We start from the raw sequence: 55,319 nt of genomic DNA, 5'->3' as shown, positions 1-55,319 counted from the left end.
GCGTCAGCATTGCGCATGCAGAAAGCCAGCCGCATGCCGGGCTCGACCATGTCGGCCAGCGCCAACATGCGATGCTGCACGTCCAGGCCGATCAGGTGGCGCACCAGCGTGTCCGAGCCGAACCTGCCGGGCAGCACCGGGGCATCGTCGGCGGCTGAATTCAGGCCGGCCAGCGTTCCGGCCAGCGCCTCCGCCATGGTCTCCACCTGGGCATCGCGCTCGACGCCCAGGTCATTCAGGATGCAATCCAGGGCCGGCTTGCCGTCCAGCTCGAACAGGAGGTTGTGATCGCTGCGCGTCACGGCGCGCACCGGCCCGATCGGCTGGCAGCCCTGCGTGACGCGGGAGACCAGTTCGATCTCGGGGCCGAACAGCACGCCCGACAGCCCACCGGAGTAGACGCCATCGGCAATATGCAAGGTACGGTTGCGGGCCGACGACAAGCCGCCGAACAGGTAACCGGTGGCCGTGCGCGCGCTCAGCTCGTGCAACAGGTCCTGCACGTCCGGCGTACTGCCCTCGGCATGCACCAGCGCGGTATGGGGAACGAAGCCGGAAGACGCCGGCGGCAAGGGCTGGCGCCCGGAAAACAGCTGGAACGCATCGCGCGGAAACGGCGCCGCCATCAGCACCATGGCCGGCTCGTCGAAATACTCCTTGCCGCTGGCGGATACGCCCAGGCCGACCGTGCCGACCCAGGACACGCCGGGCCAGTTCTGCTGCAGCGCGGCAAGGATGGCCTCGGCGGCCAGCGCGTAGTAGTCGCTCAGGTAGCACCAGCCGAGCGTGAGCGGCGGCGCGTTGTCTGCCTTCGCCTGGCGCAGGAAATCCTGCGTGTCCAGCTGGCGCTGGCAGTCCGCCAGCGCGACCTGCCATTCGACGTGCGCCGCGTCAGCGTGAACGAAGGAAAGGTCATGCATTTTGGGATCCTCCGTATTCAGGCTGGCGACATCCATTGGACTGTTGCCGGCAAGGGGTGTTCAGCCTCCGTTCTGGCAGCCGGTCGGCTGCCGCGGCCGCTCCTGCGCGATCTCCTCCTGTAACGCCAGCGCCGCCCTTGTGAGCGAGGCCGTTATTCCGCCTTCGCCCCCGATTCCCGCGCCACCTTGCCCCACTTGTCGGTCTCGGCGCGGATAAAGGCAGCAAGCCGCGTTGGCGTCATGTCGCCAGCGGTCACGCCCTGCTCGTCAAACCGCTTCTGCACCTCCGGCGCCTTCAGCAGCTTGCCCAGCTCCGCCGAGACGCGCTGCTCGATCGCCGCGGGCGTGCCGCGCGGCGCCATCAGCGCGAACCATGTGGTGACTTCATAGCCCCTGACGCCGCTCTCCGCCAGCGTCGGCACGCCGGGATAGGCGGCGGAACGCTTCGCGGTGGTGACCGCCAGCGCCCGGACTTTGCCGCTGCGCACGTGCTGCGACGCCGACGGGCTGGTCTCGATCGCCATCTGGATCTGGCCCGCGATCAGGTCGGTCATCATCGGCGCGCCGCCCTTATACGGTACATGCGCAATGTCGGTGCCGGTCAGCGCGCGGAACAACTCGCCGGACAGGTGCTCGGTGCTGCCGATGCCGGCCGAGCCGTAGTTGACCTTGCCGGGATGCGCCTTGATATAGGCGATCAGGTCGGACACGGACTTCACCGGGATCGCAGGATTGACCACCAGCACATTGGGCGTCAGCGCCACCAGGCCCACCGGATCGAGGTCGCGCGTGAACTCGTAGGGGAGGCTCTTGTAGATGGCCGGCGCCATGGTGTGGGCCACGGTGGCCAGCAGGAAGGTGTAGCCGTCGGCCGGCGCGCGCGCCACGTTGGCCGCGCCGAGGGTGCCGCCGGCGCCGGGGCGGTTGTCCACCACCACCGGCTGCTGCAGCGCCTCGCCCAGCTTCTGGCCGATGGTGCGGGCGAGGATGTCAGTGGTGCCGCCGCTGGCGAAGGGCACTACCAGGGTGATCGGCTTGGCCGGCCAGTTGTCCGCGGCGAACGCGGCGGGCGCGCCCAGTACAGCGGTACCGGCGAGGCCGGCCACCACGGCGCGGCGCATGCGCGAAACGGTTGTCATGCAGTCTCCTTTGCGGGAAGTCATGTTGTTATGGAATGGCGGCTGCGTAGTGTCGCGTCCGCCGGTTTCTGACCGGTGCGACTCTACGCAGCCGCTGGCAAGCGCGCCATCGGGCGGGCGTTAACGGGTCTTCAGGATTCGTGAACTGCGGCAGGTTTTCCGCTACCATGCGGGCAAATTGCGGCAGCGGGGACGCGACATGGAACTGAGGCAACTGCGCTACTTCGTCAGCGTGATCGAGCATGGCAGCATGGGCAAGGCGGCGCTGGAGCTGGGCGTAGTCACGTCCGCGCTGAGCCAGCAGATCAGCCGGCTGGAGAGCGAGCTGTCGACGCGGCTGCTGCAGCGCACTTCCACCGGCGTGGTCGCCACCGATGCCGGGCTGGCCTTCTGGCGCCAGGCCCAGCTGGCGCTGCGCCATATCGACGATGCCGCGCTGGCCGCGCGGCAGGCGCGCCTGTCGGGCCATGTCAGCGTGGGCCTGCCGCCCAGCACCGCCGCGGTGCTGGCGCTGCCCTTCATGCAGGCCATGCGCGAGCGCTACCCCGACGTGCGGCTGCGCATGGTGGAGAGCCTGTCCGGCTACCTCGGCACGATGCTGAGCGCGCGCCAGATCGACCTGGCGGTGCTGTTCAGCGAGGAGCCCGCGCAGCGCTGGAGCGTGCTGCCGCTGCTCGATGAGCGCCTGTTCGTGATCGGCGCCGAGGGGCTGGCCGGCATGCCGCGCGGCGAGCAGACCTCGGTGGCGGCACTTGGCAAGCTGCCGCTGATCCTGCCCAGCGGCTCGCACGGGCTGCGCGCGCTGGTCGCCGCGTGCTTTCGCCAGGCGAAGCGCGAGCCCCAGGTGGTGGCGGAGATCGACGGGCTGGCGATCCTGATGGACGCCGTGCGCGGTGGCCTGGGCGCCACCATCCAGCCGGGCGCGGCGCTGGCGCGCAGCCATGGCACGCCCTACCGCAGCATACTGGTCACCGACGCCGGCGCCACGCGGCCCAACCTGCTGGTCAGCCTGTCCGACGATGAACTGTCGCCGGCGGGCCTGGCCGCGCGCGTGGTGCTGGCCGACGTCGCCACCACGCTGGTGCGCGAGGGGCGCTGGCCCGGCGCCACGTTGCGCCCGCGCTGACCCGGCTGTGCCCAGGCCGGGCTTCACGAAAGCTGAAGCCCCCTTGCCGCGCCCCTGCTGGCGCCCGCCCGCCTTGCCCGCCAAGATGGCGCCAGCAAGGAGACAATCCCCATGGTCGACGTATTGGTAATTGGCGGCGGCAACGCGGCCCTGTGCGCGGCGCTGATGGCGCGCGAAGCCGGGGCCTCGGTGCTGCTGCTCGAATCCGCGCCGCGCGCCTGGCGCGGCGGCAACTCCCAGCACACGCGCAACCTGCGCTGCATGCATGACGCGCCGCAGGACGTGCTGGTCGATGCCTATCCCGAGGAAGAGTACTGGCAGGACCTGCTCAAGGTCACCGGCGGCATCACCGACGAACACCTGGCGCGGCTGGTGATCCGCGCGTCATCGACCTGCCGGCCGTGGATGCGCAGGCATGGCGTGCGCTTCCAGCCGCCGCTGTCGGGTGCGCTGCACGTGGCGCGCACCAACGCCTTCTTCATGGGTGGCGGCAAGGCGCTGGTCAACGCGTACTACCGCAGCGCCGAAGCGATGGGGGTGCAGGTCCGCTATGAAACCCCGGTGGACGCGATCGAGCTGGACGGCGACCGCTTCGTCGCCGCGCGCAGCGGCAGCCAGCGCTTCACCGCGCGCGCCTGCGTGCTGGCCGCGGGCGGCTTCGAATCCAACCGCGAATGGCTGCGCGAAGCCTGGGGCCGGAACGAACGTGGCGAATGGCCCGCCGACAACTTCCTGATCCGCGGCACGCGCTTCAACCAGGGCGTGCTGCTGCGTTCCATGATCGACGCCGGCGCCGACGCCATCGGCGATCCGTCGCAATCGCACTGTGTCGCCATCGACGCGCGCGCGCCGCTGTACGACGGCGGCATCTGCACGCGCATCGATTGCGTGTCGCTGGGTATCGTGGTCAATCGCGACGCCGTGCGCTTCTACGACGAAGGCGAGGACTTCTGGCCCAAGCGCTACGCCATCTGGGGCCGGCTGGTGGCGCAGCAGCCCGGGCAGATCGGCTATTCGATCATCGACAGCAAGGCCATCGGGCGCTTCATGCCGCCGGTGTTTCCCGGCGAGAAGGCCGACACGCTGCCTGAGCTCGCGCGCAAGCTGGGGCTGCCGGAAGCGCAGTTCGCGCGCACGGTGCAGGACTACAACGCGGCGTGCCGCGTCGGCACCTTCGACCACACCGCGCTGGACGACTGCCACACCGAAGGCCTGGCACCGGCCAAGACGCATTGGGCCAGGCCGCTCGACCAGGCGCCGTTCTACGGCTACGCGCTGCGGCCGGGCATCACCTTCACTTACCTGGGGCTCAAGGTCAATGACCGCGCCCAGGTGCACTTTGGCGGCAAGCCAAGCGGGAATCTGTTCGTGGCAGGAGAAATGATGGCCGGCAACGTGCTCGGCAAGGGATACACGGCCGGTGTCGGCATGTCGATCGGCACGGCCTTCGGGCGCATCGCGGGCACGCAGGCTGCATTGGCGGCGGGCATCAACACGGGAGCCGTCCATGCAGAAGCTTGAAGCCCTGACGCGCGAGGCCGCGCAACTGGCCGGGCAGGACGCTGCCGCCCCGGCGCCGCAGTCCCGCGTCATCCGCGTGCTGCCGCTGACCGACAATGAGGCCGAAGTTGCCCGGCAGATGCAGATCTGCAATGCCTGCCGCTACTGCGAAGGCTTCTGCGCGGTGTTCCCGGCCATGACCCGCCGGCTGGAGTTCGGCAAGGCCGACGTCAACTACCTGGCCAACCTGTGCCACAACTGCGGCGCCTGCTACCACGCCTGCCAGTACGCGCCGCCGCATGATTTCGGCGTCAACGTGCCGCAGGCGATGGCAAAGGTGCGGCTGGAAACCTATAGCGAATATGCATGGCCCGCGCCGCTGGGCAAGCTGTACCAGCGCAACGGGCTGACGGTATCGGTGGCGCTGGCCTTCGGGCTGGCGTTGTTCCTGGTACTCGCCGCCACGCTGGGCGGCGCGCTGTGGCAGACGCATGCGGGCGGCAATTTCTACGCGGTATTCCCGCACAACACGCTGGCGGCATTGTTCGGCAGTGTGTTCGGCTTTGCCGTGCTTGCGCTTGGCCTGGGCGTGCGCCGCTTCTGGCGTGATGTCTCTGCCGGCACAGCGTCGGCACCGGCCGTGGCAGAGGCGGCCCGGAACGTGCTGGCACTGACCTACCTCGATGGCGGCCACGGCGATGGCTGCAACGAGGCCAGCGACCGCTTCACGCTGGCGCGGCGGCGCTTCCACCATTTCACGTTCTACGGCTTCATGCTGTGCTTTGCGTCGACAGTGGTGGCGACCGGCTACCACTATCTGCTGGGCTGGCATGCGCCCTATCCGGTCACGAGCCTGCCGGTGCTGCTGGGCACCGCCGGCGGCGTGGGCCTGCTGGTGGGCCCGGCGGGCTTGCTGTGGCTGAACCTGCGCCGGCACCCGATGCATGGGGATGCCCGGCAGCGGCCGATGGACCGCGGCTTCATCGCGCTGCTGCTGCTGACCAGCGCCACCGGGCTGGGGTTGCTGGCCGGGCGCGGCACCGCGGCGATGCCGCTGTTGCTGGCGGTCCACCTTGGCGTGGTGATGGCGTTGTTTGCGACGCTGCCGTATGGCAAGTTCGCACACGGCATCTATCGCAGTGCGGCGCTGCTCAAATCTGCGATCGAAAAGCGGCAGAAAAACAAGCTGCAGCTTGGCAGCGATTGAGTGGCAGCCGTCCCCGCCCACGCATAAACAAAAAGCCGGTCCCGACAGGGACCGGCTTTTCTTTGGCGCGGCAAGGACGCGAATCAATCCACCGTAGCGCCCGAAGCCTTCACCACCTTCGCCCACTTGGCCGTTTCCGACTTCATGAACGCGGCCAGCTGGGCCGGCTTTTCCGGATTGGGTTCGGCGCCCTGGTCGGCCATCTGCTTCTTCACTTCCGGCATGGCCAGGATCTTCACCACTTCGGCGTTGAGGCGGTCGACGATGGGCTGCGGCGTGCCGCCGGTGGCGTACAGCGCAAACCACGAGGTGGCCTCATAGCCCGGCACACCCGATTCGGCCACGGTCGGCACGTTGGGCAGCGCCGGCGAGCGCTTGGCCGAAGTCACGGCGATGGCGCGCAGCTTGCCGGCCTTCACGTGCGGGTACGACGACGGCATGTTGTCGAACATCAGGCCGATCTGGTTGCCCAGCAGGTCGTTCACGGCCGGGGCGCTGCCCTTGTACGGGATGTGCTGGATATGCAGGCCGGTCATGGAGTTGAACAGCTCGCCCGACAGGTGCATCGACGAACCGCTGCCCGACGAGCCGTACGACAGCTTGTCCGGGTTGGCCTTGACGTAGGTGATCAGTTCCTTGACGTTGTTGACCGGCACCTTGGGATTCACCACCACCAGGTTCGGCACCATGGCCACGCGCGTGATCGGTGCGAAGTCCTTGACCGGGTCATACGGCAGCTTGGAGTACAGCGACTGGTTGATCGCGTGCGTGCCGATGGTGCCCATGAACAGCGTGTAGCCGTCGCCCGGCGCCTTGGCCGCCAGCGAGGCGCCAATGTTGCCGCCCGCGCCCGGACGGTTGTCGATCACCACCGGCTGGCCGAGCGCCTTGCCCAGCTGCAGGCCGACGATGCGGGCCAGGATGTCGGTGGTGCCGCCGGCCGAGAACGGCACGATCATGGTGATCGGCTTGGTCGGGTAGCCGCCCTGCGCATGGGCCGCACCGGCAAAGCCGGCGATGGTGGTGGCCAGCGCCACGCCAGCGGCAAGCAGGCGGCGGCGCGTGGTGGAGGTCTGGGAATCTTGTCTCATCGGTAATGCTCCGGTGCTATATCGTTCCGGCGGTGATTGGGTACCGCGGGAGGTTGTGCTGAATGGCGTGATTGCCGTTCCCGAACGGATGGCGCGCACATGCGCGCATCCGGTGGGCGGCCCGGCCACGGGCCGCCATGCGTGACGCTTGGTTAACGTCTCTTCTTGTTGAATGCTTGAATGCGGGATGCCTGGGACGCGCGCTGCTTACACCGGCGCAACGCCCAGCGTGGTGCCGCCGCACACGTACAGCACCTGGCCGGTGACGAAGCCGTTGTCTGGCGACAGGAAGAACAGCGCGGCACGCGCAACGTCTTCCGGCGTGCCCATGCGCTTGACCGTGATGCTGGCCAGGATGCGCCGGGTCTGTTCGGCGCCTTCGGGGTTGCTCTTGCGGAACAGCTCGGTGGCGATCGGGCCCGGGGCCACGGCGTTGACGGTGACGCCGTCGCCGCCCAGCTCCATCGCGAGCGTGCGGGTCATGCCGATCAGGCCGGCCTTGGTGGCGGAGTACACCACGCGCTCGGCCTTGCCCAGCGCGGCGCGCGAGGCCATGTTGACGATGCGGCCAAAACCGGCAGCACGCATCGCGGGCAGGCACGCCTGCGTCAGCAGCAGCGTGGCCTGCAGGTGCAGGCCGGTCACGTAGTCCAGGTCGGCAACGGTGGCGGTGTCGGCGGTGCCGGGGCGCGTGGCGCCGGCGTTGTTCACCAGGCGCGTGACGGCGAAGCGCGAGGTCACCTGCGCGGCCACGGCGCGGGTCGCCTCGGCATCGGTCAGGTCGGCCTGGAAGAAGGTCAGGTTCGGGTGCGACCAGGCCGGTTCGGCATAGTCGACATTGACCACCTGGGTCACGCCATCGGCCAGCAGCATTTCACAGATGGCGCGGCCGATACCGGAACTGCCGCCGGTGACAAGCGTGGCTACGGGAAGGGACATCTTTGACTCACTTTCAAGACTACTGCGGACTGGCTCCCTCTCTCGCTTGCAGGCGAGGGTTGGGGTGAGGGCGGGCGTGTCGACGAAGTGCAGCGTGTCGGTACGCCACTGCCGGCCCTCACCCCCTGCCCCTCTCTCGCAAGCGGGAGAGGGGAGCAAACCGGCGGGAGGTCAACCGAACTCGCTCAAACGCGCTCGATCACCATCGCAATACCCTGGCCCACGCCGATGCACATCGTGCACAGCGCGAAGCGGCCGCCGGTGCGGTGCAACTGGTACATCGCGGTGGTGACCAGGCGCGCTCCGCTCATGCCCAGCGGGTGGCCCAGCGCGATCGCGCCGCCGTTCGGGTTGACGCGCTTGTCGTCGTCGGCCACGCCCAGTTCACGCAGCACGGCCAGGCCTTGCGCGGCGAACGCCTCGTTCAGCTCGATCACGTCGATCTGGTCCATGGTCATGCCGAGCTGCTTGAGCAGCTTCTGCGACGCCGGTGCCGGGCCGATGCCCATCACGCGCGGCGCCACACCGGCGGTGGCCATGCCGACGATGCGGGCGCGCGGGGTCAGGCCGTGCTGCTTGAGGCCGGCTTCGCTGGCCAGCAGCAGCGCGCAGGCGCCGTCATTCACGCCCGAGGCATTGCCGGCGGTCACGGTGCCGTCAGGACGGACCACGCCGCGCAGCTTGGCCAGCGCTTCCATGCTGGTGGCGCGCGGGTGCTCGTCGCGCTCGACCACGATCGGGTCGCCCTTCTTCTGCGCGATGGTGACCGGGGTGATTTCCTGCGCCAGCGTGCCGTCGGCCTGCGCGCGCGAGGCCTTTTCCTGGCTGCGCAGCGCCATCAGGTCCTGGTCTTCGCGGCTGATCTTGTAGTCGGTGGCGACGTTCTCGGCGGTCTCGGGCATCGAGTCCACGCCGTAGGCCGCGCGCATGGCCGGGTTGATAAAGCGCCAGCCGATGGTGGTGTCGAAGATCTGCGCATCGCGCGAGAAGGCGCTGGTGGCCTTGCCCATCACGAACGGGGCGCGGCTCATGCTTTCCACGCCGCCGGCGATCATCAGGGTGGCTTCGCCGGCCTTGATGGCGCGCGCGGCGGTGCCGGTGGCGTCCATGCCGGAGCCGCACAGGCGGTTGAGGGTTGCACCGGGCACCTCTTGCGGCAGGCCCGCCAGCAGCGCCGACATGCGTGCCACGTTGCGGTTGTCCTCGCCGGCCTGGTTGGCGTTGCCGTAGATCACGTCATCGATGGCCTTCCAGTCCAGGTTCGGATTGCGGGCCATCAGCGCCTTCAGCGGCACTGCGCCAAGGTCGTCCGCGCGCACCGCGGACAGGCTGCCGCCGTAGCGGCCGATGGGGGTGCGGATGGCGTCGCAGATAAAGGCTTCGGTCATGGTGTGTCTCTCTCTCTTGGTGTGTGTCGGGTCTGCTGGTTATGCGGCCTGCTTGAGCGGCACGCCGGTCAGGCGCTGCAGCTCTTCAAAGCTCAGCCCTTCGACCAGGTCGCGCGCGACCAGCCCGTCGGCGGTCACGTCGATGGTCGCAAGGTCAGTGTAGATGCGGGTCACGCAGCCGATGCCGGTCAGCGGATAGGTGCACTGCGGCACGATCTTGCTCTCGCCCTGCTTGGTCTGGTGCTCCATCATCACGAACACCTGCTTGGCGCCGATGGCCAGGTCCATCGCACCGCCCACGGCGGGGATGGCGCCGGGCGCGCCGGTATGCCAGTTGGCCAGGTCGCCCTTCTCTGAGACCTGGAACGCACCCAGCACGCAGAAGTCCAGGTGGCCGCCACGCATCATCGCGAACGAATCGGCGTGATGGAAGAACGAGCCGCCCGGCTTGACCGTCACCGGCTGCTTGCCGGCATTGATCAGGTCGCCGTCTTCCTCGCCGGGCGCGGGCGCGGGGCCCATGCCAAGCAGGCCGTTCTCGCTGTGCAGCAGGATTTCCTTGTCTGCGGGCAGGTGGTTGCCGACCAGTGTCGGCAGGCCGATGCCGAGGTTGACCACGGCACCGTCGGGAATGTCTTTGGCCACGCGGGCGGCCATCTGATCGCGGGTCAGGCGTTGCATCTGGATTCTCCTGTTACCTGTCGCTCAGGCGACCTTGACGACGCGCTTGACGAAGAGGCCCGGCGTCACGATGTGTTCGGGGTCCATCTCGCCCAGCTCGACCACGTGGCTGACTTGCACGATGGCGCATTTGGCGGCCATCGCCATGATCGGGCCGAAATTGCGCGCGGTCTTGCGATAGGTAAGGTTGCCCCAGCGGTCGGCGGTGTCGGCCTTGATCAGCGCGAAGTCGGCGTGGATCGGGGTCTCGAACACATAGCCCTGGCCGTCGATGATGCGCGTTTCCTTGCCCTCGGCCAGCGGCGTGCCGTAGGCGGTGCGCGTGAAGAAGCCGCCGATGCCGGCACCGGCGGCGCGGATGCGCTCGGCCAGGTTGCCCTGGGGCACCAGTTCCAGCTCGATCTCGCCCGCGTGGTAAAGAGAATCGAAGACGTAGGAATCCGCCTGGCGCGGGAACGAGCAGATGATCTTGCGCACGCGCTTGGTCTTGAGCAGCGCGGCCAGCCCGGTGTCGCCGTTGCCGGCGTTGTTGTTGACGATGGTGAGGTCGCGCGCGCCTTGCGCGATGAGGGCGTCGATCAGCTCTGCCGGCATGCCCGCCATGCCAAAGCCGCCGGTCAGGATGGTGGCGCCGTCGTGGATGCCGGCGACCGCCGCTTCCACCGAGTCGTATAGCTTGTTGATCACTTGCGTTCCAGGTCGGAAGATCCGCCAGGCTACCGGAGCGGGCCGCAAGACGCGGCGCATGAAAGGCTGTCTCCGGTAATCCTGCCGGAAGGAGTTTCGTCGCGGCGGGCTGCGCGGGGCGCCACCCATTTGAACGAGTCCAGCAGTCTGCGTGAGTCTTTGGGTGTGGACCGGTTGTTCGCTTACCGAGTTGTTCGATATACGAACTTGAATTCGCAGAATGAACAGATTACACCTGCGCGTCGGCGACGGTCAAGCCGACCGGGCGGTCGGCAAACCAGATTGTGCGATTAGCGCGCGCGGGTGACGCGCACACCCCGTGTGTAGGACGGGGCCGACATCACAATCGGCACGCACTCGATATGACTCGGGGGCCGCGCGGGCTATTGTGGAATCAGGCAAGGCAACACCCGCACAGCAGCCACCGGACCACCCGGCTGCGCAGGGCGGCCCTGGCAACAAGCAAGAACGAGGAGCCCGTCATGGCCACCGTCCACGTCCCGTTTTTATCCACGCCCCATGCAGCGGCGCTTGCGCGCATCCTGCATGTCACGCAGCAGGCGTGGGGACTGACACCCTGCAAGGATCGACTGCAATCCCCCGCGCCTGCCCCGGGAGGCGCCGGCGTGCAATCCCGCGCGCCCCCGCTGTCGCGCCGTGCGCGCTTGGCGCGGGCAGCCGCCCGCGCGTTTGAAGCGCAAGTGATGGCGATTCGTTGCCGCCAGGTATTTGTCGGCTGACGGGGAAGCCTCGCCGCACTACGCGGGTGTCGCCACGCCCGACATCAGTACCCGGCTGCCGCCAACCCCAGGGCGCACCTCCAACCGCACGTCGATGCGCTCACGCAGTTCGGTGACGTGCGAGATGATCCCCACCAGCCGCCCTGCCTGCTGCAGGTCCAGCAGCGTACGGATGGCAAAGTCCAGGCTCTCGGGATCGAGCGTGCCAAAGCCTTCATCGACAAACAGCGTGTCGAGCTGGATGCCGCCCGCGCGCGACTGCACCACGTCGGCCAGCCCCAGCGCCAGCGACAACGACGCGAGAAAGCCCTCGCCGCCTGACAGCGTATTGGCCGGCCGCGCCGCGCCGGTATCGTGGTCGAACACTTCGATATCCAGTCCGCCCGCACTGCGCTGGTCGGCCTGCTCGCGCACGCGCTGCAGCACATAGCGGCCGCGGCTCATCGCCAGCAAACGCGCGGACGCGGCTTCCAGCACCTCATCGAGCAGCGTGGCCAGCACGAAGCGCTGGAAGGTCATGCGGCGCGGGTTGTTGCCGTTGGCGACTTCGGCCAGCCGGCCCAGCACCGCATAGCGTGCCTCGATGTCGCGCCCCTGCGCGTCAAGCTGCTGCAGGCGCAGCTGGCACTGCAGCAGCGTGTCGCGCGAACGGCCGCGCTCGGCCTGTTGCCGGACCAGGGCTTCCACCGCGGCTGCCGACGCATCGCGCGCTGCGCGCAGGCCGTCCAGGTCTGGCGCGTCCAGCGCTTGCGCGGCGGCCTCGGCGCGTTCGCGCCGGTCGGCGGCTGTGGCCAGCTGGGTATCGAACGCGCGCAGCGTCGCGTCGAGCGTTTGCATGGCATCGTCGCCCAGACAGGCGGCGGCGTGGGCCTGCACATCGGCAAAGCCTTGCTGCGCGAGCGCCTGCACAAGCACGGATTCGGCCTCGGCCAGGCGGTTAGACGCCTGGGCCTGTGCCTGCTGTGCCGAGACCAGTCCGGCCTGTGCCCCGGCCGCGTCCGCCGCTGCCTGGCGCTCTGCCGCCCGCGCAGCGGCCAGCGCCTGGTCCAGCGCGGCGAGCATGGCCTGCGCCTGCCGCAGGGCCTCGCCCAGCGCCACGGGGTCGCGTGAATCCTCGGGAACCTGCGCACTGTTGGCCTGCCATTCGCCACGGCAGTGGGCCAGCGCCTGGGCAGCGGCATCGGCGGCGGCGACGGCATCGCGGCTGGCGGCTTCCGCCGCTGCGAGCGCCGTGCGGCAGCTGACGATGGCGGCTTCGCGTTGCGCAAGGCTTGCCGCCGCCTGCCGGCCTTCGGCCAGTGCCGCTTCCAGTCCCGTGATCTCGGCTTTCAACTTGCGGGCGGACTCGTCGCCGACCTCGCCCAGCGCCTGCGCCAGTTCGTCCAGCCGCTCGCGCGCCTGGGCAATGGCGCCTTGTGCCGCCTGGTGCTGGCCGGTGCAGCGCACCACATGGGACTCGGCCTCGAGCGCGGCGTGGCGGGCCTGCTCCAGCGCCTGGTCCGACAGCGGCGCCGCCACGTGCTGCGCCGGTGCCGGGTGCGCGGTGCTGCCGCAGACCGGGCAGGCATCGCCCGCCGCCAGGCTTGCGGCCAACCGCGCGGCCTGCCCGGCGCGCCAGGCGGCTTCAGCTTCGGCCAGCGCGGCGCGGCACTGCTCGCGCTGGCGCAGGGCTTGCTGTTCAGCCGCGGCCGCGGTGACGGCCTGCGCGTTCGCCGTATCCAGCGACCGCGCAGCTTGCTGATGACGGTCAAGCTGCCGCGCGCGTTGCTGCAACGCGGCCAGCTGCAACGCCGTGGCCTGTGCCTGCGCCGCGGCAAGCTGGCCTTGCGCCAGCGCGGACTCCGCGGCAACAGCATCGGCTTGCCGCGTGGCAAGCTGTGCAGCGGCGCGTTCGCGCGCGGTGGCGGCTGCCACCTGCCTGGCTTCGGCCGCCTGCAGCGCGGCCAGCTGCGCACCCAGCTGCTGCGCGCGCGGCAGCATGTCTGCCAGCTGCGTAACCCGGCGCTGCGCGGACTGGCGCGCTTCAGCGCGTGCCGTTTCGGCCTGCAATGCAGCAGCCGCCTGCGTGGCCTGTTGCGCGGCGCGCGCCGCCTGCTCGCCAGACTGCGTCAAGGCAACGGCGCTGGCGGCCTGGTCGCGCTGCGCGGCCTGCCACGCCTGCAGTGTTGGCCTGACACGCGCGGCGCGCTGGGCGGCGTGCAGGCGCGCGCGCTCATCCTCCATGGCTGGCTGGCGCGCCAGCAGCGCGGCGTGCCCGGCCTGCGCCTGCTGGCGTTCCTGCAAGCGCGCCGCCACCTGCTCGCCGGCACCCAGCGCCGCCTGCGCTGCGGCCAGCGTGGCGCGCGCGCCCTGTTCCTGCCCTTGCAGCGCCCGCAACTCGGCCTGCAATGTCTCGATTCCCTCTGCCAGCGCCTGCGCCGATGCCACCCCAACCTGGCGCAGCGCTTCGTCGCGCTGGATGGTGATGCGCTCGGCATCGCGGCGGATGCCGGCGGCCTCGGCCTTCAGCAGCTCTTCCACGCGCCGGTACAGCTCGGTGCGGAACAGACGCTCCAGAATGGCCTGGCGCGCCTGCGAACTGGCGGTCAGCAATTCACGGAAGCGCCCCTGCGGCAGCACGATCACCTGGCGGAACTGGGCACTGTCGAAGCCCAGCAAGTCGCGCACGGCATCGCTGACCCTGGCGGGCTGGCTGGCCTTGCTGACCCAGTCGTTGCCGTCATGCAGGTCCAGCTGGGCCTTGGCCGGCTCGGTCACCCAGCCCTCGCCGCGCTGCTTGGGCCGCTCCTGCACCGGCGAGCGCACCACGCGCCAGCGCTGCGCGCCCAGGCTGAACTCCAGCGTCACCTCGGTGCGCAGCGCGGGCGCGGCGTTGGCGCTGCGCATGGCCTGCGCACTGCGCTCGCCGCCGGAGGTATCGCCGTACAGCGCAAAGCAGATCGCGTCGAGCAGCGTGGTCTTGCCCGCGCCGGTCGGGCCGTGGATCAGCACAAAGGCCTGCTCGCCCAGCCGCGTGAAATCGACCTGCTCGGTCGCGGCAAAGGGGCCGAAGGCCTGCAGCGTCAAATGCAGCGGTCTCATGCCGACTCCCTGTCCGCGGCGGCGATCCCCGTCAGCACCTGGTCGAGCACGGCACGCTGGTCCGGTTCCAGCTCGGCATCCGCCACTTCGCGGAAGAAGTTGGCAAAGAGTTCGCCGGTACCCAGTTGCCGCAACTTGCGCCCGGCCTCCGAAGCCGTGCCGGTGCGCGCCAGCACAGTCCGCTCGATCGCGAGCGCATTGGGATAGACCTGTCGCAGCCTGGCCATCGGGTCCAGCAGCGCGCCCGTATCGGTGAGCCGCGCGTGGATGTAGTCATCGCGTTGCGGATCATCGACACCCGCCGCCAGCACCGCGGCCAGTTCGCCTTCCACCACCCGCACATCGCGCAGGGCCTGCAGCGGCACCGGCGTGATGGCGACCGCCCCGTCCGCGCCCAGTTCGATGCGCGACACCGACTTGTCGTGCGCGCACTCTGACAGCGAATACTTCAGCAGCGAGCCCGCATAGTGGACGCGCCCGCCGCCCAGCGTCTGGGGCCGGTGCAGGTGGCCCAGCGCCACCAGGTCAAAGCCCGCGAACAGGTCCGCGGCCACCGCGCCGCTGCCGCCCACCGACAGCGGCCGTTCCGATTCGCTTGCCGCGCCGCCCACCACGAAGGCGTGGCCCACCACCACGGCACGCACGCCCGGCGGATGCACCGCGCGGATGGCATCGAGCTGCGCGCGCAGCGCGGCTTCATGCGATGGCAGGTCGGTGCCCATGGCATCGCGCACCACCGCCGGTTCCGCGTACGGCAGCGCGTAGATGCGCACCTCGCCGTGAGTGTCGTGCAGCGTCACGCAGGCCGCCTCGGCCAGCGTGCGGCCGGCCACGTGCAGGCCCTGGGCCCGCATCAGCCGCGCGCCGAATTCCAGCCGCTGCGCACTGTCATGGTTGCCGGCGATCATCACCACCGGCACCCCGGTGTCGATGACGATGCGGCCCAGCACGTCGTCGAGCAAGGCCACCGCTTCAGGCGGCGGCACGGCGCGGTCGTAGACGTCGCCCGCGATCAGCACGGCATCGGGGCGTTCGGTGCGGACCAGTTCGACAAACTGGTCGAGGATATGGGCCTGGTCTTCCAGCAGGCTGCGCGCATGGAAGAGCCGGCCGAGATGCCAGTCGGCGGTGTGAAGGAAACGCAATCCGGGATCCGATAGATGCAAAGGCGAAACCCGCATCATAATGCGTTGCGACCTGACTGCCCGTTCAGCAACGGTTCAGGCGGGCGCGCGCATCATGCATGCAGTCGCCCCAAATTTGAAATTTACGGAGAACGCACATGAAACGCATCCTGACCGCCACTGCCCTGACCCTTGTGCTGGGACTGGCCGCCGCCGGCGCCAGCGCCCAGTACACCGGCCCGTCGGCCGTCCCGGTGATGACCGTTAAGGCGCTGCAGGCAGATGGCAAGGACGACCAGCAGGCCGTGCTGCGCGGCAAGATCGTCAGCAGCGTCGGCGACGAGCGCTACCTGTTCTCGGACGGCACCGGCCAGATGAAGGTGAAGATCAAGGCCAAGCTCTGGCCGGCACAGAAGCCGGTGGATGCACAAACCACAGTGGAACTGGTCGGCGAATACGACAAGGAGCTGATCGGCGAATCGCACTTCGACGTGAAGGAGATCCGCCTGCCCTGAGGCGTGTCCTGATGCGCGCGCTCAGACCGGCTCGGCCTCGCTGTCGGCGATCTGGTACTTGCGCATCTTTTCCCACAGCACCTTGCGGCTGATGCCCAGGCTTGCCGCCGTGTCCTGCCGCCGCCAGCCATTGGCATCGAGCGCGGCCAGGATGCGGCGGCGCTCTTCCGTATCGGCACGCAGGTCGTTGCGCTCGCCGCCATCGAACGCACCCGGATGCAGCGAGCGGAACAGCGGCCGGATGCGCTCTTCGTCCCAGTGCCCGGTCTGCTGCACGGTGATGCCCACACGCTCGGCCAGGTTGCGCAGCTCGCGCACATTGCCGGTGAAATAGGCGGTGCCGACCGCGCCCTTGAGCCAGTCAGGCATCGGCGGCAGCGCGTCGAAGCCGGATTCCCCCAGCATATGGCGCAGGAAGGACTGCAGCAACGCTACCTTGTCGGCCTGGCCACGCTCTTCCAGGCTCGGGATGCGCATCTCGATCACCGCCAGGCGGAAGAACAGGTCGGCGCGGAAACGCCCCTGCCGCACCGCGTCGCGCAGGTCCTTGTTGGTCGCCGCCACCAGCCGGAAATCCAGCTTGACCGCCAGGGTCGATCCCAGCCGGGTGATCACGTTCTCTTCCAGCACGCGCAGCAGCTTGACCTGCTGGAACAGCGGCAGGTCGCCGATTTCATCGAGAAACAGCGTGCCGCCGTTGGCCTGCTCGAAATAGCCACGGTGCGCGAACGAGGCGCCGGTGAACGCGCCCTTGGCATGGCCGAAGAACTGCGACTCGAACAAGCCGTCGGGGATCGCACCGCAGTTGACCGCGACGAACGGTCCCTTTCCGTAGGTGCCGTTGCGCTCATGGAACAGGCGCGCAATGCGTTCCTTGCCCGCGCCGGTTTCGCCATAAAGCATCACGTTGCTGCCGAAGTCGGCAAAGGTCTCCACATGCTGCAGCAGCTGGCGCATCGCCGGCGAACCGGCCACCAGGTCCGCCTCGCGTTCGCCGGGCGCATCCGTGGCCAGCAGTTGCGGCAGCAGCTTGCCGATCTGGCTGCGCAGGTCGGCGCCGGTGAAGTCATCGGCAAGGATATGCGCGTACTCCGGCGGAAAGCGCCCGGGATCGGCCTCGCGGCCGGGGCCTGCCACCCAGATCACCGGCATGCCGTGCGCGGCCTCCCAGTCCAGCGAGAAGCGCGCCGCGCCGATCACCGACACGCTGATCACCGCGATGCAGGGCTTCAGGCGCGGCTCGGCGGGCAAGGCTTCGAGCGCGCCGGCGCGGATCACGTCCACGCCCAGCGGCGCCAGGAAACGCGTGACGCGGTCGGCAATCTCGTACTTGCCTTCCCACACGTAGACTTCAAGGTTTTCGTAGGCCCAGCGGTCTGTCTTCATTCGATTTCTGCCATCAGGCGGTTTGGCGCGATCATGGCTCAGTACACCAGTTCGGCATTGTTGCAGTCGATGCTGTGGACCCAGAGGTCGGCGGTGCCTAGCTGGATGCCGAGGCTGGCGAGCAGCGGCGGGATCAATGCGTCGAGCGCTGCCCCGACCGGCGCGAGTAGCGGGCCGAGATCAATGGGCACGCTAAGGATGCCCAGCAGCTTGGTCCGCACCTTCAGGGCCAGCACTTGCGAGAACAACCCGCCAAACGGATCGGCGGTTCCAACTTGCGCATGCCCGCCCGGTGCCAGCGTGACCTCCTGGCCAGCCGTGCTGCCATAGCGTGGGACGTCCGTGGCAATCACGTCCGCAATGTCGAACAGCCCCAGCTTAGCCTGGCCGAGTACCACATCGCTACCCGTGCAGCCATCGGTGAGGCACGCCGTAACGAGACCGCTTTTGACGTGCATCGTGGCACGGCGGTCCCCAGGATTTGCCGCGCATTGCAGCTTGGTCAGGTCGGCGGTGGCGTTGGCCACATCGAGATAGAGCGGCACGTTCAAGTTGGCGTCCAGTACCGGTTTCAGGATATTTGAGGTGATCTGGAGCATCAGGGTCAGTTTTACCTGGGATGAGCTTGCGGTCGTTTGCCAGGTGTCCGGGTTGCTGGAGAGCTGTCGCGCCGGACCTGCCGCCGTCACCGGCGGCTCGATCACGCGCAGGTTGGCGCTGATGCCCCCCAGGCCAAGCGGGAGATTGGGTATGTTCAGCGGCAGGGCAACTGCCGTATCCCCTCGCGCCACCTGCGCGGAGGCGAGCAGCAACTGCGCCACGTTCAGGCCCACCTCCACCGCCGACGATGCCGCAGGCGCCATCACACCAAGATCAAGCAGCCTGGCCAGTGACACCGTAGCAGCCGCCCCGCTGGCCCCGAACGCGGTTGGCGGGCTGCCCAGCATCGTCGTCAGCAGCGCGTCGCGGCCAGCGGCGCCAAGCACCAGCGCGTAGAAATCACGCAGGTTCAATGAAGTATTCAACAACTGGTCCACCGTGCCGACATCCGCTTTGAGCCGCAACTGGTCCAGCGTCACGGTGGTATTGACCAGTCCCTGCCAGTCCACCAACGACAAGCTCACCGTATTGCCCAACAACACACTCAGCATGCTGTTGGCGGTGGAGACGTCCAGCAACCCAGTACCCAGCGAAAACGCCGCCACCGGCGGACTGCCACTGGCAATCGATTCCGCAAACAGCTGCCGGCCGCTACCCCCATTGATCACGAACAGGATTGGCACAGTCTGCGTGGCCTGCACGCGCACGGCATTGGGCGAGACCTTGGTTGCTTCATACGTAGCGCTGAAATGCTTCGGGCCGCTGGTCGCCGGATCCCACACGCCAAGGCAGGCGGTCATGGCATCCGCGCCGCCGCCGGCGGCATCGCTGCAACCCATTGCAATGCCTGACGGATAGCCGTTCTTCGCGCCGATATTGCTGACGGTGCCCAGCACGGCGCCGTTGAGATTGGCCGGCGTATCCGCCCGCTTGAGCTGCTGCGCCGCCGACATCGCGGCCAGGTCCACCATGTTCTGCAACTGCCGCTGGCGCATGAACACATGCCCCACGTCGATCGACACCAGCGCGGCAATCGCCACGGTGGCGATCAGCAGCGCCGCCATCACACTGATGGCGCCGCGTGCCGAAGTGGCTGCCCGGCGCAGCCGCGGCTGGCGCAAGCTCATTTGCCGCCCATCATCTGGCCGGCGGAGCCGGCACGCGCGGTGCTGGCGTTGGCCTGCCCCGTGTAGAACTCCGGCAGCGCGAAGCGGAAGCTGTTCATGTAGCGCTCATAGCCCAGCGCGGCCTGCTCGCCGTGCATCGGCAGCATGGGGCCGGCCTGCGAGCCTTCGCGCTGGATGGCAAGGATGGCACGCGTGTCGGCGCCAATCTCGCGTTGTGCCGGGCTGCCTGCCGGCATGCCGGTGGCGGCGGCCTCGGTCGTGGCACGGTCGGTCTGCGCCTGCGCGGCGGGCGCCAGCATCAGCAGGCAGAGCGCGGGGATGGCAATGCGGAACGTGGCGGTCATGGGGTAGCCCCTGCGGTTGCGGCCACGGCCGCCACCGAGGTGGCCGGTGCGGTGGTGGCGGGTTTCGATGGCGCCCGCACTGCCGGCGCAGGGCGGGCCGCTGCGCGGTCGCGCGCCGCGGTGGCGCGGGCGATGCGGTCGGCTTCCTTGCGGATGGCGCTGCGCGTGGCTTCCGGCAGTGCGGCCTTCTGCATCATGGCGTTGGCCTGCGCGCGCTTGCCGTCGGCGATCAGCCACACCACGGCGTTGCTGATCACACGCGGATTGCGCGCGTCCAGTTCCAGCGCCTGCATCACCGGCACGCGCGCGTCCTGCAGCGCGCCGGCACGCATCAGCGCATAGCCCAGGTCGCCGGAGATGCGCGGATTGACAGGGTCGAGCGCGGCGGCCTGGCGCAGCTCGGTGACGGCGCGCGCAAAGTCATCCTGGCGCCCCGCCAGCAGGCCGAGCCCGTGGTGCGCATGCGCGGCCTGCTCGCCCTGCGACGTCGCTGCAAGTTGCTGGTAAGCATCGGTGGCAGCCTTGTCCTGCCCGGTCTCGCGCAACGCATCGGCGCGCATCGCCTGGATCTCCGGGCCGGCGCCGAAGCGCTTCACGTAGACCTCGATATGCGCCAGCGAGGCGAAGTAAAGCCCGTCCTGCTGCATCTTGCGGATCAGGCCCAGGTAGACCGCCTGCTCGCTGTATTCGGCGCGCGCGGTCTTGTCGCGCAGCTTGGCCAGTTCCACCTGGGCCTCGGCCTGCTCATGCATGGCCGCGGCCCCGTTGGTGTTGGCGGCGCAACCGGACAGCGCCGCCAGCAGCAGGCACGCCGCCGTTTTCGAGATCCGGCCCAGTGCCGGACCGACTGAGCGCGTCATCGCGTCCCTCCCATATGTGCCAGCATGCGGATCACCCCGAGAAAGCCGGGGCCCGCGGTCAGGATCAGCAGCACCGGCAGCAGGCTCACCACCATCACCGCGGTCATCTTGACCGTGAGCCGGCCGATCTCGTCCTTCATGCGCGATTTGCGCGCCTCCTGCATGCGCAGGCCGAACAGGCGCAGCGGCTCCTGCACCGCGCCGCCGTGCTTGTCCACCTGCGTCAGCAGCGTGATCAGGCTCTTCAGGTCTTCACTGTCGAACAGCCGGCCGATGCGCAAGAGCGTCTGTTCGCGCGAGCGTCCCGAGGCAAACTGCTGGTTGGCGCGTGCCAGCTCCGGCCCCAGCACGCGCAGCATGCTGCCGAACTCGGCCACGATCACCTGCAGGCTCTGGTCGATCGACAGGCCCACGCCCTGCAGCAGGCGCAGCATGTCGATCAGCACCGGCAGTTCGTCATCGACCATGCGCAGGCGCGCCGCGGCACGGCGGCGCAGGTGCCACTTGGGGGCCAGGTAGGCCAGCGCAAACGTGCCGAAGCCCCACGCGACGATGGCGAAGGCACCCGCGCCCACGTGCCAGAGCATGGCAGCCAGCGCCAGGGCCAACGGCAACCCCAGCCGCAGCACGCCGAACAGCATGCGCGACTGCGGCCCGTACCATCCGCATTGCTCCAGCAACTGCTGGTCTTCCGGCGTCACCACCGCGCGCCCGAGGCGCGAATCCAGCCAGTGGGCGTTGATGCGCTCGCCCACGCGCGCGCCCAGTTGCGCCCCGATCGCCGTAGCCGCCCCGCCCCTGCCCTGCGGCGCGGCGGGAGCCGTGGCGTGCGTGGCCTGGGCGGCTTCTGCCGCGCGCTGCCGTGCCAGCGCGCCGTCGATGGTGCGCGCCGCCAGCCGGCGCTGGCGCCAGTCGCGCAACAGCGGCAGCGTCAGTACGCCCACGCCGCAAGCGGCGACCAGCAGGCTGAGCGAAATCAGTGTCAGGCGGTCCATGTTGGCTCTTGTCTGCGTGCTGGCATGCCGCTCAGATCGACTTGGCCAGCCGGTACAGCATGAAGGCCCCGGCAACTTCCAGCGCCAGGGCCGACAGCAGCATCGATTTGCCGGTGGGATCCTTCCACATCATCATGATGTAGCCCGCGTTCAGCATGAACAGGCCGCCGGCCACCACCAACGGCAGCAGCCCCAGGATCCACGCTGACAGCCGGGTCTCGGCCGACAGCGCCATCAGCTCGCGCTGGGCCTGTTCGCGGTCGCGCATGAAGGCAGCGGTGCGCTCCATCACCACATCGGCGCGGCCGCCGTAGCGCACCGACAGGCGCAGCACCGAAGCCACCAGCACCAGTTCCTCGACCTTGTACACGCGCCCGACCTGCAGCACCGCCTGGTCCAGCTCCTTGCCAGCGCGTTGCAGGTGTATTGCCTGCACCAGGCATTGGCGCAGCGGCGCCTCGGTATTGGCGATGGAGTTCTGGAACGCCGCCGGCACGCTGCTGCCGATGGTCATCAGCCGCACCACACCGTCCAGGAATCCGGGCAGTTGCGACAGCAGCTTCTTGTGCAGGCGGCGCACGCGGTTCCATGCCGCGAACGCCGCCACTGCCAGCGCCACGATCAGGGCCGACACTGCGCCCAGCCATTGCCCCGCCACCGCGCCGGCCAGCGTGCACAGCACCACCGGCGTGATCCAGACGATGGCGGTGCGGCGCGTCGGCGCCAGGTCGGCACGCCGCAGGAAGTCGTCCCAGCGGCGGCGCAGGTCGCGCGCGGGCAGTTGCAGCGCCGGATCCGGCGCCTGCGCATAGCGCAGGCGCACCTGCTCGGTCTGCGCCTGCAGGAAGGCCTGCTGCTGCTCGCGGCGCGCACGCGCCTGCGCGCTGGCCAGCAGCAGCAGGCCCAGGCCGGTGATGACCAGGGCCATGGCGGCGAGCAGCAGCGTGGCGCTAGACATCGAAGCGGTCGTCCAGCATGAAGCCCGGTCCGCGCATGCGCGCCAGCTTGGGCGAGTGCGGCAGCAGGCCGAGCGAGAGCCAGCGGTCAGTCTCGGTACCGTCCGGGTTCACGTAGGGCTCGTGACGGTACAGCTCCTGGGTGGAGATGATGTTGTCGCCCAGCCCGGTGATCTCGGTGATCGAGACGATGCGGCGCTTGCCGTTGGAAAGCCGCGCGATCTGCACGATGAAGTCGATGGCGTTGGCGATCTGCCGGCGCAGGCTCGCCTCGCTGCCCTGGAAGCCGGCAAAACCGGCCAGCATCTCCAGCCGGTACAGGCATTCGCGCGGGCTGCTGGCGTGGATAGTGCCCATCGAGCCGTCGTGGCCTGTGCTCATCGCCTGGAGCATTTCCAGCACCTCGCCGCCGCGCACTTCACCCACGATGATGCGGTCCGGGCGCATGCGCAGGCTGTTGCGCAGCAGGTCGCGGATCGACACCACGCCGGTGCCCTCGAAGCCGCCGGGACGGCTTTCCAGCCGCACCACGTGCGGATGGTTCAGCGCCAGCTCGGCGGTGTCCTCGATGGTGATGACGCGCTCGGTGGTCGGCACGAAGGTGGCCAGCGCGTTGAGCAGCGAAGTCTTGCCCGAGCTGGTGCCGCCGCTCACCAGGATATTGCAGCGCGCCTGCACCGCGGCCTGTAGCAGGTCGCAGATCTCGGGGCTCATGGTGCCCAGCGCCTGCAGGTCAGCAGGCGTCATCGGGTCCTTGCGGAACTTGCGGATCGACACCACCGGGCCCTCCAGCGCCAGCGGCGGGATCACCACGTTGATGCGGCCGCCGTCCGGCAGGCGCGCATCGACCATCGGGTTGGACTCATCCAGCCGCCTGCCGATCGGCGCCAGGATGCGGCGCACGATGCGCAGCAGGTGGCCGCTGTCGTTAAAGCGCACCGGGATGCGCTCCAGCACGCCGTGGCGCGACACGTAGACGTCGAGGTGGCCGTTGACCAGGATGTCTTCCACCGCAGGGTCGTTGAGCAGGTCTTCGATCGGGCCGAAGCCGGCCAGCTCCTTGGTCAGCGCCTCGGCGATCTGGCGCAGCTCAGCCTCGTTGATGGGGATACGGCGCAACCGGGTAAAGCTCTCCAGTTCCAGGTCGACAAAGCGCTGGATCGCGGTACGCGACCAGCGGCCGAACTCTGCGCCGAGCTCTTCGATGCGGGTCAGCAGGTGCTCGTGCGCCGCTTCCTTGATGTTCTGGAATTCCTGCGAGACCGGGAACGGTGCGGGGGCGTGGTCGGAAAATTCAATCGCTTGCGTCATGTCAGGTTCCAGTGCGTGCCACGCGCACCGCGCGCAGCGCCTCAGGCAGTTTGTCCTTCATCCGCGCCAGCAGGCTGGTTTCCCTGGCCTGCGCCGCGCGATAGCCCAGTCGTGCCAGCAGGTCGGCCAGCGCGCGCACATAGGGGTCGTGCGGATCGTCGTCGGCCAGCACCGCGCCGCGGTTCATGGCCAGCACCAGCGGTGCGCGGCTGTCGGGCAGCGTGCCCACCGACTGCACGCCCACGCGGTGCGCGATCTGCGCGGCATCCACGCCCAGGCGCGCATCGAAGCGCGACACCAGCAGGTGCAGGTCGTCGCGCTCCACCTCGCGCGCGCGCAGTTCATGCACCAGCTCCGCCGCCGAGACGATCGCGCCCACGCTCTGGTCGGCCACCAGCACCACGCTGTCGGCGGCCTTGACAATCTGCGCGGTGAACTCGGCATTGCCGAAGCCGCCCAGGTCGATGATCTGCATGTCGAAAAACGCGCGCAGCCGCTCCAGCAGACTGATGGCTTCGGAGTAGGAGATGTCGCGCAGCTCGCCCAGCGCCGCGGGCAGCGGCAGCACGCATAAGCCGTTGCCGTGGCGCGTAAGCGCGGTCTGCACGAAGACCTGGTCGAAGCGGCGCAGGTTGCGCACCGCCTCGACAAAGTGGAAGCCCGGGCTCAGGTTCAGGTACAGCGCGCCGTCGCGCGCCGGCAGGCCCAGGTCCAGCAGCAGCACTTCGGCGCGCGCGTCGGTCTTTTCGTTCAGCGGCAGGTGGCGGCGTGCCGCCGCGGCCAGGTTCACGGCCAGGCTGGTCACGCCCACGCCGGGGCGTGCGCCCAGCAGCGCCACGATCTTGCCCTCGCGCGCCGACTCGGCCGGGCGCACCTGCTCGCCCGGCACGGCCAGGCGCTTGACCACGGCCTCGGCATCGGCAGGCGCGTCGCGCAGGTCGATAAAGTCCTTCACACCCACGCGCAGCGCCGCGAGCATGATGCCGGGCTCGTCGGCGTGGCCCACCGCGACCAGCGGCAGGCCTGGGAAGAGCCGCAGCAGCTGCTCGCCCAGCCGCGCCGACGCGCCGGCCAGCTCCGTCGAGAAATGCAGGAACACCAGCCCCGGGCGCAGCTGGGCCGCGCGCTCGAGAAAGGCTTCCTGGGCGCCGCCTTCTGCCACCAGCGTGCCCAGCCCGCCCAGGACCTTGCCCAGCCAGTCCTTCACTTCGCCCTGTGTTGCATGCAACAGAAAATAGTCCATCTCTCTGCCTCAAGCCGTTGGCCATGCCTGCCGGCACGGCCGGCGGCTATTTTGAGAAACCCGGCAAAGTCGGGTCCGCGTATTCGCCCAGCACATACCAGCCCCATACATTGGGGTTGCCGTTGGTGCGGCCATCGGCACCAACAGCTTGCGCCGCCGGCGCGCCCTTGGCCAGCGGCTTCACCAGGCGCGGCGTGACCACGATCATCAGCTCACGGTCTTCCTGGTGGAAATTCAGGTTCTTGAAGAAGGCGCCGATCACCGGCAGGTCGCCCAGCACCGGGACCTTGTTGACGTTGCTGACGGTGTTGCGGCTGACCAGCCCGCCGATCACGAAGCTCTCGCCGTCACCCAGTTCCACCGTGGTGTCGGCGCGCCGCGTGACGATGGCGGGCACCACCGCGCCATTGATCGAGATGCCGCGCGATGGGTCGAGATCGCTCGCCTCCGGTGCCACCTTCAGCGCGATGCGGTCGGCCGACAGCACCGTGGGCGACACCGTCAGCCCGATGCCGAATGGCTTGAACTGGATCGTAGTGGTGCCCAGCGCCTGCGGCACCGGGATCGGGATCTCGCCGCCGGCCAGGAAGCTGGCGCTCTGGCCGGACAGCGCCACCAGGCTGGGCTCGGCCAGCACGCGCGCCAGGCCGTTGGCCTCCAGCAGGCTGATATTGGCGAAGATGCCGTGGGTCAGCGACGCGGCCACCAGGTTGAAGGCATTGCTCATCGGCGACGCGATGTCGGCACTGAAACTGCCCGGCGCGCCGCCGCTGCCGGGCGTAAAGGTGAACTTGTTCAGCGTCGATGGCGAGAACGTGCCGAAGGCAAAGCCGGAGTTGTTGCGGAAGAAGTTGATGCCGACTTCCTTGAGCACGGTCTTGCTGATCTCCACCACCTTGACGTCGACCTGCACGGTGCCGGAGAGCGGCACGGTCGAGCGGTCCACCACCAGGCCGGGCTTGCCATCGCTCTTGCCGTTGGTGGCCGCGCGCGCCGCTGCCTGCGCGCGCGCCGCGGCATAGGCGTCGGGCGACTGGCCGGTGATGGTGGCAGCGGCCGCGGAATAGCCAAGCTTCGCGCCATCGGCATCGGGCGCGATGGCGTCGACCTGCACGTTGTAGGTCAGCGGCTCGGCGCCGCCGCGCGTCCACACCATCACGTCGGTCACGCCAGGTTGCTTGGCCACCAGCAGCACGCTGGGGGCACCGCGCGTGCGCAGCACCAGCGCGTCGGCCACCGCGGGGTTGCCCACCGCGACGCGCTCCACCGGTTGCGCGCTGCGGATCTCCTTCTGCGCGCCGGCCAGCAGGCGCAACTGGCGCGCGGTCACGACTTCCTGCGCCTGTGCGCGCGGCGCCAGTGCGCACCACCCGGTAGTGGCCAGCATCGCGGCCAGCGCGAGCTGCATCAGCCTGCGGCGCAGGGCCGTCGAATGGGCTGGTTTCTTCTGGATATGCATAAAGTCGGCGCCCACGTTCTTATTCGATCTCGCGCTTGCCCGCGCGGATGACTTCCACGCCTGCGCTTTGTCTTGCCTGGGCTGGCGCGGGCGGCACGGCAACCTGCAACGGCCGCGGCGCCGGCGCTGCCACCGGCGCGCGGGGGGCGGAGGCACCGGCGGGGGCGGCCAGGCCGGACAGCACCACGCCGGCCATGGCCTTGTCGGGGGCGGCGCGCGGCGCGTCGGCGGGAACGCCGGCGCGCGCGGCCAGTGCGGGCGGGGGTTCGGCAAACATGCCGTCGCTGGGCATGGCTTCGTCCTGCGGATTGCGCAGCGCCAGCAGCAGGCGCCCGGACTGCTGCGCCATCGCCAGCCGGCTGACCTGCTCCAGCGGCACCGACAGCACCGCGGTCTTGGCGCCTTCCTGGCGCGCCATCATCTGTTCCGGCTTGGCGTTCTGCGGCCGGTTGACCGAGGCGACGCCGTAGGCCAGCACGCGCAGGCGCGACAGCAGCATGCGCGCCTGGCTTTCCGGGATCTCCTGCTGGTCGCGGCGCAGCACCAGGAAGACATCGACATAGTCGCCCGGCTGCACCTGGTTGCCGACGCCGATGACTTCATCGACCGACACGGCCACCGCGCGTTCGCCCTCCCGTACCTGCGTGGCCAGGCCAGCCAGCAACTGGCTTTCGAGCACCGGCACGTTGGCGCCAAGCGCCACCAGCGGCACCTGCCCCGTCACGCGCGCCACCTCGCTGTAGGCGCCGGTGGGATCGATCGGGAGCATCTCGACCTTGAGCGACTCGGCGGCAAGGGGCTTGCCCGCTTCCACCGCTTGCGTGGTCACCACCACTGCGTGCAGCGGTTTGGCGGATGTCGATGCCGCGGGCGCCTGTGCCGGCTGGCGGCCCACTTGCCACGCCAGTAGCGCAAGCAGCAGCGCCAGGCCAAGCAGCGCCACCGCCAGGAGTCGGATCTGCTTGCTGGTCATGCGGATTTCCTTTGGATGGGCATGGCGGCTCAGATATCAGGAGAAAGCTGGACCATTGCCGAGCCCGACAGCGTTGCGGGGACCGGGACCATCGGCACGGCGGGAAGGATGTTGGTGGTGGGAAGGCTCAGCGTGACCTGCACGCAGACATCGGTGGAGCCGGATGCGCAGGGCACCGCCTGCGCAACGTTGCCGGTGGACAGCAAATTCCTGATGGATGTGGGAAGCGTGCCGCGCGCCATCGCAGCCGCTGCATCGACGCGAGCGCCTTGCGTGGCCGCGAGGCCTGAGCCGGAAACGCCCGCTGGATAGCGCAGCGCAGCGCGCGCGCCCTCTTCGGCGGCCAGCGTCAGCACCTGCTGCAGCGCCAGCATCACGCCGTAGTAGACGATGCCGATCACGATGGCGAGCAGCACCGGCGCCACGATCGCAAACTCGATCGCAGCGCTGCCGGCGCCGTGGCGGCGCCGGTTGATCCCCCTGTTGACCCTTGCGTGCAGCAACATCTGAAACCCCGGTCCCTTGGTGTTCTTTCGCGCCGACCGGCGGCGCAGCCTGCTTGCCACTAGCCTGTCCGGCTAAAGGCCCGCAGCCATCCAGGCCAGCACGCCCACGGCCAGGTACGCGGCATACGGAATGCCGCGCGACCGCGAAAACTGCGCCGTTGGAATAGGTCCGCTTTCCTGGTGATCGATGGCTTGACTTGTAGCCGGCGCGCGACCGCCCCGTGCAAGCGCCAGCAGCGCGTGCACCAGCCCGAGCAGGTTGCCGACGACCCATGCCACTACCAGTCCTTGCGGCCCGGTGAACAACCCCGCCACCGCCAGGAACTTGACGTCACCCGCCGCCATCTGCCCGAGGGCATATACCGGCAGCGTGACCGCAAGGCCCAGCCCGGCGCCGATCAGGCGCGTGGTCTGCGGCAGTTCCATGCCCTGTCCGGCGAGCAGTGACAGCCCGAGGGCCAGCACGGCAGCCGCCAGTAAGGCGTTGGGAACGCGCCGATGGAGGAAGTCTGTGTAGAGGGTCGCCGCGCAGAGGAGCGCGGCAATCACGCCGGTCTTATGGTTTCGGCTTGTTTACTTGAACCATCCCGAAACCGTGACCGAAAGCCGATCGAAGCTGGCGTTAAGCTCCGTGCCGAGTTTGCCAGCGCCGACGGCAATCGCCAGAGCGACAAGCCCGACGATCAGGCCATACTCGATAGCCGTCGCCCCGCGCTCATCGTTAATAAAGCGTGCAATGAGTCGTTTCATGATTTCCACTCCCGAAGTGATCTGATGCCGCGATCACGCTTCCCCCGTTCGATTATCACGGTGCTCTGTGGCCCGCTCTTTTATCGACTTTTCACGCTTGCTGCGCTTTCTTTTTAAGACATGGAATGTCTCAACCATACCCCTCCTACGGGTGATAGCAATGACCCAAAGGGGTTAAGACGCGCGTTTGAAACGACCCGGCACGCCCGGGTCACAGGTTGTTAAAGAGCAGGCAGACCGGCCGGGAACCGGCCTGCAACTTGGCATTGCGGTCATAGGCCGCAATGCCAGCCAAAATAAAAAGATGCGCTGCGACGGGGTGATGAGCGACAGCGCACCGTGAAAACACCTAGCCGGGATGAGACATTTCAGTGCAGCAGGCCTCCCACCAGCGGCAGTTGCAACGTCTTGTGGTCACCGCTGCCACCCTGGCTATCGTGTGCGCCTTGCTTCAGCCCGCCGACCAGCCCGGTCACCGGCGCCAGCAGCGAGGTCACGGGACCAAGCGCGCCGCCCGCGGAACCGCCCTCACCGCCGCCACCGACCTTGGCCAGCGGCAGGTTGTTCAACACGCCGCCGAGCAGGTTGCCGCCATGGCCGCCATCGCCACCGTACCCGCCGCCCGCGCCTGCCAGCGGCAGGTTGCTCAGCAGGCCACCAAGCGGGTTGCCGCCGCCCTGACCATTGCCGTTGAGGATCGCGCCAGCGGCCGCTACCGTCTTGCCGGCCTCAGTCACCACGCCACCCAGCGGCGAGACCACCGGTGCGTGGGTGTTGCTGATCATGCTGCCGCCGGCCGCCACCGTATTGCCGACCTTGTAGAGCAGGCCGTTGCCCGGCTCGCCCAGGTGCGTGGCTGCGCCCAGTGTCTGCGTGCCGTCGGTGACCTTGCTGGTCAGCGGCACGATGACCTTGCTGACCGTATTCGTGACCTGCGCGACCGGGCCTTCGGACAGCACGCTGTGCAGCTTGCCGCTGCTGTCGTGCACCGCGATGCCCACGTGCCTGACCAGGCCACCCACCGGGGTGGTCACCGGAGCCAGCGGCGCCAGCTTCTCGGTGCCCAGGCCGTACACCAGGTCGCCGCCGCTGATCAGCGCCTCGCCCACGTCGTGGACCACGTTGCTGGTGCTGGCCACAGTCACGCCAACCGGGTTGTCGACCGAACCCATCTGCCCCAGCCCGTCGCGCACGCCGGCACCGAGCGAGCCAATGGCGCTACCGGCCTTGATCACCACGCCGCCGGCGCCTTCGCGCGCCTGAGTGGGCAGCAACGGCAGCGGCGCTTCCTGGATGCTCTTGCCGATGTCACTGATGGCATTGCCCGTGGCCACCACGGTATTGCCCGCGCCTTCGGTCACCTTGGCGGTGGGCGTGGTCTCGCCCGATGCGGACGGTCCCGGCGTGACCGGCGTGTCGATGTTGCTGTTGGGCCGCGGATTGGCGCCGCTGCCGCCACCGCTCGACGAACAGCCTGCCATCAGCAAGGCAAGGGCGGCCACGCCTGCCGCGGCCAGTGAGGTCATGCCATGCTGCGACGGATGCTTGATATTCATTGTCCTTCTCCTGTCTTGTTGGCCACGGTGTTGCCGGCCGTCTTGTCTTATGTACGCCGCATGGGATTGCCGACGAGCCTCCCCGGTGTCCCGCTTTGTTCCTCTGGCGGACCGCTCCGAACCGGAACCGCAAGACAGTGGAACGCGAGATCGTCGGCGCGTCTGGACAACCAATGGCAAGGCGCGTGCCAGCGGCGCCAGCGGTGCCGGCACGGAATCGGCCACGGCGCTGCGAGCCTTGCCTGGCGCGGATTAGCGGGTGACGCGGGGTAGCAATCGGGCGGGCACAAACGTCGTTGCGGCGCGGGCCTGATGTGTTACGTGCTACGTAACGTGTTCCGGGATACGGGAACACTGCGGCGCGGATGACCGTGACGGGAGGCGTCGGCAGCGCGTGGCACGCCGCGCTTTCCTGGCTGGTTCGCCGTCGCCGCGAGCCCGCCGTTCCGGCTGTCTTGTTCCCTGCAGACGACACACGTTACGTAACGCGTAACGCGCGGCCGCCCTGACACCCCATCCCCGGCAGCGCCGCAAGCGGTTCCCACGGCTCCCCTGGAAGCCGTACCCGGCAAGGCTTTGCGGGCACCACACCCGACTTCCGCGGGGTCCGTTCCAGGACGCGCCGCAGCGCTGGCATACCGATTGCGCCATATCCGTCACCGCCGCACGCAGAATGCGAACGCGTTGCGCGGCCGAGCGATTTAAACGACGGGAATGAGGGAACAGAACATGCGCAAACAACAACTCGCCGTAACGGCACTCCTCGCAACCTTGCTGGCCCTGGGTGGCTGCGCCAGCGGCAGCGGATCGACCTCCATGGGCACCAGCGACACGGCGGGCACCAATGGCGGCACCAAGACCACGGGTACCGATGGCACCGGCGGCATGGGTGGCTCCGGCGGCAGCACCGACGTCGCCGGCGGCGGTACCGGTGGCACGGGCGGCGGCACGGGTGGTACCGGTGGAACGGGTGGCAACGGCGGCAACACTGGCGGCGGCGAAACGCCTGCCGCACTGACCCCGACCGCCACCGTCATCAACAATGCCGGCACGGTGCTGGGCAATACGGGCAGCACCGTCACCGACCTCGGCAACCAGCTCGGCAGCGCCAACCTGCCGCTGGTGCCGACGCAGACGCAAAGCGGCCTCGGCGGCGTGGTGGCCTCCACCGGCGATGCCGTGGGCGCGCTGGCCACGGGCCTGCAAGCGGGCCTGGGCAGCATCCCCAATTCGACCAATCCGGTTGGCACCACGGTCGCCAGCACCGGCAATGTGGTCACCGAACTCGGCAAGGCAGTGTCCAGCGCCGGCACCGCTGTCAGCGGCCTGGGCACCGGCCAGCTCGCGCCGCTGGCGCCACTGACCTCGCCGCTGGGCACGGTGGTGGACAAGCTGGGCGACACGGTAAGCAACGCCGGCGGCACGCTGACCACGGTCCTGTCGACCGGCGCAGTCGAGCAGGTGACCATTACCACCAGCAAGCTGATCGTGCCGATCACCTCGCAGCTGACCGGCGCCACGCAGACGCTGGGCGCGGCCACGGGCCTGGGCGCCCCGGCCAACAACCTGCTCGCAACCGTGGGCGGTGCGCTGGCCACGGCGGGCACCAAGCTGCAACAGACCAACACGCCGGTAGTCTCGGGCGTCGGCGGCGTGGTGAGCGCCACCGGCACGACCGTGGCTTCGCTGGGCGGCGCAGTGAACGGGCCCGCCAGCGGCGGCGGCCTGGGCGCGCTGAGCCCGGTCCTGGCACCGGTGACTGCGCTGGCCGGGGGGCTGACTGGCGGTGCAGGCGCTGGCGGTACGGGTTCGCCGCTGGCGCCTGTCACCAGCCTGGTGAGCAGCATCACCGGCGGCCTTGGCGGTGCCACCGGCGGCGGCACCGGTTCGCCGCTGGCACCGGTCACCAGCCTGGTCAGCACCGCCACCGGCGGCCTTGGCAGTGCCACCGGCGGCAGCACGGGTTCGCCGCTGGCACCGGTCACCACCGCGGTCAGCGGCGTGGTGAATGGCGTGGTGGGCGGCGTCACCGGCGCCGCGGCGGGCACCGGCACCACCAGCCCGCTGGCTCCCGTCACCAATGTTGTCGCCGCCGTGACCGGTGGCGCCACCTCCACCGCGGGCAGCACCACCAGCAAGGGTTCGACCACCGGCGCCACCGGCCCGATCGGCGGCCTGGTTGGCGGCCTGCTGGGCGGCCTGACCGGTGCGCTCGGCCAGAAGTAATCCTGCCTCAGCCGCTGCCCTGGCGATCGCCTGATCGCGGGCAGCGGAGCACACCAGATTCAACGTAGCGGCCACGCGCTGAGCCGGCAGCATCGGACAGCAGGCGCCCGGGGGTAGCGGCAATCCCCGCGCCAGTGGCACGCGACGTCAATAGCCGCAGTATTTCCTTACAGGGGTTTTGCCATGCGTGCACGTCATCGCGTTGCCGCGCTGCTGGTCGGCGTCGGCGCGTTCCATCACGGCCTGGTCCAGGCCGATCCGCGCAGCCCGGTCCAGGGCGACCCAACCCAGACGCTCCCGAAGATTGCTCCGGCCCGGCCGGACAGCAGCGTGACCGTGCAGGTCGAACGGCCGCAGGCGGCCATGCAGGACCTGCTCAATACACGCCTGACACCACGGCGCTTTCGCATCGAGGGCGCGAAGACGCTGCCGTTCGAGGAAGTGGCCGCGCAGTTCAAGCCGCTGGCCAACCGCGAGATCACGGTGGCGCAGCTGCTGGAAGCGGCCAACACGGTGACGCAGATGTACAAGGAGCGCGGCTATCCGCTCTCGTTTGCCTTTGTGCCGGCGCAGGATTTTGCCAACGGCGATGTGCTGATCACCGTGGTCGAAGGCTATGTGGCCAAGGTGACGGTCACTGGCAAGGCGGGCCCGGCAGAGGGCCGGCTGCGCGCCATTGCCGAGAAGCTGCAGCAGGACCGCCCGCTGCGCCAGGACCGATTCGAACACTACGTCAATGCACTGGCCCTGCAGCCCGGGCTGCAGGTGGCGGCCACGGTGCAGCCGCCGACCACCACCGACGGCGCCTGCGAGATGGTGCTCGACGTCAAGCGCAAGCCGTTCACCTTCGGCACCGGCATTGAATACATGTCGCCAGGCCTGCGCGCCATTGCCACCGCGACCACCAACAGCCTGACGCCGCTGGGCGAGCAGATTTCGGTCTCGGCACTGTTCCCCAAGGGCCGCGACAACGAGGAGTACTACGCCGCCAGCTACGCGCAGCCGCTCGGCACCGAGGGCATGATCGCGCGGCTCAATGCCTCGCACTACCGAGGCGTGCCGCAGAACGCCACGCTGGAGGCGATCGGGTTCAACCCGCGCTACGTCAACGACACCAAGCGCATCGGCGGCTCAGTCAGCTATCCGCTGCTGCTGTCCAACGCGCATACGCTCACGCTGACCGGCGGCTTCTACGGCGCCGACCAGTTCGAGCGGTACACCCACACCGCCACCGGCACGCGCGTGACGCTGGGCACCAACGTGCGCGTGGGCACCGCGGAGCTGACCTACGTTCAGCGCGGCGAAGGCGTGAGCCGCAACGCCACGCTCGGCCTGTACAAGGGTTTCGATGCGCTGGGCGCGAGCCGCCAGAACAACACCAACGACCTGAGCTTCTTCCGCACGCGGCTGCTGCTGTCGCAGTCGAAAGACCTGCCGGCGGGCTTCGGCCTCACCGTGGCCGCGGCGGGCCAGTACAGCGGCGACCGCCTGGCCTCGGGCGAGCAGATCAGCTTCGGCGGACGCTTCTTCGGGCTGGGCTATCCCGCCGGCGAAGTGGCGGGCGACAAGGGCTGGGGGGCCTCGGCGGAAATCAGCCGCCTGTTCCTGCCCGACATGAACTACCTGCGCACCATCCAGCCCTATGTGTCGGCCGACGTGGCGCGCGTGTTCTCCAACAGCGTGTCGCTGTCGCACCGCAGCCTATCATCGGTAGCCATTGGCGCGCGCTTCTCGGACCGGCGCTACTACACGCTGGATATTTCGGTGGCACAACCGGTGGGTGACAAGCCGACCAATGCAAGCCGTCGGTCGCCGCGGATCAACATGACTTATTCGTACCAGTTCGACTGAGCTGGTCGCGTTTGGGCTGACGACACCAGGTTTCCCTGCACCCGGCCGACGGCAGTCTCGCGTCGGCCGATTTTTTTTATCCCGAAGGCTGCGTCCGGAGCGAGCACGCGCACCAACCCGCACAGGCAGCGCAGCCCGTGCCGGCACGCAATACCGCCGCGCAAGCGCGGCGCCGCACTCAGCTCACGCGAAAACCGATCTTCAGCGTGACCTGGTAGTGCGCGATCTTGCCGTTCGTGATGTGGCCGCGCGTTTCCACCACTTCGAACCAGTCGATGTTCTTGATGGTTTCACCGGCCTTGGCAATGGCGCTCTGGATGGCCTGGTCGCAGCCATCGGGTGAAGATCCGACGATCTCGACCAGCTTGTAGGTATGGTTGCTCATATCCCTCTCCTTGGCGGGCGGACCCGCGGGGGTTCCATCCATCATAGGCGCGGGTGCGGATAGTCCCAAGGGCAGCGGCGGTGCACCGATGCTGCAGCGCATAGCCGGCCGCAGATCCTGTTACACAATCACGCTTTGCCAGTGGCGTATGCGGCTGCTACGCTGCGAACCCGCCCCGACGGCATGCGGCGCGCGGCGCGCGCATGCCGTCATTCACCGACGCAAAGATCCGCCGTGACTTACAGATTCATTCGCCGGGCCGTGCTGGGCCTGGGCCTGGCCGCCGCCGTGTCGGCCTTCACCTCGTTCAGTCCCTTCGCGCTGCTGGCGCATGCCCGCTCGGCTTCCACCTTCGACCAGGTGACCGACACCATCGCCAACAGCATCAGCGAGACCTTCAACGAGGCCGTCGCCAACCACTTTCCCACGCGCACCGGCAAGCCGGCCCAGCCGCCGGATGCGAAGCCGGTGCCGGCCAAGCCGTTTGCCGATGGCAGCAGCTACACGCTGTGCTTCGTGCCCGATGGCGCGAGTTGCCAGGCGCTGCTGATCAATGCCATCCGCAGCACGCGCCAGCGCCTGCTGATCCAGGCCTATTCGTTCACCAGCGCACCGATTGCCGAGGCCGTGGCGCAGGCGCACCGGCGCGGCGTGGACGTGCGCGTGATCCTGGACAAGAGCCAGCAGTCCGAGCGCTATACCAGTGCCACCTACCTCAAGCATGCCGGCGTGCCGGTGGTGATCGACAACAAGCCCGCGATTGCGCACAACAAGGTGATGGTGTTCGACGACCAGGCAGTCTTCACCGGATCGTTCAACTTCACCAAGTCGGCGCAGGAGCGCAACGCCGAGAACGGCATGCTGATCCGCGGCGACGCCGCCGTGGTCAGGGCCTACACCGACAACTGGAACAAGCGCTACCAGCAGTCGCGCGCGTACTGACGGCAGCAGCAGGGCGCCCTGCCCTGCACGAAGCGGCGCGCAGTGGCAAACTTGCAGCTTTCCTGTTCAGAGCCCTTCCGGAGAGCCTTTCCCCATGACAGCCATCCCCGACAGCCAGTGGATCCGCGTTGACACCGCAGCGGGCAGCTTCGATGCCTACCTGAGCCTGCCGCCGGCAGGCGTGCAGCCCGGCGCGCCGGGCATTGTGCTGCTGCAGGAGATCTTCGGCGTCAACGAGCATATCCGCGCCGTGGCGGACCAGTACGCCGCCGACGGCTATGCGGTGCTGGCGCCCGACGTGTTCTGGCGCCAGGCGCCACGCGTGCAACTGGGCTACGAAGGCGACGACATGGCGCGCGGCATGGCGCTGCGCAAGGCGGTGGATGTCACGGCCGCGCTGGACGATATTGCCGCCACGGTGCAGGTGCTGCGCCAGCACACCGGCGCCGGCAAGGTGGCGGCGGTGGGCTATTGCTTCGGCGGCCTGCTGTCGTACCTGAGCGCGGCGCGCGGGCTGGTGGATGCGGCCGTGCCCTACTACGGCGGGGGCATCCAGAACCAGCTGCAAGAGGCGGCGAACATCCGTGTGCCGGTGCAGTTCCACTACGGCGCGCTCGACGCGCACATCCCGCCAGAGGCCGTGCAAGGCGTGCGCGACGCCATGGCCGGCAAACCCGGCAGCGAGATCTACGTCTACCAGGGCGCGGACCACGGCTTCAACTGCTGGGCGCGCGGCTCCTACCACCAGCCCAGCGCCGCGCTGGCGCACGGGCGCGCGCTGGTGTTCCTGTCGGAAGCGCTGTAGTCCACCCAGACGCGCTGTAGTCCCACCCCGAGACGCTGCCGCCTTGCCATGGCCGGGCGGCAGCCTTTATCCTCGGCGCTTGGCTTCAAGACTTGCTGGACCCCAAACCATAACAATGGAGACCACCATGCAGTCAGAGCAGCAGCGCGCCCTGCGCAACACCATTCCCGACGCCATTGCCCGCGCCGTGCGGCGCAGCCCGGGCAAGACCGCGATCCGCTTCGGCGAACGGGCCTGGACCTACCGCCAGCTGGATGAGGCCGCGGCCCGCGTGGCCGGCGCGCTGGCGCAATGGGGCCTGCGCCCCGGCGACCGCGTGGCCGCCTTCGGCAAGAACTCAGACGCCTATGTGCTGCTGTGGCTGGCCTGCCTGCGCAGCGGCCTGATCCATGTGCCGGTCAATTTCTCGATGACGCACGCGGAAGCCGAGTACATCGTCACGCAATCGGGCGCCAGCGCGATCTTTGCCGATCCGGCGCTGGCCGACCGCGTCGAGGGCCTGCCCTGCAAGGTCAGCGGCACGCTGCACGGCGGCAAGGTGCGCGATGTCCTGGCCGCCGCCGCCAGCGGCCCCGCGGCACCGGTGTCCGATTCGCTCACCGACACCACGCCTGCGCAGATCCTGTACACCTCGGGCACCACCTCCGCCCCCAAGGGTGCCGTGCTGACCCATCGCGCGCTGCTGGCCGAATACGTCAGCACCATTGCCGCCTGCGATATCCGCGAATCGGACTACTCGCTGGCCGCGCTGCCGCTGTACCACTCGGCGCAGATGCATGTCTTCCTGATGCCGCTGCTGCTGTGCGGCGGCACCACGCTGATCGCCGACAGCCCCGAGGCCGGCTATTGCCTGCGCACCATCCACGCCGAGGGCATCACCAGCTTCTTTGCGCCGCCCACGGTGTGGATCGCGCTGCTGCGCCATGCGGACTTCGATCCGGCGCGGCTGGGGTCGCTGATCAAGGCCTACTACGGGGCCTCGATCATGCCGGTGCCGGTGCTGCTTGAGCTGCAGCAGAAGCTGCCGGCACTGCATTTCTACAACTGCTACGGCCAGAGCGAGATCGGGCCGCTGGCCACGGTGCTGGGCCCCGACGAACACGCCGGGCGCCCCGCCTCCGCCGGCCGGCCGGTACTGAACGTCGAGACCCGCATCGTCGACGAGACCATGCAGGACGTGCCGCCTGGCGAGTTGGGCGAGATCGTGCATCGCTCGCCGCAACTGCTGACGGAATACTGGGACAAGCCCGAACAGACCGCTGAAGCCTTCACCGGCGGCTGGTTCCATTCCGGCGACCTCGGCTATATGGATGCCGAGGGCTACCTGTACGTGGTGGACCGGATCAAGGACGTGATCAATTCAGGCGGCGTGCTGGTATCGAGCCGCGAGGTGGAAGAGTACCTGTACACCCACGGCGCGGTGGCCGAGGCAGCGGTGTTCGCGCTGCCGCACCCGAAGTGGGTCGAGGCAGTGGCCGCCTGCGTGGTGCGCAAGCGCGGCCATGAAGACGCCGCCGAGGAAGAGCTGATCGCCCATGCGCGCCAGGCGCTGGCGCCGTTCAAGGTGCCCAAGCGCATCGTGTTCGTCGCGGACCTGCCGCGCAACACGGCGGGCAAGCTGCTCAAGCGCCAGCTGCGCGAGGACTACGCGCAGCTGTTCGGCACTTAGTACGGCACGGCTACGCCGTTCTCGACCTTGACGCGGTCGCCGATGCGCATCTGGTAGGCGTTGGACTGCGTCAGCGTCAGGTAGGCGTTGTCGCTGGTGCGCACGCGCACACGGTAAGCCGCGGCCGAGGATCCGGTGCGCTTCTCGACCTCGTTGCCGGCCACCGCACCGGCAACCGCGCCGCCGATGGTGGCCACGGTATTGCCGCGGCCGCCGCCGACCTGGTGGCCCAGCAGTCCGCCCACGATACCGCCGACCACGGCGCCCGCGCCGCTGGTCGAAGGCGGCTGGCCGGGCACCACCTCGATCGCCTCGACCCAGCCGTAGCGCACGCCGTAGGCCTGGTTGCCGTAGTTGTTGCCGTAGCTGCCGTCCGGATATGACTGCTGTGGATACGGCTGCTGGGGATAGCCTTGCTGCGGGTAACCCTGTTGCGGATACCCTTGCTGCGGATACCCCTGCGGGTAGCCCGATGCCTGCGGGTAGCCCTGCTGCGCCGGGTAGCCGCTGATGGTGGTGCTGCCGCCATAGCCGCTGCTGCCGTAGCCGCTGCTGCCGTAGCCGCTGCTGCTATAGCCGCTGCTGCTATAGCCGCCACCGTAGCTGCCGCCGTACCCTCCGCCATAGCCGTTGTCGTAGCCATACGGCGTGGCACACCCGGCCAGCGCACCGGCGCCAAGCACCGCAAGCACAACCGAACGAAGGGGGATGGACATGTCAGGACTCCTGCGCGCTGCGCGTGTTGGGGAATGCGCGCGAGTCTAGGGCCGCCGGCGGCCAGCGGGTGTCACCGGAACTTGTGATTGGTAACTGCCTGTAACCGGCTGGCAGTGCTGGCCTGCCGGGGCTCAGGCGCGCTCGGCGCCGTCGTCGTTGAACTGGGTGATGCGGGCCACGCGGAAAGCGCCGCGCAGCGATTCCAGCTCGGTCCGGTGCAGCATCGCCAGGCGGTTCAGGTAGCGCTCGCCCTTGGCCAGCAGGTGCACCTGCACCACGCGGCGGTCCTCGGGGTTGAGCCGGCGCCTGACCAGCCCCGCCGCCTCGCAGCGGTTGACCAGCGCCACCACGCCGTGCTGCTTTGCCTGCAGCCGCTCCGCCAGTTCGCCGATGGAAGCCCAGTCCTTGTCGGCACAACCGCGGATATGCAGCAGCAACAGGTATTGCTGCACGGTCAGCCCTTCCGCGCGCGCCGCATCTTCGGAAAATCGCAGGAAGCGCCGCAACTGGTAGCGGAAATCGGAGAGGGCCTCGAAGTCGGCCTTGGTAAGCGATGTGGATTTCCGGGACGGGGCGGACTTGCTGGGCATAAGGTGGCGAAAAAGCGCAAAGGAGGAGGTAAGCGCTGTAACAACGCGCAAGACCACGGGCACGCGGCCGGTCCCGCAACCGGGGCGCACGCAATTATAGGGGCCGCGCACCGCGCCGCCAGCACAAACCTGTCCGCCAGGTCGCGTGCCCGACGCACAGTTGCATCGTGCCGGCGTCCGGCTATGGCAGAATCTGTGCGGTTGCAGACACCTTCACCCGTCACCGGAAAACGCACCGATGTTCTCGGAAATCGCTCTCTTCCTGCTGGATACCGTCTTCACCCTGTTCGGCATGGCGCTGTTGCTGCGCGTGTGGATGCAGCTCACGCGGCTGCCTACGCGCAATGCGGTGTCCCAGGGGGTGTTCCAGATCACCGACTGGCTGGTGCGCCCGCTGCGCCGGGTCATCCCCGGGGTGGGCGGCATCGACTGGGCCACGGTAGTGGGTGCATGGCTGACCGCGGTGGTGTTCCTGGTGCTGGTCGCGCTGCTCAGCGGCATCGACCTGCTCGGCTTCCTGCCGGCCATGCTGCTGACCGCCCTGCTCTACGTGCTGAAATGGGCGATCAGCCTGGTGATGTGGGTCACGCTGCTGATGGCGATCCTGTCGTGGGTCAACCCGCATTCGCCGATCACCCCGGCCATCGACCACCTGACCGCGCCGGTGCTGCGCCCGATCCAGCGCGTGGTGCCGCGCCTGGGCGGCTTCGATGTTTCGCCGCTGGTGCTGTTCGTGATCGCGCAGATCCTGCTGATGGTGATCGCGCGGCTGGGCGCCAGCATCTTCGGCATGCACTACTGAGCCAGCGGCGGCTCGGCACATTGTCCAAAATCTTGGACAGTGTATCGAGAATTGACCCTTTTTCTGCTCAGTGTGAAGTCCTACATTACAGGCACCGTGGCGCTTCCGCCACGCACCCTGCCTGAGAAGGACCTCACACCATGAAGACCATCGCCCAACGCCGCAGCCTGGCGCTTTCCCTGCTGTGCGCCGCCAGCCTGTCGTTTGCCGCGGCCGCTGCCCACGCCTCCGAACCCGTTTCCGACATCGCCCGCCTGGACGGCAGCATCGCCCACGTCGGCAAGGCTGATCCGTTCCTGGACGGCGCCAGGATCGGCCGGGCCGATCCGTACACCGATGGCGCCAAGACCACCGACCGCCGCGACGCGTTCACCGACGGCGCCTGAGTCCTGCCCCTTCCCTTGCCACGGCCCCGGCCGTGGCGGCCCGCCAGCGCCCTCAACCCGCCGGACGGGCCTCTCCCTCAGCCTGCCCGCTCGCGGCTGCTTCCGCCCCCATCCCCCCGTCCAGGCCCGCCTCGGGCTCCAGTTCGGACACCATCATCGATTCGATCGCTTCCATGAAGGCCCGCACCTTGCGCGGCTGCAGGCGCCGGTCCGGCAGCAGCGCGAATACGCGCAGCGGCGGCAGCGGGTAGTCCGGCAACACGCGCACCAGCCGCCCCTGCGCGATCTCGGCCTCGCAATAAATGACCGACAGCCGGGCGATGCCCAGCCCCGCCAGCGCGCCCTGCAGGCGCAGTTCGGCGTTGTGGGTCTGCATGCGCGGACGGATCGGCACGGACACGGTCTGGCCGTCGCGGGTGAATTCCCAGACGGTGTCGCCGGGCGTGGTCAGCGTCGGCATATTGGCCAGGTCTTCCGGGCGCAACTGCGCCGGCAGGCTGGCCGCCAGCGCCGGCGCGGCAAACAGGCCGCGTTCGACATGGTAGATGCGGCGCGCCACCGTGCCGGAGTCCGGCAGGTCGGTATCGACGACGACGAAGGCCACGTCAAACCCGTCGCGGATCGGGTCGACCAGGCCCTGGGTGATTTCCACGGCCACGTCCAGCGCCGGGTGCGCCGCCAGCGTGCGGCAAATCACGCCACCCAGCTGCTGGGCGCCGAACTCATAGGGTGTGGCGATGCGCAGCACGCCCTGCACGCGCTCTTCACGCGCCAGCGTTTCCTGGCGAATTTCGCGCAGCCGCGCAAATAAGGGGGCGACATCGCGGTAGACCGCCTTGCCAGCATCCGTGAGGCGCATGCGCCGCGTGGTGCGCTCCAGCAGCTTGGCGCCGATGGCGGTTTCCAGCCGCGCCACCGCGGCCGAGACGCGCGACTTGGGGCAGTCCAGCTGCTCCGCGGCGGCCGTGAACGTCCCCTGCTCGACCACGCAGCAGAACGCCTCCCAATCATTCCATTGGATTGTTTCGTTCACCGGACAATGTTTCCCTGACAAGCTGTAGTTCCCGACGGCAGGCCTACATTATGCTTGAGCGATGCAACAAAAGCCTGTCCCGGCTGGACCGGACGCCTCAGCCCCCGCAGTTCCAGCAGCCCCAGCCCCCGCCGCCCCCACACCCCAGCGCCCGCGCATGCAACTCGCCAGTCACCCGGAAATGGGTCACTGGCGTCTTTCATTGTTCGGCCTGACGCTCGGGCTGGTGACCGGCATCGACTTCTCGTCCACACTGATGATGGGCGTGGCCAGCCAGCATATCCAGGGCGGCGTCGGTGCCGCGCCGGAAGACTACTTGTACGCGATCTCGGCCTACGCGGCCACCGCGGTGCTGATGAACATGGTGCTGGACCAGATCGCGCGCCGCATCACCTACAAGCGCTTCACCATGGGGGCGCTGCTGGTATTTGTCCTGGGCTCGCTGATCTGCGCCGAGTTTGCCAGCCCCACCGGGCTGATCACCGGCAAGGCGGTGCAGGGGCTGGGCGCCGGCGGCCTGTTCGCGGCCTCGCGCATCCTGGTGCAGCTGGTGTCGACGCCGGCAGAGCGCGGCCCGCTGATGCTGCGCTTCGGCGGCGGCGCGTTCTCGATGCTGGCGATCACGCCCTGGCTGACCAGCATCTTCCTGGACGATATCGGCTGGCGCGCGGTGTTCCTGTTCCAGGCCGGCATTGCGCTGCCGGTGCAGCTGTCGGTGGCGCTGACCTACCCGGCCCGCGCGCCGCGCGACCCGCATCCGCCGGTATCGACACTGGACTGGCCCGCCGCCATCGGCGCCGCGCTGGGCGCGCTGGTGTTCCTGCACACGCTGCAGGAGATGCGCTACACGCGCTTCTTCAGTTCGCTGGAAATGCCGCTGGCCGCGCTGTGCGGGCTGGCACTGTTCGCCTTCAGCGGCTGGCGGCTGTATCGCCATCCGGACCCGTGGATCGACTTCTCGCGCCTGGCCGGGCGCCAGTACCTGTACGGACTCGGCTTCTACACGCTGTACTACCTGCTCTCGTCGGCCTGGTCGTTCCTGCTGCCCTCGCTCACGCAGACCGGCCTGGGGCTGACCTTCCGCACCACCTGCATGCTGTTGTCGACCAGCGGCACGGTGTCGGCCATCGGCGCCATCCTCATCACGCTGGGCATGGCGCTGGTGTTCCGCAAGCGGCGCGTGATCGCCATCGGCTTTGTGGTCTACGCGTGCGCGGCGATGCTGCTGTCGCAGCAGTTGATGCCGGGCGCGCCGGACTACGCGCTGGTGCCGGTGGTGCTGCTTGAAGGGCTGACGCCGGTGCTGCTGATGGTGCAGGTGGCGTCGATGACTTACCTGGAAGTGCCGGTCGAGGATTTCTCGCACGCCTACCAGTTCAAGAACGTGTGCAAGCAGATCGCCTCGGCCATGGGCACGGGGCTGGCAAGCGTGTTCATGCAGGACGGCCTGGCGCAGCACCGCACCCACCTGGTGGAGCACATCACCCGCTACAACCCGGTGCTGCAGGCGCCGGATGCGCTCTCGGCAACGAGTCTGGCCAAAATCTCGCTGGAAGTCGACCGCCAGGCCACGCTGCTGGCCGGCATGGACATGCTGCACGGCTTTGCCGTGTTGTGCGTGGTGGCGGCGGTGTTCGTGCTTGCGCAGCGCAGCTTCCGGTAAGGAACCCACGCGCCAGGCGCCAGGCCATGTCCTGGGCCGGTACTGGCGCAATCCCGCCATTTCCTCTACCCTTTCGGCCTTTCCGTGCCAATCCGGCGAACCGCGCCGGGCTACGCAAATGGCCAGCCCCACCGATTCCCGCCAGAACCCGCCGCAAGCACCGCAGACCGCCGACAGCGCCGCCGCCACGCCCGAAAAGCCGAGCGACAGCTATGTGCAGTCCTTTGCACGCGGGCTGTCGGTCATCCGGGCCTTCAACGCGCAGCACCCGGCCCAGACGCTGACCGAGATCGCCCAGGCCAGCGGCCTGACGCGCGCCGGCGCGCGCCGCATCCTGCTGACGCTGGTGGGGTTGGGCTACGTGCAGGCCGACGGCCGCCTGTTCCGGCTGACGCCCAAGATCCTGGACCTGGGCTTCGCCTACCTGACCTCGATGCCGTTCTGGAACCTGGCCGAGCCGATCATGGAGACGCTGTCGCAGCAGGTGCATGAAAGCTGCTCGATCTCGGTGCTGGACGGCACCGAGATCGTCTACGTGCTGCGCGTGCCGGCGCGCAAGATCATGACCATCAACCTGTCGATCGGCAGCCGCCTGCCGGCCTATTGCTCGTCGATGGGGCGGGTGCTGCTGGCCGGCCTGGCCGAGCCCGAGCTCGACAGCGTGCTGCGCGCCACCGACCTGCGCGCGCGCACCAGCCGCACCGTCACCGACGTGGACGCGCTCAAGGCCATCGTCGCCGACATCCGCAAGCGCGGCTGGGCGCTCAACGACCAGGAGCTGGAAGAAGGGCTGGTGTCGCTGGCCGCGCCGATCCGCAACCGCGCCGGCCACACCATCGCCGCCATCAATATCAGCGGCCAGGCCAACCGCACCAGCGCACAGGAGATGCTGGAGCGTTTCCTGCCGCCGCTGCTGGAAGCTTCGGAGAAGATCTCCGGGCTGGTCGGGCTGCGCACCTGAGCGCAGCCGCGGGGATCAGACTGCCGCGGGCAGCTCCACGCTGCCGAACTCGGCCGAGCGCGTGCCATCCAGCGGCCGGTTGCTGGCCCCGAAATACGCAAACGCCACGGACAGCTTGACCGCGTTGGACACATTGCGGCCCGCCGCATGGAACAGCCGGCTGTCGAAGAACAGCACGTCGCCGCGGTGCAGCGCCAGCGGCTGCGCGGCATCCAGCAGGGGCTGGCTGGCCGGGTGGGCTTCGATCAGGAATTCGGCCGGGTCCAGCTGGCCCGGCTCCAGCTTCGCCTGGTGCGACCCCGGGATGACGCGCAGCACGCCGTTGCGCTCGTCCTCGTCGCCCAGCGCCAGCCACACCGTCACCAGTTCCGGCCGGGCAAACGACCAGTAGCGCGTATCGCGGTGCCAGCCGGTCTGGCTGCCGTAGTGCGGATGCTTGGTCATCACGCAGTTGTGGTGCGCCAGCGTGATGCGGGCGGGCTCGCCCAGCAGCGCCTGCACCACCGCCACCAGCTTCGGGTCGCTGGCCCAGCGGCGGAAGACCTCGTCGCGCCCGTAGGCCTGGCGCAGCCGCCTGACCGTGCCGCCGCCGGCGGCATCGCGCGCGGCCGGCGCGCCGGGGTAGCCCAGGTCGGCCTCAAACTCCACCGGCGGCACCGCCGCGGCCAGGTGCTCACGCGTCACCGCCTCCAGCGCCGCGCACGCCGGCTCGTCGGCAAAGCCGCGCAGGATCACGAACCCGTTGGCGTGGAAGGCCTGCACCAGGCGCGGCAGCGCACCGGCATCGGCAGACAGGACGGAGGAAGGCAGGTCGGCGCAGGGGTCCAGCGAGGTCATTGCAGCAGGCGCGGTACAGGCAGCGGAAAGAGGAATGGGAAGGGCCGGTGGCCCGACAGGCTCATGATGCCAGAACCGGCGCAATCTGGCGCAGACGCGGCACCATAACCATGCAGACAGCACCGGGGCACCCACTCTCCGTACGGAAACAGACGGTGCTGCGTGCCGCCCGCGCCGCTACAATGCGCTGGTCTTCACCCGATATTCCCTGCATCCACCCGCTATTTCCACCTTTGCGCCGAGGTCCAACGTGACAGCTCGCCCACGCATCGTCGCTTCGCTGGCCGAGGCCCAGGCCCAGCTGGGCCGCATCGTTCTTGGCAAGCCGCAGCAGGTGCGGCTGGCGCTGGCCTGCATGCTGGCACGCGGCCACCTGCTGCTGGAAGACGTACCCGGCGTCGGCAAGACCACGCTGGCCCATGCGCTGGCGCGCACGCTCGGGCTGCAATACCAGCGCGTGCAGTTCACCAGCGACCTGCTGCCGGCCGACCTGATCGGGGTTTCGGTCTTTGTCCGCGACGCCGGCGAGTTCCGCTTCCATCGCGGCCCGGTGTTCGCGCAGGTGGTGCTGGCCGACGAGATCAACCGCGCGCCGCCCAAGACCCAGAGCGCGCTGCTCGAGGCCATGGCCGAGGGGCAGGTGACCCATGACGGCACCACGCACGTGCTGCCGTCGCCGTTTTTTGTGATCGCCACGCAGAATCCGCTGGAGCAGATCGGCACGCATGCCTTGCCCGAATCGCAGCTGGACCGCTTCACCATGCGGCTGTCGCTCGGCTATCCCGACCCCGCCTTCGAGCGCGTGCTGTACCTGGGCGGCGCCAGCGCGCCGGAGCTGCCGCCGGTGATGGATGGCAGCCAGGTGCTGGCGCTGCAGGAAGCTGCCGCACAGGTGTACGCCAGCCCGGCGCTGGTGGACTACGTGCTGGCGCTGGTGCAGGCCACGCGCAGCCACGGTGGCTTTGCCGCGGGACTGTCGCCGCGCGCGGGGCTGGCGCTGCTGGCCTGCGCGCGCGCCTGGGCCCTGCTGGCGCAGCGCAACATGGTGCTGCCGGAAGACGTGCAGGCGGTCTTCACCGCGGTGGCCGCGCACCGGCTGCTGCCGGCCGGCGCGGGCGGCCACGCCGCCGTTGCCGGCGAACTGGCCGCGCTGCAGGCCGGCGTGGCCATTCCCTGAAGGCCATGGCGGCGCGCAAAAGCGTGCTCCGCGGCGCGCCGGTCATGACGCAGTGCCGCACGGCGGGCCGGCGCCCTACCGGCGGCATACTGCTGCTGGACCGCCGCCACCTCTATATCCTGCCCACCCGCGGCGGCGTCGGCTTTGCGGTCGTGCTGGTGGCGATGCTGCTGACTTCGCTGAACTACAACATCAGCCTGGGCTTTGCGCTGACCTTCCTGCTGGCCGGCATCGGCATGGCCTGCATGTGGCTGGCCTACCGCAACCTGCTCGACCTCGCCGTGGCCGCGGGCCCGGCGGCGCCGGCTCACGCCGGGCAGGATGCCGTGTTCCAGCTGCGCATCGACAACCGCGATGCCGACGCGCGCATCGGCATCGAGGCGCGCGTGCCGACGCTGCCAAACGTGGCAACCGCCATGCTGACGCTCGATGGCAACTCCGGCGGCATGCTCGCCCTGCACGTGCCGACTGCGCGCCGGGGCCGGCTGGTGCTGCCGCGCGTGGCGATCGCCAGCCGCTTTCCGTTCGGCCTGTTCCGGGTCTGGAGCTATGCGGACCTGGACCTGTCGACGCTGGTCTATCCCGCCCCGGAGCCTGACGCCCCGCCACCGCCTGCCGCATATCGGCCCGACGCTGGCGATGGCGTGCACACGGCCGCGAGCGCGGCAAGCAGCGACGACGGCATCGACCAGCTGCGCCGCTACCGCAGCGGCGACCCGCTGCACCGCATCGCCTGGAAGCACAGCGCGCGTACCGGCCGCTGGCTCAGCCGCGCCGGCGATCCGCCGCAGCAGCCGGCGCGCTGGCTGGACTGGCACGCACTCCCGGCCGGCATGGAGGCGGAAGCGCGGCTGTCGCGCCTGTGCGCGTGGCTGCTGGCCGCCGGTGACGATGCCGAGATCGGCCTGCGCCTGCCCGGCGTAGAACTGCCGCCGGCGCGCGGCGCCAGCCACCGGCGCGCCTGCCTGGAAGCGCTGGCGTTATGGCCGCAACGGCCCGCGGCCTGCCGCGCCGGAGACCGGGCGTGAAACCCGTCGCGCGGCCGCTGCAGCATGACGACCATGGGCTGCTGCTGGGCCAGCTGGCGCTGGTGCTGGCGCCGCAGGCACGCACGCTGCCAGTGGCGGTCAGCCTGCTGCTGCTGCTGCTGCTGGGCTGGCGCTGGCTGCTGTGGCGGCGGCGGGCGCCGCTGCCCTCGCGCTGGATGCTCGGCATCACCGCGGTCATGGTGCTGCTGGTGGCCAGCGCGCTGGTGTGGCAGGACGGCGGCGGCATGGGGCGCGAGCTCGCCGTGGCGCTGCTGGGCGCCTTTGTCATCCTCAAGCTGCTGGAATGCCGCGCGCTGTCGGACGCGACGCTGGTCACGCAGCTGTCGTTCTACCTGCTGCTGACGCTGTACCTGTCCGACCAGCCGTTCTGGCTGGCGCTGTACAGCCTGGCAATCGGCGCCTGGGTGCTGCGCAACTGGCTGTTGCTGCACCACCCCGAGGCGCGCAGCCGGCTGGCGATCTGGCCGCTGCTGGGACGCATGGCGCTGCTGGGCCTGCCCTGGGCGCTGGCGCTGTTCGTGCTGTTCCCGCGGCTGGAGCATCCGCTGTGGCAACTGCCGCAATCGGCGCCGCGCGGCACTACCGGCATCAGCGACACCATGCGGCCGGGCAGCGTCGGGCAACTGATCCGTTCGCCCGAAGTCGCCCTGCGTGCCGAGGTCGCCGGCCCGCCGCTGCCCGCCGCAGCGCTGTACTGGCGTGCGCTGGTGCTGTGGGAATACGACGGCACCACCTGGCACCCGTCGCGGCAGCGCCGGCAGCAACTGGCGCCCGCGCCCGCCGGTGGCAACACGGAAGGCATCGACATCAGCATTACGCTCGAGCCCAGCCAGCAGCGCTGGCTGTTCGCGCTGGACCGCGGCCAGGCGCTGTCCGCCGGCGTGGACGCCGCCGCCACACCCGACGGCGAATTCATGGTGCGCCGACCGGTGGACCAGCGCATGCGCTATCGCACGCATTCCACGCTGTCCCCCGCGCCCGAAGCGCTGACACCCGCCACGCGCCGGCTGGCCCTGAGCCTGCCAGACGGCAATCCGCGCGCCCGTGCGCTGGCCGCCCAATGGGCCGACCGCCATGCCGATCCCGCCGCGCGCGTGCAGGCCGCGCTGCGGCTGTTCGCGGCGGCGCCTTTTGCCTATACGCTGAGCCCGCCGCCGCTGGGCAGCGAACAGGTCGACAGCTTCGTGTTCGACACCCGGCGCGGCTTCTGCGAGCACTACGCCAGCAGCTTCGTCTTCCTGATGCGAGCCGCCGGCGTGCCCGCGCGCGTGGTCACGGGCTACCAGGGTGGCGAGTACAACCCCATCGGCAACCACTACGTGGTGCGCCAGTCCGATGCGCATGCCTGGGCCGAGGTCTGGCTCGACGGCCGCGGCTGGGTGCGCGTGGACCCGACCAGCGCCGTTGCCCCGGGCCGCATCGAACAGGGGCTGGATGCGGTGGTGGGCAGCGAAGCCGCGGACTGGCGGCCGTCGCAGCAACCGGCATGGCTGAAGGACCTGCGCTGGGCCTATGAAGGCGTCGTCTACACCTGGCAGCGCTGGGTGCTGCAGTACGACCATGCGCAGCAGCAGCGGCTGCTGCTGGCACTCGGCGCCGGCGTGGGCGCCGGGCAGTTGCTGGCCGGCGTGCTGGGCGCACTGTGCCTGCTGGCGCTGGTGCCGCTGTGGCGGCGCCGCGGGCCGGCAGACCCGGTCGATGCGGCCTATGCCCGCTTCTGCGCCCTGCTGGCCCGCCACGGCTGCGAGCGCGCCCAGGCCGAAGGACCGCAAGACTTCGCCGCGCGCGCCAGTGCGCGGCTGCCGCGCGCGGCCGACGCGATCGCTGCCGTCAGCGCCGCCTATGTCGGCTTGCGCTACGGCAACCTGCCGGCCGCGGGCCATGCGCAGGCGCTGGCAGCGATGCGGGCAGGCATTCGCCATATCGCCGCGGCGTTGCGGCATTAAGCCCCCGCCAACCACGCCGGCCGACACGCCCTGTCGGGATTAGCTTCGTTTGATATAATTACATATGTAACTATATCGAATGTAACCGATCCGCCGCTCGCGTGGATCGCAACGCCTCCCGCCATGTCTTTCGAACAACGCATCGACCGCTTCTGCGCCAGCCATCCCGAGGCCCCGCGCGACCTGATCCTGGCCTCCAGGCTGCTGCTGCGCACCGCGCGCCTGCTGCGCGGCCATATCGACCAGGCGCTGGCCCCGTTCGAACTGGACATGAGCCAGTACCTGCTGCTGAGCATGCTTGCCGTCGACGAAAACCGGCCCAGCATGCCGTCCGAGCTGGGCGCCACGCTGGACGCCACGCGCACGCAGATGACGCGGTTGCTGGACGGCCTGGAAGCGCGCGGGCTGCTGCGCCGGCGGGCGTCGGCCAGCGACCGGCGCAGCCTGGAGCTGACCCTGACCCCGGCCGGCCGCCGGCTGCTGGAGCGCGCCGCGCCGGCGGTGCATGGCGCCTACGGCGAGGCCTGGGCGCCGCTCGGCGCAGGTGGCCTGGCCGGCGCCACGCGTGCGCTGACCCAATTGCACCAGACCCTGGAGGGGCTCCAGCCATGAATCCCGGCTCACCCTGGCAGCCTCTGTGGCGATTGCGCGTCAGCATGCGGTGGCTGCGCTGGCTGAGCCACAGGCAGCGCCAGACCCTGCTGATGATGCTGCTGGCGCTGGCCACCGGCGTAGAGTTCCTCGAGAACATCATGTTCGTGTTTGCCTCCAGCCATATCGTCGGCGGCCTCGACGCCGACCCGCGCAGCTTCGCGCTGGTGCAGGCGGCCTACGCCGTGGGCAGCATGCTGATGATCCTGAAGCAGCAATGGCTGTCGCGCCGGTTCGGCTACCGCTACTACCTGACGGGGGCGCTGCTGCTGTTCATGGCGGGCACGGTCGTGGCCGCAACCAGCCATGCGCTGCCGCAGATGGTGGTGGCGCGCTTTATCCAGGGTGTGGGCGGCGGCGCGCTGTTCACCAGCTGTCGCATCCTGGTCAACGTGCTGTTCGGCCCGACGGCGCGCCCGCGCGCCACCCGCATTTTCATGATCGGCATCTTCTCGGCGTCGGCGCTGGGCCCGGCCTTCGCCGCCGAGCTGATCGACCATGGCGTATGGCAGGACGTGTTCTACGGCGTGCTGCCGTTCGCCGCGCTGGCCACGCTGGGTGCCTGGCTGCTGCTGCCGGATGCGGAGCCGCGCACCGATACCGGCGGCCCCGCGCTCGGGCCGCTGCTGCTGTTCGGCGCCGCCATCGTGACCTTGCAGGCGGCGCTGACCGAGGCGCGCTTCGACGTGTTCTCGCACCCGCTGCGGCTCGCGCTGGTGGCCGCCGCGGGCCTGGCGCTGCTGGCCGTGTTCCTGTGGCACCAGTGGCACCACAGCGAACCCGTGCTGCACCTGCGCGCCCTGCGCCACCCGGTGTACCTGACCGGCCTGGCGATGTACTTCGTGTACTACATGATCAGCAACCTGAGCGGCTACCTGTTCCCGATCTACGCCGAGCAGGCGCTCAAGATCCCGCTGGCGGCCACCGGCTGGCTCAACACCTTTGCCGCGCTGGTCAGCCTGGCCGGCATCTTCGTCTACCTGCAGGTGGCGCCGCGCCTGACGCGCAAGAAGCCGCTGATGGTCGCCGGCCTGGTGCTGATGGCCGCCACGGCATGGTGGTTCTCGCAGATGCCGCCCGACGCCGGCCCGCCGGCGCTGGCATGGGGGCTGGTCGGCAAGGGCCTGTTCGGCGTGCTGGTGATCATCCCCATTGCCGGGCTGACGTTCCGGGCGCTGGATCCCGATGAATTCGCCCATGGCTACCGCAGCAAGAACCTGATGCGGCAGGTCGCCAGCTCCTTTGCCTCGGCGCTGGGTGCGGTGCTGCTGCAGAACCGCCAGTTCGCGGTGCACGACAGCCTGCTGCACGCGGTGGGCCAGCGCCCCGCCGAAACCGAACACTGGATGGCTGCCATGCAGGCGGCATTGGCCGCGCGCGGCTTCGATGCGGCGCAGGCCCACCTGGGCGCGCTCGCGCAACTGAGCGCGCTGATCGAGCAGCAGGCCAGGCTGATTGCCTGCGAGGATATCTATCGGCTGATTGCGGTGCTGGCGCTGGGCGCGGCGGCGTACATGCTGCTGCAGCGGCGGCTGCCCTGAAGCCCGCGCGAGCGGCTATGCGCAAGCGGTGCGACGACTGGAACTACTGCGGAACAGACGCGGAATCTTGGGGAGAAGCGAAGGCACCGCGCACGAGGCGATGGCGCGGACGGGTCGCAGTGCCGGCGGATGCGGCACCGGCGAAGTACCTGCTCAGAACAGCGACAGCTGGCGCATGCCGAAACCGATGGTCTCTTCCACGCGCGCACGGGCATGGGCCAGCGAGCCTTCTGCGCCAGAGTAATTGCCGGCGGCCCAGTGGTAGACCACGGGGATATCGCCGCGCTCGGACAGGCGCACTTCGCCAAGCTTGTCGCCGCGTTCGTTGCGGTAGAAGTGTGAGCGATAGCCGCGCTCCCAGTGGGGGGCGACAACCTTCTTGCGCCGCCGGGGCTTCGGCGCGGAGCCGGCGGTGGACGTCGTGGACGTCAGTCGCCGCGCTCTATCGGTACCCGGCGTGATGGCGCGGGTGAAATCCAACTGCATAGACTTCCTCTTTGTCGATTCAGCAGAACCAGGGTCGGCGGGGGCTGCCGCCGCATGCTTCGTGCATCGCAGTCGAGATAATACCTGCTGGCGCGCTTTCTGTAAGCAGTTCGTTGCGCTGAATCCCGCCTCCGGCAAGGCTTAGCGGGCCGTATACCGGCTTCGTATACGTGTCGGTATACGTCGGGGTATACGGCCCGCGCGGGCAACAAAGCCTTGCCAGTTAACGGCTTGCGGGCAGTCTGGCGTGCCCGCGGCAATCAGCCCAGGTCGAGCGGAATGAAGATGCGCGCCTCGTCGCGCTGCACCAGCAGTGCCACCTGCTTGCCCGATTTCGATACCAGCGACTTGAGCTGCTCGGCCGAACTGATGGGCGTGCCGTTGAGCGACAGGATCACGTCACCCGGCTGGATGCCGACGCGCGCAGCGGGACCGGCCACGTCCTCGACCACCAGGCCGCCGTCGATGCCGCTGTCACGCTTCTCTGCCGGCGTGAGCGGGCGCACCGCCAGCCCCAGCCGGCCGCCAGCCTCGCTGCTGCCGCCCTTCTGTGCGACGGCCCGGTCCTTGGCCGTGCCCACCGTCACCGACAGCGTCATCGGCTGGCCCTTGCGGATGATCTTCAGCGAAGTCTGCGTGCCCGGCTTGATATCGGCCACGTGCTCGGGCAGGTCGCCCGAATGGTCGATCACGTCATTGTCCAGCTGCATGATGACGTCGCCGGGCTTCAGGCCAGCGCGCGCGGCCGGGCTGTCGGGCTCGACCGAGTTGACCAGCGCACCGGTGGGCTTGGGCAGCCCGAACGATTGCGCCAGCGCCTGGTTCACCTCCTGCACGCTGATGCCGAGGCGCCCGCGCGTGACCTTGCCATGCGCCACCAGCTGCTGCTGTACCTTGGTGGCCACGTCGATCGGGATCGCGAACGACAGGCCCTGGTAGCCGCCGGTCTGGCTGTAGATCTGCGCGTTGATGCCGACCACCTCGCCGCGCTGGTTGAACAGCGGCCCGCCCGAGTTGCCGGGATTGACGGCAACGTCGGTCTGGATGAACGGCACATAGGTATCGTCCGGCAGCGAGCGCGACTTGGCGCTGACGATGCCCGCGGTCACCGTGTTCTCGAAGCCATAGGGAGAACCGATCGCCAGCACCGGCTCGCCCACGCGCACCCGCGAAGGATCGCCCAGGCGCACGGCCGGCAGGTTCCTGGCATCGATGCGGATCACGGCCACGTCGGTCTGCGGATCGCTGCCGAGCACCTTGGCCTTGAACTCGCGGCGGTCGGTCAGCTTGACGGTGACCTCCTGCGCGCCGTCGACGACGTGCGCATTGGTCAGGATCAGCCCGTCCGGGCTCACGATAAAGCCCGAGCCCAGTCCGCGCACCAATTGCTGCTGGCCGCCCTGCGGACCCTGGAGCTGCGGCCCGAAACGCTTGAAGAACTGGAACAGGGGATCGTCCGGATCGATGCCCGGCGGCATCTGCGCCGAGGTGCGCTGGGCGCGCGCGGTGACGCTGATATTGACCACGGCGGGCCCGTACTGTGCCACGATGCCGGAGAAATCCGTCGGTGCGGCCACGGCGGCCACCGGCTGCGCAGGCGCGGCGGCTGGCGCAGGTGCCGCGTACCCCGGCGTGATGACTTCCTTCTGCAGATAGGCATAGCCGCCGCCAAGGGCGGCAAGGGCCGCGATACCAACGGCCGTGCGAGCAATGGTCTGGCGCATCATGTGTGGTTCCTTTCCTTGTGCATCAGGCGTCGGCATTTTGCGACGCAACACGGTCATGCTAGCGACCCAGACTTAAAACAGACTTAAGGGTCAGCACCTGGCCATGCACGGGCGTATCGAGCACATTTCGGGAAATGAAAATTTATATTGCGCACAATCTAATTGCGTCTAATATATCATCATGGAACGCAACACGGACCCCTCCCCAGATTTGCTGTTACTGGATCGCCAGCTGTGCTTTGCGCTGTATTCGAGCTCACTGGCCATGACCAAGTTGTACAAGCCGCTGTTAAGTGAGCTTGGACTTACTTATCCGCAATACTTGGTGATGCTAGTGTTGTGGGAGGCAGAAACGCTGACGGTCTCGGAACTCGGCGCGCGGCTGGCGCTGGACTCGGGGACGCTGACGCCGCTTTTGAAGCGGCTGGAGACGGCGCGGCTGGTCACGCGCACACGTGACGCAGCCGACGAACGGCGGGTGCTGGTCAGCCTGACCGACTCCGGCCACGCATTGCGCCAGCGCGCAGCGCGTATTCCTGAACAGATGTTGTGCGCCACGCAGTGCCCGGTCGAAGAGATCCAGGCCCTGACGCAGCGCCTGCATGCACTGCGGTCGACGCTTGAACAGGCGCGGACCGATTCCAGCCTGCCGGACTGACGGCAAGCATTGATACGCCCCTCTCGGGCAACAAACCGGAGCCTTAGATGAAACTCGAAAAAGTCGTTTATACCGCCCATGCCACCGCCACCGGCGGCCGTGACGGCCGTGCCACCACGTCCGACGGCCAGCTCGACGCCAAGCTGGCCGTGCCCAAGGAAATGGGTGGCGCCGGCAATGGCCTGAATCCGGAACAGCTTTTTGCTGCCGGCTATTCGGCCTGCTTCCTGGGCGCCATGCGCTACGTGGCCGGCCAGCAGAAGATCACCGTGCCCGCCGATGCCACGATCGAAGGCGCGGTCGGCATCGGCCCGATCCCTCAAGGCTTCGGTATCCAGGTCGAACTGAAGATCTCGCTGCCGGGCTTCGAGCGCGAGGCTGCCGAAAAGCTGGTCGAACAGGCGCACCAGGTGTGCCCGTACTCGAACGCGACGCGCGGCAATATCGACGTGACGCTGACTGTGGTCTGATTCTGCAGGCATGGAAAAGGCCGGTATCGCGAAGGCGATACCGGCCTTTTTGTTTTGTCGCCCTGCGGCTACTGGGCCGGCTCGCCTGTTGGCAGTTGCGCGCAAAATGCGCGCTTCTGCTTCGAACTCAGGCGTTTGATCTCGATTTCCGCCTTCAACGCTTCGGATTTCGTGTCGAAGCGCAGTTGGCCCAGGACGCGTATCGGCTTTCGCGATCGCGTGTATTTAGCGCCTTTTCCGGACAGATGCTCGGCGAAGCGGCGGGCAACATCGGTCGTGATCCCGGTGTAGATGGAATCGCCGGTGCATTCGAGCAGATAAAGGTACCAGGCGCTGTCAGCCGACATGGATGGGTAATGGGGATTCAGCGGTAATGGTATTACGCCGGAGCGGCGGCGGCGAGCCATTCCATCTTGCGCCGCGCCAAAGCAAAAACCCCCAGCCTTTTGGGGCTGGGGGTTCTGCAGTATAAGAGCCTGGCGATGACCTACTTTCACACGGGAATCCGCACTATCATCGGCGCGGAGCTGTTTCACGGACCTG

General features: G+C 68.8%; 52 protein-coding genes (1 of these 52 running past the window's edge). 21 read left to right on the top strand and 31 right to left on the bottom strand.

Features of this window, described 5'->3' with window-relative positions:
- Together AC3WLE_RS10305 and AC3WLE_RS10300 are read right to left on the bottom strand one after the other, a co-directional pair.
- Positions 1–920, bottom strand: partial view of an FIST signal transduction protein gene (locus AC3WLE_RS10305; RefSeq protein ID WP_492357280.1) — the 5' portion only. Its footprint begins 259 nt before the window's first position; only the first 920 of its 1,179 coding nucleotides appear in the window; its start codon is at positions 918–920; its stop codon lies beyond the left edge, outside the window.
- A gap of 152 nt (positions 921–1,072) precedes the next feature.
- Positions 1,073–2,059, bottom strand: a complete 987-nt coding sequence (locus tag AC3WLE_RS10300) for a Bug family tripartite tricarboxylate transporter substrate binding protein (RefSeq protein ID WP_492357281.1) — start codon at positions 2,057–2,059, stop codon at positions 1,073–1,075.
- Positions 2,060–2,258: 199 nt separating this feature from the next.
- Here AC3WLE_RS10300 and AC3WLE_RS10295 point away from each other — a divergent pair, with 199 nt between their 5' ends.
- From AC3WLE_RS10295 to tcuB, 3 genes are all read left to right on the top strand, one after another.
- Entirely contained in the window at positions 2,259–3,185 is a 927-nt protein-coding gene (locus AC3WLE_RS10295; protein ID WP_011616412.1) for a LysR family transcriptional regulator, read from the top strand.
- 111 nt (positions 3,186–3,296) lie between these two features.
- On the top strand, positions 3,297–4,706 hold the full coding sequence (gene tcuA / locus AC3WLE_RS10290) for an FAD-dependent tricarballylate dehydrogenase TcuA (RefSeq protein ID WP_492357282.1): 1,410 nt from the start codon (positions 3,297–3,299) through the stop codon (positions 4,704–4,706).
- Positions 4,693–5,892, top strand: a complete 1,200-nt coding sequence (gene tcuB, locus AC3WLE_RS10285) for a tricarballylate utilization 4Fe-4S protein TcuB (RefSeq protein ID WP_492357283.1) — start codon at positions 4,693–4,695, stop codon at positions 5,890–5,892. The genes tcuA and tcuB overlap by 14 nt, the downstream gene beginning before the upstream one ends.
- Positions 5,893–5,975: 83 nt before the next feature.
- Here the strand turns inward: tcuB and AC3WLE_RS10280 are convergent, their stop codons facing one another.
- The 5 genes from AC3WLE_RS10280 to AC3WLE_RS10260 form a co-directional block, all read right to left on the bottom strand.
- Positions 5,976–6,983 (bottom strand): Bug family tripartite tricarboxylate transporter substrate binding protein, encoded by a 1,008-nt coding sequence (locus AC3WLE_RS10280; protein WP_010809834.1) that lies wholly within the window; start codon positions 6,981–6,983, stop codon positions 5,976–5,978.
- Positions 6,984–7,190: 207 nt separating this feature from the next.
- Positions 7,191–7,922: an SDR family NAD(P)-dependent oxidoreductase gene (locus AC3WLE_RS10275; protein WP_492352827.1), complete on the bottom strand. Its 732-nt coding sequence runs from the start codon at positions 7,920–7,922 to the stop codon at positions 7,191–7,193.
- 185 nt (positions 7,923–8,107) lie between these two features.
- Positions 8,108–9,310, bottom strand: coding sequence for a 3-oxoadipyl-CoA thiolase (pcaF, locus tag AC3WLE_RS10270; protein ID WP_492353021.1), 1,203 nt, complete (start codon positions 9,308–9,310; stop codon positions 8,108–8,110).
- A gap of 39 nt (positions 9,311–9,349) precedes the next feature.
- Positions 9,350–9,991, bottom strand: a complete 642-nt coding sequence (locus AC3WLE_RS10265; RefSeq protein ID WP_492318176.1) for a 3-oxoacid CoA-transferase subunit B — start codon at positions 9,989–9,991, stop codon at positions 9,350–9,352.
- Positions 9,992–10,015: 24 nt separating this feature from the next.
- Positions 10,016–10,678: a 3-oxoacid CoA-transferase subunit A gene (locus tag AC3WLE_RS10260; protein WP_492318177.1), complete on the bottom strand. Its 663-nt coding sequence runs from the start codon at positions 10,676–10,678 to the stop codon at positions 10,016–10,018.
- Positions 10,679–11,160: 482 nt separating this feature from the next.
- Here AC3WLE_RS10260 and AC3WLE_RS10255 point away from each other — a divergent pair, with 482 nt between their 5' ends.
- A complete protein-coding gene (locus AC3WLE_RS10255) occupies positions 11,161–11,418 on the top strand; it encodes a hypothetical protein (RefSeq protein ID WP_492318178.1) in 258 nt (85 codons plus the stop codon).
- Positions 11,419–11,436: 18 nt separating this feature from the next.
- Here AC3WLE_RS10255 and AC3WLE_RS10250 read toward each other — a convergent pair whose 3' ends face one another.
- Positions 11,437–14,499 (bottom strand): AAA family ATPase, encoded by a 3,063-nt coding sequence (locus AC3WLE_RS10250; protein WP_492357284.1) that lies wholly within the window; start codon positions 14,497–14,499, stop codon positions 11,437–11,439.
- On the bottom strand, positions 14,496–15,644 hold the full coding sequence (locus tag AC3WLE_RS10245) for an exonuclease SbcCD subunit D (RefSeq protein WP_439669590.1): 1,149 nt from the start codon (positions 15,642–15,644) through the stop codon (positions 14,496–14,498). Before AC3WLE_RS10245 ends, AC3WLE_RS10250 begins: the two co-directional genes overlap by 4 nt.
- A 137-nt stretch (positions 15,645–15,781) precedes the next feature.
- On the opposite strand from AC3WLE_RS10245, the gene AC3WLE_RS10240 reads away from it, so the two are divergent.
- Positions 15,782–16,138, top strand: coding sequence for a YgiW/YdeI family stress tolerance OB fold protein (locus tag AC3WLE_RS10240; protein WP_492318180.1), 357 nt, complete (start codon positions 15,782–15,784; stop codon positions 16,136–16,138).
- A 21-nt stretch (positions 16,139–16,159) separates the two neighbouring features.
- On the opposite strand, the gene AC3WLE_RS10235 is transcribed toward AC3WLE_RS10240, so the two are convergent.
- The 14 genes from AC3WLE_RS10235 to AC3WLE_RS10170 form a co-directional block, all read right to left on the bottom strand.
- Positions 16,160–17,524 carry a sigma 54-interacting transcriptional regulator gene (locus tag AC3WLE_RS10235; protein ID WP_011616405.1) on the bottom strand — a complete coding sequence of 455 codons (1,365 nt, stop codon included), beginning with the start codon at positions 17,522–17,524 and terminating at the stop codon, positions 16,160–16,162.
- A 38-nt stretch (positions 17,525–17,562) separates the two neighbouring features.
- A complete protein-coding gene (locus AC3WLE_RS10230; RefSeq protein ID WP_492357285.1) occupies positions 17,563–19,251 on the bottom strand; it encodes a TadG family pilus assembly protein in 1,689 nt (562 codons plus the stop codon).
- Positions 19,248–19,595, bottom strand: coding sequence for a DUF3613 domain-containing protein (locus AC3WLE_RS10225; protein WP_492318183.1), 348 nt, complete (start codon positions 19,593–19,595; stop codon positions 19,248–19,250). Before AC3WLE_RS10225 ends, AC3WLE_RS10230 begins: the two co-directional genes overlap by 4 nt.
- Positions 19,592–20,455, bottom strand: a complete 864-nt coding sequence (locus AC3WLE_RS10220; RefSeq protein ID WP_492357286.1) for a tetratricopeptide repeat protein — start codon at positions 20,453–20,455, stop codon at positions 19,592–19,594. The genes AC3WLE_RS10225 and AC3WLE_RS10220 overlap by 4 nt, the downstream gene beginning before the upstream one ends.
- Positions 20,452–21,450 carry a type II secretion system F family protein gene (locus tag AC3WLE_RS10215; RefSeq protein WP_492318185.1) on the bottom strand — a complete coding sequence of 333 codons (999 nt, stop codon included), beginning with the start codon at positions 21,448–21,450 and terminating at the stop codon, positions 20,452–20,454. The genes AC3WLE_RS10220 and AC3WLE_RS10215 overlap by 4 nt, the downstream gene beginning before the upstream one ends.
- A gap of 31 nt (positions 21,451–21,481) precedes the next feature.
- Positions 21,482–22,408 (bottom strand): type II secretion system F family protein, encoded by a 927-nt coding sequence (locus AC3WLE_RS10210; RefSeq protein ID WP_035815910.1) that lies wholly within the window; start codon positions 22,406–22,408, stop codon positions 21,482–21,484.
- Positions 22,401–23,717: a TadA family conjugal transfer-associated ATPase gene (locus AC3WLE_RS10205; protein ID WP_492318186.1), complete on the bottom strand. Its 1,317-nt coding sequence runs from the start codon at positions 23,715–23,717 to the stop codon at positions 22,401–22,403. The genes AC3WLE_RS10210 and AC3WLE_RS10205 overlap by 8 nt, the downstream gene beginning before the upstream one ends.
- A gap of 1 nt (position 23,718) precedes the next feature.
- Positions 23,719–24,960 (bottom strand): CpaE/TadZ family protein, encoded by a 1,242-nt coding sequence (locus AC3WLE_RS10200; RefSeq protein WP_492357287.1) that lies wholly within the window; start codon positions 24,958–24,960, stop codon positions 23,719–23,721.
- A 46-nt stretch (positions 24,961–25,006) separates the two neighbouring features.
- Complete coding sequence (locus AC3WLE_RS10195; RefSeq protein WP_492357295.1) at positions 25,007–26,419, bottom strand: type II and III secretion system protein family protein; 1,413 nt, start codon at positions 26,417–26,419, stop codon at positions 25,007–25,009.
- Positions 26,420–26,438: 19 nt separating this feature from the next.
- Positions 26,439–27,392, bottom strand: coding sequence for a Flp pilus assembly protein CpaB (cpaB, locus tag AC3WLE_RS10190; RefSeq protein WP_492318188.1), 954 nt, complete (start codon positions 27,390–27,392; stop codon positions 26,439–26,441).
- A gap of 29 nt (positions 27,393–27,421) precedes the next feature.
- Positions 27,422–27,898 (bottom strand): TadE/TadG family type IV pilus assembly protein, encoded by a 477-nt coding sequence (locus AC3WLE_RS10185; protein ID WP_492353032.1) that lies wholly within the window; start codon positions 27,896–27,898, stop codon positions 27,422–27,424.
- Positions 27,899–27,970: 72 nt separating this feature from the next.
- Positions 27,971–28,447 (bottom strand): A24 family peptidase, encoded by a 477-nt coding sequence (locus tag AC3WLE_RS10180; RefSeq protein WP_492357289.1) that lies wholly within the window; start codon positions 28,445–28,447, stop codon positions 27,971–27,973.
- Positions 28,448–28,471: 24 nt separating this feature from the next.
- A complete protein-coding gene (locus AC3WLE_RS10175; RefSeq protein ID WP_492318190.1) occupies positions 28,472–28,648 on the bottom strand; it encodes a Flp family type IVb pilin in 177 nt (58 codons plus the stop codon).
- 368 nt (positions 28,649–29,016) lie between these two features.
- Complete coding sequence (locus tag AC3WLE_RS10170; protein WP_492318191.1) at positions 29,017–30,204, bottom strand: collagen-like triple helix repeat-containing protein; 1,188 nt, start codon at positions 30,202–30,204, stop codon at positions 29,017–29,019.
- Between the two features lie 729 nt (positions 30,205–30,933).
- Between AC3WLE_RS10170 and AC3WLE_RS10165 the strand changes: the two genes are divergently transcribed.
- Both AC3WLE_RS10165 and AC3WLE_RS10160 read left to right on the top strand, forming a co-directional pair.
- The gene (locus tag AC3WLE_RS10165; RefSeq protein WP_492357290.1) at positions 30,934–32,430 is read left to right on the top strand and encodes a collagen-like triple helix repeat-containing protein; all 1,497 of its coding nucleotides are present in this window, start codon (positions 30,934–30,936) and stop codon (positions 32,428–32,430) included.
- Positions 32,431–32,613: 183 nt separating this feature from the next.
- Positions 32,614–34,281 carry a ShlB/FhaC/HecB family hemolysin secretion/activation protein gene (locus AC3WLE_RS10160; RefSeq protein ID WP_492357291.1) on the top strand — a complete coding sequence of 556 codons (1,668 nt, stop codon included), beginning with the start codon at positions 32,614–32,616 and terminating at the stop codon, positions 34,279–34,281.
- A gap of 178 nt (positions 34,282–34,459) precedes the next feature.
- Here AC3WLE_RS10160 and AC3WLE_RS10155 read toward each other — a convergent pair whose 3' ends face one another.
- Positions 34,460–34,666 (bottom strand): dodecin, encoded by a 207-nt coding sequence (locus tag AC3WLE_RS10155; RefSeq protein ID WP_010809809.1) that lies wholly within the window; start codon positions 34,664–34,666, stop codon positions 34,460–34,462.
- 234 nt (positions 34,667–34,900) lie between these two features.
- Here AC3WLE_RS10155 and AC3WLE_RS10150 point away from each other — a divergent pair, with 234 nt between their 5' ends.
- The 3 genes from AC3WLE_RS10150 (at position 34,901) to AC3WLE_RS10140 (ending at position 38,082) form a co-directional block, all read left to right on the top strand.
- Positions 34,901–35,608, top strand: coding sequence for a phospholipase D family nuclease (locus tag AC3WLE_RS10150; RefSeq protein WP_492357292.1), 708 nt, complete (start codon positions 34,901–34,903; stop codon positions 35,606–35,608).
- Positions 35,609–35,702: 94 nt separating this feature from the next.
- On the top strand, positions 35,703–36,413 hold the full coding sequence (locus AC3WLE_RS10145) for a dienelactone hydrolase family protein (protein WP_010809807.1): 711 nt from the start codon (positions 35,703–35,705) through the stop codon (positions 36,411–36,413).
- A 127-nt stretch (positions 36,414–36,540) separates the two neighbouring features.
- Positions 36,541–38,082 carry an acyl-CoA synthetase gene (locus AC3WLE_RS10140; RefSeq protein WP_492357293.1) on the top strand — a complete coding sequence of 514 codons (1,542 nt, stop codon included), beginning with the start codon at positions 36,541–36,543 and terminating at the stop codon, positions 38,080–38,082.
- On the opposite strand, the gene AC3WLE_RS10135 is transcribed toward AC3WLE_RS10140, so the two are convergent.
- A complete protein-coding gene (locus AC3WLE_RS10135) occupies positions 38,079–38,798 on the bottom strand; it encodes a glycine zipper 2TM domain-containing protein (protein ID WP_492357294.1) in 720 nt (239 codons plus the stop codon). The two genes, AC3WLE_RS10140 and AC3WLE_RS10135, sit on opposite strands and share 4 nt — an antisense overlap.
- Positions 38,799–38,930: 132 nt before the next feature.
- Positions 38,931–39,389 (bottom strand): MarR family winged helix-turn-helix transcriptional regulator, encoded by a 459-nt coding sequence (locus AC3WLE_RS10130; RefSeq protein ID WP_011616392.1) that lies wholly within the window; start codon positions 39,387–39,389, stop codon positions 38,931–38,933.
- A gap of 238 nt (positions 39,390–39,627) precedes the next feature.
- Here AC3WLE_RS10130 and AC3WLE_RS10125 point away from each other — a divergent pair, with 238 nt between their 5' ends.
- Entirely contained in the window at positions 39,628–40,191 is a 564-nt protein-coding gene (locus AC3WLE_RS10125) for a YggT family protein (RefSeq protein ID WP_492318198.1), read from the top strand.
- A 140-nt stretch (positions 40,192–40,331) separates the two neighbouring features.
- Positions 40,332–40,577: a hypothetical protein gene (locus AC3WLE_RS10120; RefSeq protein WP_492353031.1), complete on the top strand. Its 246-nt coding sequence runs from the start codon at positions 40,332–40,334 to the stop codon at positions 40,575–40,577.
- 52 nt (positions 40,578–40,629) lie between these two features.
- Here the strand turns inward: AC3WLE_RS10120 and AC3WLE_RS10115 are convergent, their stop codons facing one another.
- Positions 40,630–41,610 carry a LysR family transcriptional regulator gene (locus AC3WLE_RS10115; protein ID WP_035816773.1) on the bottom strand — a complete coding sequence of 327 codons (981 nt, stop codon included), beginning with the start codon at positions 41,608–41,610 and terminating at the stop codon, positions 40,630–40,632.
- Between the two features lie 61 nt (positions 41,611–41,671).
- Here AC3WLE_RS10115 and AC3WLE_RS10110 point away from each other — a divergent pair, with 61 nt between their 5' ends.
- Positions 41,672–43,273: an MFS transporter gene (locus AC3WLE_RS10110; protein WP_492363574.1), complete on the top strand. Its 1,602-nt coding sequence runs from the start codon at positions 41,672–41,674 to the stop codon at positions 43,271–43,273.
- Between the two features lie 118 nt (positions 43,274–43,391).
- Positions 43,392–44,234 (top strand): IclR family transcriptional regulator, encoded by an 843-nt coding sequence (locus AC3WLE_RS10105; RefSeq protein WP_492318202.1) that lies wholly within the window; start codon positions 43,392–43,394, stop codon positions 44,232–44,234.
- Between the two features lie 15 nt (positions 44,235–44,249).
- On the opposite strand, the gene AC3WLE_RS10100 is transcribed toward AC3WLE_RS10105, so the two are convergent.
- Positions 44,250–45,071, bottom strand: coding sequence for a phytanoyl-CoA dioxygenase family protein (locus AC3WLE_RS10100; protein ID WP_492357575.1), 822 nt, complete (start codon positions 45,069–45,071; stop codon positions 44,250–44,252).
- Between the two features lie 250 nt (positions 45,072–45,321).
- Here AC3WLE_RS10100 and AC3WLE_RS10095 point away from each other — a divergent pair, with 250 nt between their 5' ends.
- The 5 genes from AC3WLE_RS10095 (at position 45,322) to AC3WLE_RS10075 (ending at position 51,435) form a co-directional block, all read left to right on the top strand.
- Entirely contained in the window at positions 45,322–46,248 is a 927-nt protein-coding gene (locus tag AC3WLE_RS10095; RefSeq protein ID WP_492357574.1) for an AAA family ATPase, read from the top strand.
- Between the two features lie 5 nt (positions 46,249–46,253).
- Positions 46,254–47,276 carry a DUF58 domain-containing protein gene (locus AC3WLE_RS10090; RefSeq protein ID WP_492357573.1) on the top strand — a complete coding sequence of 341 codons (1,023 nt, stop codon included), beginning with the start codon at positions 46,254–46,256 and terminating at the stop codon, positions 47,274–47,276.
- Positions 47,273–49,243, top strand: a complete 1,971-nt coding sequence (locus tag AC3WLE_RS10085; RefSeq protein ID WP_492353358.1) for a transglutaminase TgpA family protein — start codon at positions 47,273–47,275, stop codon at positions 49,241–49,243. Before AC3WLE_RS10090 ends, AC3WLE_RS10085 begins: the two co-directional genes overlap by 4 nt.
- A 123-nt stretch (positions 49,244–49,366) precedes the next feature.
- Positions 49,367–49,855, top strand: a complete 489-nt coding sequence (locus AC3WLE_RS10080; protein WP_492318207.1) for a MarR family winged helix-turn-helix transcriptional regulator — start codon at positions 49,367–49,369, stop codon at positions 49,853–49,855.
- Positions 49,852–51,435, top strand: a complete 1,584-nt coding sequence (locus AC3WLE_RS10075; RefSeq protein ID WP_492353357.1) for an MFS transporter — start codon at positions 49,852–49,854, stop codon at positions 51,433–51,435. The genes AC3WLE_RS10080 and AC3WLE_RS10075 overlap by 4 nt, the downstream gene beginning before the upstream one ends.
- Before the next feature lie 153 nt (positions 51,436–51,588).
- Here the strand turns inward: AC3WLE_RS10075 and AC3WLE_RS10070 are convergent, their stop codons facing one another.
- Positions 51,589–51,921 carry a hypothetical protein gene (locus AC3WLE_RS10070; RefSeq protein WP_010809792.1) on the bottom strand — a complete coding sequence of 111 codons (333 nt, stop codon included), beginning with the start codon at positions 51,919–51,921 and terminating at the stop codon, positions 51,589–51,591.
- Between the two features lie 260 nt (positions 51,922–52,181).
- Positions 52,182–53,648, bottom strand: a complete 1,467-nt coding sequence (locus tag AC3WLE_RS10065; RefSeq protein WP_492357572.1) for a DegQ family serine endoprotease — start codon at positions 53,646–53,648, stop codon at positions 52,182–52,184.
- A 181-nt stretch (positions 53,649–53,829) separates the two neighbouring features.
- Here AC3WLE_RS10065 and AC3WLE_RS10060 point away from each other — a divergent pair, with 181 nt between their 5' ends.
- Both AC3WLE_RS10060 and AC3WLE_RS10055 read left to right on the top strand, forming a co-directional pair.
- Positions 53,830–54,306, top strand: a complete 477-nt coding sequence (locus AC3WLE_RS10060; RefSeq protein ID WP_492357571.1) for a MarR family winged helix-turn-helix transcriptional regulator — start codon at positions 53,830–53,832, stop codon at positions 54,304–54,306.
- A gap of 47 nt (positions 54,307–54,353) precedes the next feature.
- Positions 54,354–54,776: an organic hydroperoxide resistance protein gene (locus tag AC3WLE_RS10055; RefSeq protein WP_010809789.1), complete on the top strand. Its 423-nt coding sequence runs from the start codon at positions 54,354–54,356 to the stop codon at positions 54,774–54,776.
- Positions 54,777–54,844: 68 nt separating this feature from the next.
- Here AC3WLE_RS10055 and AC3WLE_RS10050 read toward each other — a convergent pair whose 3' ends face one another.
- Positions 54,845–55,123: a GIY-YIG nuclease family protein gene (locus AC3WLE_RS10050; RefSeq protein ID WP_492357577.1), complete on the bottom strand. Its 279-nt coding sequence runs from the start codon at positions 55,121–55,123 to the stop codon at positions 54,845–54,847.
- Positions 55,124–55,319 lie beyond the last annotated feature (196 nt).

Source organism: Cupriavidus sp. FW306-1B-F12B, from assembly GCF_058781795.1.
The sequence above is the reverse complement of the archived record's forward strand: the minus strand, read 5'-3'. Positions and strand labels throughout refer to the sequence as shown.

Excerpts from the sequence above, each read along its gene's own strand:
- AC3WLE_RS10125 (WP_492318198.1), top strand. The coding sequence starts at position 39,628 with ATGTTCTCGGAAATCGCTCTCTTCCTGCTGGATACCGTCTTCACCCTG.
- AC3WLE_RS10160 (WP_492357291.1), top strand. The coding sequence starts at position 32,614 with ATGCGTGCACGTCATCGCGTTGCCGCGCTGCTGGTCGGCGTCGGCGCG.
- AC3WLE_RS10265 (WP_492318176.1), bottom strand. The coding sequence starts at position 9,991 with ATGCAACGCCTGACCCGCGATCAGATGGCCGCCCGCGTGGCCAAAGAC.
- AC3WLE_RS10175 (WP_492318190.1), bottom strand. The coding sequence starts at position 28,648 with ATGAAACGACTCATTGCACGCTTTATTAACGATGAGCGCGGGGCGACG.
- AC3WLE_RS10065 (WP_492357572.1), bottom strand. The coding sequence starts at position 53,648 with ATGATGCGCCAGACCATTGCTCGCACGGCCGTTGGTATCGCGGCCCTT.
- AC3WLE_RS10105 (WP_492318202.1), top strand. The coding sequence starts at position 43,392 with ATGGCCAGCCCCACCGATTCCCGCCAGAACCCGCCGCAAGCACCGCAG.
- AC3WLE_RS10060 (WP_492357571.1), top strand. The coding sequence starts at position 53,830 with ATGGAACGCAACACGGACCCCTCCCCAGATTTGCTGTTACTGGATCGC.
- AC3WLE_RS10250 (WP_492357284.1), bottom strand. The coding sequence starts at position 14,499 with ATGAGACCGCTGCATTTGACGCTGCAGGCCTTCGGCCCCTTTGCCGCG.
- AC3WLE_RS10090 (WP_492357573.1), top strand. The coding sequence starts at position 46,254 with ATGGCGGCGCGCAAAAGCGTGCTCCGCGGCGCGCCGGTCATGACGCAG.
- AC3WLE_RS10080 (WP_492318207.1), top strand. The coding sequence starts at position 49,367 with ATGTCTTTCGAACAACGCATCGACCGCTTCTGCGCCAGCCATCCCGAG.
- AC3WLE_RS10300 (WP_492357281.1), bottom strand. The coding sequence starts at position 2,059 with ATGACAACCGTTTCGCGCATGCGCCGCGCCGTGGTGGCCGGCCTCGCC.
- pcaF (WP_492353021.1), bottom strand. The coding sequence starts at position 9,310 with ATGACCGAAGCCTTTATCTGCGACGCCATCCGCACCCCCATCGGCCGC.
- AC3WLE_RS10135 (WP_492357294.1), bottom strand. The coding sequence starts at position 38,798 with ATGTCCATCCCCCTTCGTTCGGTTGTGCTTGCGGTGCTTGGCGCCGGT.
- AC3WLE_RS10145 (WP_010809807.1), top strand. The coding sequence starts at position 35,703 with ATGACAGCCATCCCCGACAGCCAGTGGATCCGCGTTGACACCGCAGCG.
- AC3WLE_RS10195 (WP_492357295.1), bottom strand. The coding sequence starts at position 26,419 with ATGCATATCCAGAAGAAACCAGCCCATTCGACGGCCCTGCGCCGCAGG.
- cpaB (WP_492318188.1), bottom strand. The coding sequence starts at position 27,392 with ATGACCAGCAAGCAGATCCGACTCCTGGCGGTGGCGCTGCTTGGCCTG.
- AC3WLE_RS10205 (WP_492318186.1), bottom strand. The coding sequence starts at position 23,717 with ATGACGCAAGCGATTGAATTTTCCGACCACGCCCCCGCACCGTTCCCG.
- AC3WLE_RS10215 (WP_492318185.1), bottom strand. The coding sequence starts at position 21,450 with ATGGACCGCCTGACACTGATTTCGCTCAGCCTGCTGGTCGCCGCTTGC.
- AC3WLE_RS10055 (WP_010809789.1), top strand. The coding sequence starts at position 54,354 with ATGAAACTCGAAAAAGTCGTTTATACCGCCCATGCCACCGCCACCGGC.
- AC3WLE_RS10280 (WP_010809834.1), bottom strand. The coding sequence starts at position 6,983 with ATGAGACAAGATTCCCAGACCTCCACCACGCGCCGCCGCCTGCTTGCC.
- AC3WLE_RS10120 (WP_492353031.1), top strand. The coding sequence starts at position 40,332 with ATGAAGACCATCGCCCAACGCCGCAGCCTGGCGCTTTCCCTGCTGTGC.
- AC3WLE_RS10170 (WP_492318191.1), bottom strand. The coding sequence starts at position 30,204 with ATGAATATCAAGCATCCGTCGCAGCATGGCATGACCTCACTGGCCGCG.
- AC3WLE_RS10240 (WP_492318180.1), top strand. The coding sequence starts at position 15,782 with ATGAAACGCATCCTGACCGCCACTGCCCTGACCCTTGTGCTGGGACTG.
- AC3WLE_RS10220 (WP_492357286.1), bottom strand. The coding sequence starts at position 20,455 with ATGACGCGCTCAGTCGGTCCGGCACTGGGCCGGATCTCGAAAACGGCG.
- AC3WLE_RS10255 (WP_492318178.1), top strand. The coding sequence starts at position 11,161 with ATGGCCACCGTCCACGTCCCGTTTTTATCCACGCCCCATGCAGCGGCG.
- AC3WLE_RS10275 (WP_492352827.1), bottom strand. The coding sequence starts at position 7,922 with ATGTCCCTTCCCGTAGCCACGCTTGTCACCGGCGGCAGTTCCGGTATC.
- AC3WLE_RS10140 (WP_492357293.1), top strand. The coding sequence starts at position 36,541 with ATGCAGTCAGAGCAGCAGCGCGCCCTGCGCAACACCATTCCCGACGCC.
- AC3WLE_RS10100 (WP_492357575.1), bottom strand. The coding sequence starts at position 45,071 with ATGACCTCGCTGGACCCCTGCGCCGACCTGCCTTCCTCCGTCCTGTCT.
- AC3WLE_RS10225 (WP_492318183.1), bottom strand. The coding sequence starts at position 19,595 with ATGACCGCCACGTTCCGCATTGCCATCCCCGCGCTCTGCCTGCTGATG.
- AC3WLE_RS10185 (WP_492353032.1), bottom strand. The coding sequence starts at position 27,898 with ATGTTGCTGCACGCAAGGGTCAACAGGGGGATCAACCGGCGCCGCCAC.
- AC3WLE_RS10230 (WP_492357285.1), bottom strand. The coding sequence starts at position 19,251 with ATGAGCTTGCGCCAGCCGCGGCTGCGCCGGGCAGCCACTTCGGCACGC.
- AC3WLE_RS10050 (WP_492357577.1), bottom strand. The coding sequence starts at position 55,123 with ATGTCGGCTGACAGCGCCTGGTACCTTTATCTGCTCGAATGCACCGGC.
- AC3WLE_RS10235 (WP_011616405.1), bottom strand. The coding sequence starts at position 17,524 with ATGAAGACAGACCGCTGGGCCTACGAAAACCTTGAAGTCTACGTGTGG.
- AC3WLE_RS10070 (WP_010809792.1), bottom strand. The coding sequence starts at position 51,921 with ATGCAGTTGGATTTCACCCGCGCCATCACGCCGGGTACCGATAGAGCG.
- tcuB (WP_492357283.1), top strand. The coding sequence starts at position 4,693 with ATGCAGAAGCTTGAAGCCCTGACGCGCGAGGCCGCGCAACTGGCCGGG.
- AC3WLE_RS10075 (WP_492353357.1), top strand. The coding sequence starts at position 49,852 with ATGAATCCCGGCTCACCCTGGCAGCCTCTGTGGCGATTGCGCGTCAGC.
- AC3WLE_RS10110 (WP_492363574.1), top strand. The coding sequence starts at position 41,672 with ATGCAACAAAAGCCTGTCCCGGCTGGACCGGACGCCTCAGCCCCCGCA.
- AC3WLE_RS10295 (WP_011616412.1), top strand. The coding sequence starts at position 2,259 with ATGGAACTGAGGCAACTGCGCTACTTCGTCAGCGTGATCGAGCATGGC.
- tcuA (WP_492357282.1), top strand. The coding sequence starts at position 3,297 with ATGGTCGACGTATTGGTAATTGGCGGCGGCAACGCGGCCCTGTGCGCG.
- AC3WLE_RS10130 (WP_011616392.1), bottom strand. The coding sequence starts at position 39,389 with ATGCCCAGCAAGTCCGCCCCGTCCCGGAAATCCACATCGCTTACCAAG.
- AC3WLE_RS10210 (WP_035815910.1), bottom strand. The coding sequence starts at position 22,408 with ATGTCTAGCGCCACGCTGCTGCTCGCCGCCATGGCCCTGGTCATCACC.
- AC3WLE_RS10200 (WP_492357287.1), bottom strand. The coding sequence starts at position 24,960 with ATGGACTATTTTCTGTTGCATGCAACACAGGGCGAAGTGAAGGACTGG.
- AC3WLE_RS10155 (WP_010809809.1), bottom strand. The coding sequence starts at position 34,666 with ATGAGCAACCATACCTACAAGCTGGTCGAGATCGTCGGATCTTCACCC.
- AC3WLE_RS10165 (WP_492357290.1), top strand. The coding sequence starts at position 30,934 with ATGCGCAAACAACAACTCGCCGTAACGGCACTCCTCGCAACCTTGCTG.